At 32.1% G+C, this 41,405-nt stretch carries 54 protein-coding genes, 1 tRNA gene and 1 pseudogene; 46 read left to right on the forward strand and 10 right to left on the reverse strand.

Features of this window, described 5'->3' with window-relative positions; genetic code table 11:
* The 8 genes and pseudogenes from ACW9XH_RS09520 to ACW9XH_RS09555 all read left to right on the forward strand — a co-directional run.
* Nucleotides 1-159: pseudogene (locus ACW9XH_RS09520) on the forward strand (peptidase); the annotation flags it as partial.
* Nucleotides 160-233: 74 nt separating this feature from the next.
* Complete coding sequence (locus tag ACW9XH_RS09525; protein ID WP_457760426.1) at nucleotides 234-683, forward strand: winged helix-turn-helix transcriptional regulator; 450 nt, start codon at nucleotides 234-236, stop codon at nucleotides 681-683.
* A gap of 142 nt (nucleotides 684-825) precedes the next feature.
* Nucleotides 826-1,476, forward strand: a complete 651-nt coding sequence (locus tag ACW9XH_RS09530; protein ID WP_457760427.1) for a hypothetical protein — start codon at nucleotides 826-828, stop codon at nucleotides 1,474-1,476.
* Between the two features lie 11 nt (nucleotides 1,477-1,487).
* Nucleotides 1,488-2,237, forward strand: coding sequence for a hypothetical protein (locus tag ACW9XH_RS09535; protein WP_457760428.1), 750 nt, complete (start codon nucleotides 1,488-1,490; stop codon nucleotides 2,235-2,237).
* A 202-nt stretch (nucleotides 2,238-2,439) separates the two neighbouring features.
* Complete coding sequence (locus ACW9XH_RS09540) at nucleotides 2,440-3,999, forward strand: peptidase (RefSeq protein ID WP_457760429.1); 1,560 nt, start codon at nucleotides 2,440-2,442, stop codon at nucleotides 3,997-3,999.
* Between the two features lie 40 nt (nucleotides 4,000-4,039).
* Complete coding sequence (locus ACW9XH_RS09545; RefSeq protein WP_457760430.1) at nucleotides 4,040-4,816, forward strand: rhomboid family intramembrane serine protease; 777 nt, start codon at nucleotides 4,040-4,042, stop codon at nucleotides 4,814-4,816.
* A 33-nt stretch (nucleotides 4,817-4,849) separates the two neighbouring features.
* Complete coding sequence (locus ACW9XH_RS09550; RefSeq protein ID WP_297441393.1) at nucleotides 4,850-5,026, forward strand: tautomerase family protein; 177 nt, start codon at nucleotides 4,850-4,852, stop codon at nucleotides 5,024-5,026.
* A 166-nt stretch (nucleotides 5,027-5,192) separates the two neighbouring features.
* On the forward strand, nucleotides 5,193-5,999 hold the full coding sequence (locus tag ACW9XH_RS09555; protein WP_457760431.1) for a carbon-nitrogen hydrolase family protein: 807 nt from the start codon (nucleotides 5,193-5,195) through the stop codon (nucleotides 5,997-5,999).
* Here the strand turns inward: ACW9XH_RS09555 and ACW9XH_RS09560 are convergent.
* Nucleotides 5,983-6,450 carry a DNA topoisomerase gene (locus tag ACW9XH_RS09560; RefSeq protein WP_457760432.1) on the reverse strand — a complete coding sequence of 156 codons (468 nt, stop codon included), beginning with the start codon at nucleotides 6,448-6,450 and terminating at the stop codon, nucleotides 5,983-5,985. The genes ACW9XH_RS09555 and ACW9XH_RS09560 overlap by 17 nt on opposite strands.
* Before the next feature lie 47 nt (nucleotides 6,451-6,497).
* Between ACW9XH_RS09560 and ACW9XH_RS09565 the strand changes: the two genes are divergently transcribed.
* The 14 genes from ACW9XH_RS09565 to ACW9XH_RS09630 all read left to right on the forward strand — a co-directional run bounded on the left by ACW9XH_RS09565 (nucleotide 6,498) and on the right by ACW9XH_RS09630 (nucleotide 20,168).
* Entirely contained in the window at nucleotides 6,498-7,661 is a 1,164-nt protein-coding gene (locus tag ACW9XH_RS09565) for a thiolase domain-containing protein (protein WP_457760433.1), read from the forward strand.
* A 1-nt stretch (nucleotide 7,662) separates the two neighbouring features.
* Nucleotides 7,663-8,028 (forward strand): Zn-ribbon domain-containing OB-fold protein, encoded by a 366-nt coding sequence (locus ACW9XH_RS09570; RefSeq protein ID WP_457760434.1) that lies wholly within the window; start codon nucleotides 7,663-7,665, stop codon nucleotides 8,026-8,028.
* Between the two features lie 70 nt (nucleotides 8,029-8,098).
* On the forward strand, nucleotides 8,099-8,260 hold the full coding sequence (locus ACW9XH_RS09575; RefSeq protein ID WP_200829102.1) for a hypothetical protein: 162 nt from the start codon (nucleotides 8,099-8,101) through the stop codon (nucleotides 8,258-8,260).
* Between the two features lie 112 nt (nucleotides 8,261-8,372).
* Nucleotides 8,373-10,547: an anaerobic ribonucleoside-triphosphate reductase gene (gene nrdD, locus ACW9XH_RS09580; protein ID WP_457760435.1), complete on the forward strand. Its 2,175-nt coding sequence runs from the start codon at nucleotides 8,373-8,375 to the stop codon at nucleotides 10,545-10,547.
* A 213-nt stretch (nucleotides 10,548-10,760) separates the two neighbouring features.
* Complete coding sequence (locus ACW9XH_RS09585; protein WP_457760436.1) at nucleotides 10,761-13,412, forward strand: adenosylcobalamin-dependent ribonucleoside-diphosphate reductase; 2,652 nt, start codon at nucleotides 10,761-10,763, stop codon at nucleotides 13,410-13,412.
* Between the two features lie 45 nt (nucleotides 13,413-13,457).
* Complete coding sequence (locus ACW9XH_RS09590; RefSeq protein ID WP_457760437.1) at nucleotides 13,458-14,573, forward strand: hypothetical protein; 1,116 nt, start codon at nucleotides 13,458-13,460, stop codon at nucleotides 14,571-14,573.
* A 1-nt stretch (nucleotide 14,574) separates the two neighbouring features.
* Complete coding sequence (locus ACW9XH_RS09595) at nucleotides 14,575-15,243, forward strand: ribosome biogenesis protein (RefSeq protein ID WP_457760438.1); 669 nt, start codon at nucleotides 14,575-14,577, stop codon at nucleotides 15,241-15,243.
* Between the two features lie 22 nt (nucleotides 15,244-15,265).
* Nucleotides 15,266-15,339: transfer RNA gene (locus tag ACW9XH_RS09600), tRNA-Gly, on the forward strand.
* 87 nt (nucleotides 15,340-15,426) lie between these two features.
* Nucleotides 15,427-15,693, forward strand: a complete 267-nt coding sequence (locus ACW9XH_RS09605) for a ribonuclease P protein component 4 (RefSeq protein WP_457760475.1) — start codon at nucleotides 15,427-15,429, stop codon at nucleotides 15,691-15,693.
* A 40-nt stretch (nucleotides 15,694-15,733) separates the two neighbouring features.
* Complete coding sequence (locus ACW9XH_RS09610) at nucleotides 15,734-17,332, forward strand: hypothetical protein (RefSeq protein WP_457760439.1); 1,599 nt, start codon at nucleotides 15,734-15,736, stop codon at nucleotides 17,330-17,332.
* A gap of 112 nt (nucleotides 17,333-17,444) precedes the next feature.
* Nucleotides 17,445-17,897 (forward strand): 30S ribosomal protein S19e, encoded by a 453-nt coding sequence (locus tag ACW9XH_RS09615; protein WP_457760440.1) that lies wholly within the window; start codon nucleotides 17,445-17,447, stop codon nucleotides 17,895-17,897.
* Between the two features lie 7 nt (nucleotides 17,898-17,904).
* Nucleotides 17,905-18,186 carry a DNA-binding protein gene (locus ACW9XH_RS09620; protein ID WP_457760441.1) on the forward strand — a complete coding sequence of 94 codons (282 nt, stop codon included), beginning with the start codon at nucleotides 17,905-17,907 and terminating at the stop codon, nucleotides 18,184-18,186.
* A gap of 40 nt (nucleotides 18,187-18,226) precedes the next feature.
* A complete protein-coding gene (locus ACW9XH_RS09625) occupies nucleotides 18,227-19,306 on the forward strand; it encodes a zinc-binding dehydrogenase (RefSeq protein WP_457760442.1) in 1,080 nt (359 codons plus the stop codon).
* Nucleotides 19,307-19,313: 7 nt separating this feature from the next.
* Nucleotides 19,314-20,168, forward strand: coding sequence for an HpcH/HpaI aldolase/citrate lyase family protein (locus ACW9XH_RS09630; protein WP_457760443.1), 855 nt, complete (start codon nucleotides 19,314-19,316; stop codon nucleotides 20,166-20,168).
* Between the two features lie 16 nt (nucleotides 20,169-20,184).
* Here ACW9XH_RS09630 and ACW9XH_RS09635 read toward each other — a convergent pair whose 3' ends face one another.
* Complete coding sequence (locus ACW9XH_RS09635) at nucleotides 20,185-20,796, reverse strand: transcriptional regulator (RefSeq protein WP_457760444.1); 612 nt, start codon at nucleotides 20,794-20,796, stop codon at nucleotides 20,185-20,187.
* Between the two features lie 57 nt (nucleotides 20,797-20,853).
* Here ACW9XH_RS09635 and ACW9XH_RS09640 point away from each other — a divergent pair, with 57 nt between their 5' ends.
* From ACW9XH_RS09640 to ACW9XH_RS09695, 12 genes are all read left to right on the forward strand, one after another.
* Nucleotides 20,854-21,204, forward strand: a complete 351-nt coding sequence (locus ACW9XH_RS09640; RefSeq protein ID WP_457760445.1) for a response regulator — start codon at nucleotides 20,854-20,856, stop codon at nucleotides 21,202-21,204.
* Nucleotides 21,205-21,273: 69 nt separating this feature from the next.
* Complete coding sequence (locus ACW9XH_RS09645) at nucleotides 21,274-21,417, forward strand: hypothetical protein (RefSeq protein WP_179360687.1); 144 nt, start codon at nucleotides 21,274-21,276, stop codon at nucleotides 21,415-21,417.
* A 66-nt stretch (nucleotides 21,418-21,483) separates the two neighbouring features.
* The gene (locus ACW9XH_RS09650; protein WP_457760446.1) at nucleotides 21,484-22,188 is read left to right on the forward strand and encodes a tetratricopeptide repeat protein; all 705 of its coding nucleotides are present in this window, start codon (nucleotides 21,484-21,486) and stop codon (nucleotides 22,186-22,188) included.
* 91 nt (nucleotides 22,189-22,279) lie between these two features.
* A complete protein-coding gene (locus tag ACW9XH_RS09655; RefSeq protein WP_457760447.1) occupies nucleotides 22,280-22,864 on the forward strand; it encodes a riboflavin synthase in 585 nt (194 codons plus the stop codon).
* A gap of 77 nt (nucleotides 22,865-22,941) precedes the next feature.
* Nucleotides 22,942-23,607: a 3,4-dihydroxy-2-butanone-4-phosphate synthase gene (gene ribB, locus ACW9XH_RS09660; RefSeq protein ID WP_457760448.1), complete on the forward strand. Its 666-nt coding sequence runs from the start codon at nucleotides 22,942-22,944 to the stop codon at nucleotides 23,605-23,607.
* Between the two features lie 2 nt (nucleotides 23,608-23,609).
* Nucleotides 23,610-24,026 carry a 6,7-dimethyl-8-ribityllumazine synthase gene (gene ribH / locus ACW9XH_RS09665; RefSeq protein ID WP_457760449.1) on the forward strand — a complete coding sequence of 139 codons (417 nt, stop codon included), beginning with the start codon at nucleotides 23,610-23,612 and terminating at the stop codon, nucleotides 24,024-24,026.
* A complete protein-coding gene (locus tag ACW9XH_RS09670) occupies nucleotides 24,023-24,775 on the forward strand; it encodes a GTP cyclohydrolase IIa (RefSeq protein ID WP_457760450.1) in 753 nt (250 codons plus the stop codon). Before ribH ends, ACW9XH_RS09670 begins: the two co-directional genes overlap by 4 nt.
* On the forward strand, nucleotides 24,769-25,959 hold the full coding sequence (locus ACW9XH_RS09675) for an amidohydrolase family protein (protein ID WP_457760451.1): 1,191 nt from the start codon (nucleotides 24,769-24,771) through the stop codon (nucleotides 25,957-25,959). Before ACW9XH_RS09670 ends, ACW9XH_RS09675 begins: the two co-directional genes overlap by 7 nt.
* Nucleotides 25,946-26,602, forward strand: a complete 657-nt coding sequence (locus ACW9XH_RS09680) for a 2,5-diamino-6-(ribosylamino)-4(3H)-pyrimidinone 5'-phosphate reductase (protein WP_457760452.1) — start codon at nucleotides 25,946-25,948, stop codon at nucleotides 26,600-26,602. The genes ACW9XH_RS09675 and ACW9XH_RS09680 overlap by 14 nt, the downstream gene beginning before the upstream one ends.
* Nucleotides 26,603-26,638: 36 nt before the next feature.
* On the forward strand, nucleotides 26,639-26,911 hold the full coding sequence (locus ACW9XH_RS09685) for a hypothetical protein (protein ID WP_457760453.1): 273 nt from the start codon (nucleotides 26,639-26,641) through the stop codon (nucleotides 26,909-26,911).
* Nucleotides 26,912-27,008: 97 nt separating this feature from the next.
* Nucleotides 27,009-27,566, forward strand: coding sequence for a hemerythrin domain-containing protein (locus ACW9XH_RS09690; RefSeq protein ID WP_457760454.1), 558 nt, complete (start codon nucleotides 27,009-27,011; stop codon nucleotides 27,564-27,566).
* A 2-nt stretch (nucleotides 27,567-27,568) separates the two neighbouring features.
* Nucleotides 27,569-27,865 carry a hypothetical protein gene (locus ACW9XH_RS09695; RefSeq protein WP_457760455.1) on the forward strand — a complete coding sequence of 99 codons (297 nt, stop codon included), beginning with the start codon at nucleotides 27,569-27,571 and terminating at the stop codon, nucleotides 27,863-27,865.
* 14 nt (nucleotides 27,866-27,879) lie between these two features.
* On the opposite strand, the gene ACW9XH_RS09700 is transcribed toward ACW9XH_RS09695, so the two are convergent.
* From ACW9XH_RS09700 to ACW9XH_RS09720, 5 genes are all read right to left on the reverse strand, one after another.
* On the reverse strand, nucleotides 27,880-29,271 hold the full coding sequence (locus ACW9XH_RS09700) for an NAD-dependent succinate-semialdehyde dehydrogenase (protein ID WP_457760456.1): 1,392 nt from the start codon (nucleotides 29,269-29,271) through the stop codon (nucleotides 27,880-27,882).
* Between the two features lie 63 nt (nucleotides 29,272-29,334).
* Nucleotides 29,335-29,850, reverse strand: a complete 516-nt coding sequence (locus ACW9XH_RS09705) for a transcription factor (RefSeq protein ID WP_457760457.1) — start codon at nucleotides 29,848-29,850, stop codon at nucleotides 29,335-29,337.
* A gap of 26 nt (nucleotides 29,851-29,876) precedes the next feature.
* Nucleotides 29,877-30,410, reverse strand: coding sequence for a tRNA (cytidine(56)-2'-O)-methyltransferase (locus ACW9XH_RS09710; RefSeq protein WP_457760458.1), 534 nt, complete (start codon nucleotides 30,408-30,410; stop codon nucleotides 29,877-29,879).
* The gene (gene hflX / locus ACW9XH_RS09715) at nucleotides 30,400-31,521 is read right to left on the reverse strand and encodes a GTPase HflX (RefSeq protein ID WP_457760459.1); all 1,122 of its coding nucleotides are present in this window, start codon (nucleotides 31,519-31,521) and stop codon (nucleotides 30,400-30,402) included. Before hflX ends, ACW9XH_RS09710 begins: the two co-directional genes overlap by 11 nt.
* Nucleotides 31,522-31,576: 55 nt before the next feature.
* Nucleotides 31,577-32,623, reverse strand: a complete 1,047-nt coding sequence (locus ACW9XH_RS09720; protein ID WP_457760460.1) for a PhoU domain-containing protein — start codon at nucleotides 32,621-32,623, stop codon at nucleotides 31,577-31,579.
* Nucleotides 32,624-32,715: 92 nt separating this feature from the next.
* Between ACW9XH_RS09720 and ACW9XH_RS09725 the strand changes: the two genes are divergently transcribed.
* Together ACW9XH_RS09725 and ACW9XH_RS09730 are read left to right on the forward strand one after the other, a co-directional pair.
* Nucleotides 32,716-33,189 (forward strand): PUA domain-containing protein, encoded by a 474-nt coding sequence (locus tag ACW9XH_RS09725; protein WP_457760461.1) that lies wholly within the window; start codon nucleotides 32,716-32,718, stop codon nucleotides 33,187-33,189.
* Entirely contained in the window at nucleotides 33,186-33,527 is a 342-nt protein-coding gene (locus ACW9XH_RS09730) for a nascent polypeptide-associated complex protein (protein WP_457760462.1), read from the forward strand. Before ACW9XH_RS09725 ends, ACW9XH_RS09730 begins: the two co-directional genes overlap by 4 nt.
* 88 nt (nucleotides 33,528-33,615) lie before the next feature.
* On the opposite strand, the gene ACW9XH_RS09735 is transcribed toward ACW9XH_RS09730, so the two are convergent.
* Complete coding sequence (locus ACW9XH_RS09735; RefSeq protein ID WP_457760463.1) at nucleotides 33,616-34,164, reverse strand: Hcp family type VI secretion system effector; 549 nt, start codon at nucleotides 34,162-34,164, stop codon at nucleotides 33,616-33,618.
* A gap of 154 nt (nucleotides 34,165-34,318) precedes the next feature.
* Here ACW9XH_RS09735 and ACW9XH_RS09740 point away from each other — a divergent pair, with 154 nt between their 5' ends.
* The 9 genes from ACW9XH_RS09740 to ACW9XH_RS09780 all read left to right on the forward strand — a co-directional run bounded on the left by ACW9XH_RS09740 (nucleotide 34,319) and on the right by ACW9XH_RS09780 (nucleotide 39,740).
* The gene (locus tag ACW9XH_RS09740) at nucleotides 34,319-34,645 is read left to right on the forward strand and encodes a hypothetical protein (protein WP_457760476.1); all 327 of its coding nucleotides are present in this window, start codon (nucleotides 34,319-34,321) and stop codon (nucleotides 34,643-34,645) included.
* 105 nt (nucleotides 34,646-34,750) lie between these two features.
* Complete coding sequence (locus tag ACW9XH_RS09745) at nucleotides 34,751-35,329, forward strand: hypothetical protein (RefSeq protein ID WP_457760464.1); 579 nt, start codon at nucleotides 34,751-34,753, stop codon at nucleotides 35,327-35,329.
* 348 nt (nucleotides 35,330-35,677) lie between these two features.
* On the forward strand, nucleotides 35,678-36,136 hold the full coding sequence (locus tag ACW9XH_RS09750) for a hypothetical protein (RefSeq protein WP_457760465.1): 459 nt from the start codon (nucleotides 35,678-35,680) through the stop codon (nucleotides 36,134-36,136).
* A gap of 17 nt (nucleotides 36,137-36,153) precedes the next feature.
* A complete protein-coding gene (locus ACW9XH_RS09755; RefSeq protein WP_457760466.1) occupies nucleotides 36,154-36,495 on the forward strand; it encodes a proteasome assembly chaperone 4 in 342 nt (113 codons plus the stop codon).
* Nucleotides 36,488-37,819, forward strand: a complete 1,332-nt coding sequence (locus ACW9XH_RS09760; protein ID WP_457760467.1) for a UbiD family decarboxylase — start codon at nucleotides 36,488-36,490, stop codon at nucleotides 37,817-37,819. The genes ACW9XH_RS09755 and ACW9XH_RS09760 overlap by 8 nt, the downstream gene beginning before the upstream one ends.
* A gap of 48 nt (nucleotides 37,820-37,867) precedes the next feature.
* Nucleotides 37,868-38,356 (forward strand): acyl-CoA thioesterase, encoded by a 489-nt coding sequence (locus ACW9XH_RS09765; RefSeq protein WP_457760468.1) that lies wholly within the window; start codon nucleotides 37,868-37,870, stop codon nucleotides 38,354-38,356.
* Nucleotides 38,357-38,411: 55 nt separating this feature from the next.
* On the forward strand, nucleotides 38,412-38,825 hold the full coding sequence (locus ACW9XH_RS09770; RefSeq protein WP_457760469.1) for a hypothetical protein: 414 nt from the start codon (nucleotides 38,412-38,414) through the stop codon (nucleotides 38,823-38,825).
* A 57-nt stretch (nucleotides 38,826-38,882) separates the two neighbouring features.
* Nucleotides 38,883-39,056, forward strand: a complete 174-nt coding sequence (locus ACW9XH_RS09775) for a hypothetical protein (RefSeq protein WP_457760470.1) — start codon at nucleotides 38,883-38,885, stop codon at nucleotides 39,054-39,056.
* Nucleotides 39,057-39,074: 18 nt separating this feature from the next.
* Complete coding sequence (locus ACW9XH_RS09780; RefSeq protein ID WP_457760471.1) at nucleotides 39,075-39,740, forward strand: hypothetical protein; 666 nt, start codon at nucleotides 39,075-39,077, stop codon at nucleotides 39,738-39,740.
* Between the two features lie 4 nt (nucleotides 39,741-39,744).
* Here the strand turns inward: ACW9XH_RS09780 and ACW9XH_RS09785 are convergent, their stop codons facing one another.
* Nucleotides 39,745-40,428, reverse strand: a complete 684-nt coding sequence (locus ACW9XH_RS09785) for a hypothetical protein (protein WP_457760472.1) — start codon at nucleotides 40,426-40,428, stop codon at nucleotides 39,745-39,747.
* Nucleotides 40,428-40,808, reverse strand: a complete 381-nt coding sequence (locus tag ACW9XH_RS09790; protein WP_457760473.1) for a hypothetical protein — start codon at nucleotides 40,806-40,808, stop codon at nucleotides 40,428-40,430. The genes ACW9XH_RS09785 and ACW9XH_RS09790 overlap by 1 nt, the downstream gene beginning before the upstream one ends.
* Before the next feature lie 156 nt (nucleotides 40,809-40,964).
* Here ACW9XH_RS09790 and ACW9XH_RS09795 point away from each other — a divergent pair.
* The coding region (locus tag ACW9XH_RS09795; protein WP_457760474.1) for a hypothetical protein at nucleotides 40,965-41,405 on the forward strand (441 nt) is incomplete at its 3' end.

The following is a 41,405-nucleotide window of genomic DNA, read 5'->3' on the forward strand; positions in this document are numbered from 1 at the left end:
CAAATTCCAAATACAACGAAGAATTCTGAATCAAGTTCAGATGAAATTCCATCTTGGATAAAAAACAATGCTGGCTGGTGGGCAGATGGTGCAATTGATGATGGTGCATTCATTCAAGGAATTCAATATCTAATTAGTAATGGGATTTTGCAAGTATAGTCATTTGAGATTCATACCAGTACATTTTACAAATGAACCAGTTTTCTTTAGTATATTTTTTTAATTTTTTTATTATGTATGATAGATTTTCATTATTAACTAATATCATTTACAAAAATCCTGGATTACATTTTTGTGAAATAATTCGTGTGTCTGGAATGAAAAACGGTGTATTGACACACTATCTTAATAAATTAGAATCATCTGGAATTATTAACATTAAAAGAGAAAGAGACAAGACTCGATTTTATTCCACCGAAATTAGTTTAGAAGAAATAAATATTATTAAATTTCTAAGGAAAAAAACTTCACGAAATATAATTTTTTCATTAATCAATGGAGGTATGGAGTTTCATGAAATTGTAAATAAAGTTAAAAAATCTTCTCCAACAATTTCTCAAAATTTAACTGAATTATTGAATAATGATTTATTGATTTTCAAACTTGAAGGTTCTAAGAAAAGATATTATATTAAAGAAAATCCTTTCATCCAAAAATTAATTAAAAAATATCAATTTGAGTAATTCTTTCAAATACATTTCTCTAATGACTAATTGTTTCTTTTACTGGTACATTCTATTAATGTAAAACGATTTTTCTTTTTCTACCAGTACAACTTACTAATGTACCAATTTTGTTTTTAATATATTTCTAATATTTTCATCAATGACTTTACTAAAGCAGAACAAAATAAATTTGATCGCAGGAACAACATTGTTAACCATTGCATTAGCATATGGTGGAACTGTCTTTGCGAGTCACAGCTTTGAGTTAGGAGCAACAGCGGGAACCGTGCCTGATAATACACATATCAGATTAAACGATATAACACTTCAACCAGGTGATATATTTCCACTTTATGATTCTAGTCCAAACTATGTCTCAGGACATGTTTTACTTAAAGCACCTTGTGAATTAGTTCCAGGTGATTCTGATACATATCAACCAACAGTCACTTTGATTGCAGGTCATGTAGATGAGAATCTAACTCATGCAAACATGCAAATGGTTCCATTGTATTATATCAATGCAGTTTCTAATGCACCACACAGCTGTATCTGGCATGCACACATACCAGATCCAATTAATGGTGGAGCTCCAAGAGTAACAGATATTGATTTAATCAATTTATCTGATGCCCCAATCACATTTGGAGATGTAGATATTGTTGATGTCAATATCCAACAAGTGTTAGGAAGCATTGCTAGCGACAAATATACAGGTGGTCCAACATTAGGATTTGGACCTGGAGACAACAACCCCGTCTATGATCTGAACGATACAGATCATACCAATGATGGTCTAGGACACTCTTAGAAGGATTTGAAATGAAAAATTCAATTCTTAGTATCCTGGGTGTCATAGCAGCAATCACTTTGGTTTCTGTAATTGCATCACAAGATGCGTATGCACATGGACGAGCAGATGTACCAGTAACAATGGTCAATGGAGAAGATCGAACATTCCAAGTAGTATTAGGTCATACCAATGAACCAACATATGCAAATGAACCTGGAACATGGGATGGAATACATGGTGTTGATATCACCATCAGAGACAAGGATACCAAATTACCAATTTCAGGCGCTCAGCTATTAGTAGATAAATTCTACTTTGAAGATCTGAAAAGTTTTAACAAAGTAAATTCACCTTCTGACGCTGACGCTAAAGAATTAGGCATACCTGTCAGCTCCATATTTGGTCAACCTGGAAAATACATTGTCAGACAAGTTCTCTCAGAAGGAATTTATGGATATCATGTATATGGAACTGTGACATATTTCGATGGAACAAATGTTCCAATAGATTTCACAGGATTCTGTAATTTTGATGGACAAACTAGCAAATTCAATGATGGCGGTTATACCGGTAGCTATGGATGTGTTGGAGATATCAATGATCTAAAATTCCCACAGAAAGGCGGTCACCATAGTAATCAGTACGATAAAGACGACAAGTCTAAAGATAAAGACGACAAGTCTAAAGATAAAGACGACAAGTCTAAAGATAAAGACGACAAGTCTAAAGATAAAGACGACAAGTCTAAAGATAAAGACGACAAGTCTAAAGATCACTAGCTGATTATTTCTAAACTTTTTTCTTTTTTTATTTTTAATACATCCTATGAATGTACCAATTTTGTTTTAATCTAAAATAAAATAATGATATCATACAGGCCATAGTTAGGTGAGAAACAAAGGAGTCATTTTGGTAATGTTTCTCATCTTATTTTTTTAAATTAATGAAATTTTAATAATAGATGATCATAGCTATAGAAACTTGAAAATTCTCTTAACTATGTTCACTCTCTCCATTTTTTTAGTAGTTGGATTGATACCAGATGTTTTTAGTCATGGTCTAGGTGGAGAAGTTCTTCCACCCGTGACAATTCAAGATAAAGATGCGACTCTTTCCATTGGCATTTCTCCTTCTGTTTATGATGAAAATAATGATGAATCAACTATATCGTTGAAGTTATACCGTTCAGATTCTTTTGCAATCATTGAGCATGTGACATATGAATTTGAATTAAAAAAAGAAGGTAAACAAATTTTTAAAGATATTTTCCATGATGAATTGGGATATCTGAATATCAAAGTTGTAACTGATGAATCAGACAAAATAACAATTGAGGGAAACAAAGAACTCAATTCAGGTGGTTGGATGAACAAAGATTTTGAGCCTATAATTATCAAAGGCCCTGTCTTTACATCTGGAGGATTATATCATTATACGGTAAGAATCATTACCGTTGATTCTGATTCTAATTTTTTAACTGATGAAATAAAATTAGAAGGTGCAATTAGTATTGCTGAAAATAACTCTTTTACAGTTAATGATGAGCAAACAATTCAATTGATTTCATATTTTGATCAAATTAACAACTTTTCATTTGAATCAAACACCATAAAGTTTTCAATGCCTTTTGATTGGAATCAAGATTTAGAACAACTAAGTGTTGTACACCAAGAAGTTAGAATTCCAAATACTTTTGATAGTTTTCTTTTAACAACATACACTTCAGTAGTAAATGACATAGAATTACCAGCAGATGCAGTAACAATCGATGACTATTCCTTTGATGATAGAACTATTCACATGGTTTTGAATCAAAAACTAATCAAAGATATTCATGAAAATGCAGTTAATGATTCAGATTCTGTGATGAATTTTGAATTAAAACCAAGTCAACAGGTAACGTTTCCTCTAGAGTTTACTACCCCTGACTTGAGATATAAAGTATTTTTATTTTGGGAACCTGAAATTATTCACACATCAGAGGATGTAACATTTTTTGTAAGTTTTGAAGAACTTTTTTCAGATAAATCCCAAAAAATAGTTGAATATGATTTGGAAATAATGCAAAAAGGTTCTGAAATTTATTCAAAACATCTAGTTGGAAATGTAAATTCTGCAAATCCTAATTCACACAAAATTGTTTTTGATGATAAACAATCAGGAGCTGCAAATCTTGTATTTTCAAACATTAATGGGAATTCATTATCAAAAGGTAATTTTATTATAGTAATTGAATCATCAAATCAGGCTCAATCTGACTCAGCACATACTATTCCATCTTGGATAAAAAACAATGCTGGCTGGTGGGCAGATGGTGCAATTGATGATGGTGCATTCATTCAAGGAATTCAATTCCTCATAAAAGAAGGAATCATACAAATTCCAAATACAACGAAGAATTCTGAATCAAGTTCAGATGAAATTCCATCTTGGATAAAAAACAATGCTGGCTGGTGGGCAGATGGTGCAATTGATGATGGTGCATTCATTCAAGGAATTCAATTCCTCATAAAAGAAGGAATGATACAAGTTCAAAGATAAATAATCTTATTATACGATTTTTATCGAAGACAATCGTCAAATGCTTCCTTTACGAGATGAAAATCCTACTCCACCTGGATTTAGACCTACAGTAACATATGGCTTAATCATTGTCAATGTCTTAGTATTTTTTGTCGAAGTTGCTTACACTGGTCAATTCTTTGACTTTACAAATCAAAACGCATTGAATTTATTTTATGATTGGGGTGCAGTTCCAAACTGCGTTACTGGTGCAAGTGTACTAAACATCGATTTTGGTTCAGGGCCACTAAGTATCTCTTGTCCTCAAGAACCGTATTTTTCTCTACTTAGTTCTACTTTCTTGCATGGTGGCTTGATGCATCTTGGAGGAAACATGTTGTTTCTGTGGATATTTGGTGATAATATAGAACACAAATTTGGAAAAATAAAATATTTGGGAATTTATCTTATGTGGGGCATTGCAGCTGGATTAATTCACATTGCTGGAGATACTAGCAGTGTAATTCCTGCAGTTGGTGCATCAGGTGCAATATCTGGAGTGCTAGGTGCATATTTGATGATTTTCCCAAAAGCTAGAATTCAGACATTCCTAATGATGGGTTTCTTTTGGAGAATGATGCATATTAAAGCAAAATGGTTCTTGCCTTTCTGGTTAGTTTTTCAAAATCTCTTACCATTTTTTATTGGAGGTTTTGGTATTGCAGGTGATAGCGTAGCATATCTTGCTCACATTGGAGGATTTGCTGTAGGTTTGGCAACCGGATATCTATACAAAAAAACTCACAGTTCAGAGTTTACCTATGGAACAAGATATGGATATAGACCAGATTATTGAACGCATAAATCTCCGAATCAATTTAAAATTTTCATGCCTTTGATTACAGTATCAATGTATCCTGGTAGAACTCAGGAACAAAAAGATGAATACGCAAAAGCAATCACAAAATCAGCAGTTGATATTCTAAAGACAAAAGAAAATCATGTTATTGTTGTTTTTGAAGACAATCCTAAAGAAAATTGGTTTTTAGCAGGAAACCAACTTTAATTATTTTTAATAAAATTTGACTGGATTATATCCCTCCAGTCAGGGATGACATACACACTATGATCGGTTTGTATTGTATAGCATGAATTAACATAAGAAGAAAATGGTACATTTCTAATTTGTACCACAAGTTTATCCTTTTATTGTGATGGCATTAATCAAATTTATGAAGGTTGCAGTGGTTCAATTTACAGCATCAACTAACAAAGAAGCTAACCTCAAAAAAATTATCTCATACATATCAAAAGCATCTTCAAAAAATGCAACACTATGTGCATTTCCGGAATTTATGATGTTTTACACAAACTCTTCTCAAACTTCAAAAGAATTAGCAGGTTTATCTGAAACAATTAATGGAAATTTTGTTACAACTATTGCAAAAGCTGCAAAAGAAAATAAAATTCAAGTCATAGGCTCATTTTATGAGAAAAGCAGAACAAAGGACCGTGTTTACGATACTGCATTTGTAGTTGATACATCCGGAAAAATCATTTCCACTTATCGTAAAATACACCTCTATGATGCATTAGGATTCAAAGAATCTGATAAAATGAAATCAGGCTCGAAAATTTCAAAGCCAGTCAAAACATCTATTGGAAAAATTGGCATGATGATTTGTTATGATTTAAGATTTCCAGAGATGTCAAGATCACTTGCAGTTGCAGGCTCAGAAGTGCTAGTAGCACCGTCAGCTTGGGTTAAAGGAAATATGAAAGAAGAACACTGGATTACAATTAACAAAACACGAGCAATAGAAAATGGATGTTATGTAGTTGCACCAGATCAAGTTGGAAATATTTACTGTGGACGAAGCTTGGTAGTTGATCCTTATGGAAAAATATTACTTGACATGAAAAAGAAGCAAGGGATTAGTTTTGTAAATATTGATTTGAACAAGGTAAAACAAACACGAGAAATTTTACCCTTACTTAAAAACAGAAGAACTGATATTTATCCTACTTTGAAGGCTTAGTCTTTCTACTTTTACAATTAAAATTCCCACATTGCTTTGTCCATTTTTGTGTTCGAGTATAACGAAAAATTATCATTGGCCATTTACATACATCACATGGCATCTTGGTAGCTCGCAGTCTTGCTTTTTGTAATAACGGCGATGATGCTTTACATCCGCCATAAAAATTTGAACAGCCCATGAATCGTTTTCGTGTAGCTTTTGATTTAATGACCATCAGTTCACCCAATTTACATTCAGGACAAGGTACTAGCCCATTTTTTGGAGAATTTGTTCCAAGAATAATGTATTTTTTCTCTTTTGATGACCAAGAAAGAAACCCGTTGCTATCCAAATATTGAACAATCTCTTTTTTGAAGATGCTAGTTTTTGACTTTGTAGTTTTAACTACATGTCTCATTGTGGGCTTTTTGATCTGTACTGTTTTGAGACTTGATTTTCTTCTTGGCATTTCCTATGATGAATTTACTAAAACAATTTTTATAGGGAAATGGGTCAGTGACATTTGTGGAAAAGGTTTGTGTTCTTGGCGCTGGTAGCACCAAATATGGAAAATTAAGTGAAAGTATTGCCGATATTACTACTCAGGCTTCAGTTTCAGCCATAGAGAGTGCAGGAATTTCTCCAAAAGACATCAAAGCATCTTACATTTCAAACGTCTTTGGTGTTGCTGATAAACAGGTTCATCTCGGTCCTGTCTTAATGAGCAGATTGGGAATTCCAGACAAACCATCATTATCAATAGAGTCTGCATGTGGAAGTGGTTCTGTAGCTTTTAGAGAAGCATATGCCAACGTTGCAGCAGGATTTTATGATTGTCTAGTTGTTACCGGTGTTGAAAAAGTAACTCACACAGGAACTGAATGGACTACGACTTACTTTGCGTATTGTTCTGACTTTTTTTATGAAGGTCAAGCAGGTGCATCATTTCCAGGTTTATTTGCATCAATGGCAAGAGCTTACTTGACAGAGTTTGATGCAACTGAAGAAGACTTTGCAGCAGTTGCAGTAAAAAATCATGACAATGGTTTTCTAAATCCAAAAGCACACATGCAAAAGAAAATTACAGTTGATGATGTGATGAATTCTGCAGTAGTTGCAAGCCCACTAAAACTTTATGATTGCTGTCCATTTTCTGATGGTGCAAGTTCTGTTATTCTTTGTTCTGAAAAATTTGCAAAAGAAAATGGTAGTGACTACATTGAAGTAATTGGTTCTGGCAGAGGTGGTTCACCTGCTGCATTACAAGGACGTGAACACATGACAACAATTCCTAGTACAAAGATTGCAGCAGCAGATGCATACAAAATGGCAGGTATAACTGCAAAAGATATCGACTTTGCTGAAGTACATGATTGCTTTACCATTGCAGAAGTAGTTGACACTGAAGACTTGGGATTCTTTGATAAAGGTCAAGGCGTTCAAGCTGTTCGTGAAGGCCGAACAAAATTAAATTCTGATATTTCTATTAATCCATCAGGTGGTCTTAAATCAAAAGGACATCCAATTGGTGCAACAGGAGTTGGTCAAGTAGTAGAAGTATTTGATCAACTAACTGGAAAAGCTGGTGCAAGAACAGTCAAAGATGCAAAAATTGGTTTAACTCATAATTTCGGTGCAACTGGAGCAAGTTGCGCTGTTCATGTATTCCAAAGTGTATAAAATGACTGTTGAAGAACAACTTATTGAATATGCTAAACAAGGCAAGCTTGTAACTCATAAATGCACTGAGTGTGGATATCTTCATTTGTCTACAGCATATTATTGCCTAAAATGTGGTAGCAAAGGATTTGAGGATGTTGTTTTAGACGGTCTAGGCTCAATTGCCACTTATACGATAATTACTGTAGCACCTGCAGGTTTTGAAAAATATACTCCGTATGCCTTTGTTGTACTTCAATTAGATAATACAGATTTGAGAATATCTGGATTTATGGCAGGAATCACAACTCCTGCAGATCTACCTGTTGGAACAAGAGCCCATATTACTGGTTTTGATGAACGCGGAATCATCATTGAAAAGCAGTAAAATTATTTGCTTGAATTATTAAAAAAAATCAAAATCGCTTCTTAATTATTTTACATATTTGATCATATTCATGTCAGTAGAAATTACATGTGGAAAATGTGGAGAAAAGATCACAAACATGAAAATGTTAAAATCTCTAAAAGATGTACTAAATCCAACAAATGGAAAGTGTCCATCATGTGGACAAAAGCTTTCTACATCAGAATTTTCACTTGATGTCCAAGAAAATTAATTAAAAATGATCTCTAAAAGATCTTTTTTACAATTTTAAAGAAACTGATCAAAAAGTGTAACATACTGTCTAGTCACAAGTCTTATTTACTGCATTATTTTTAGGAACAATAGTGAAACAGACAGAAGAGGATTTAGAATTAGACCTAGACATTGATGCTGATGTAGATGACTCTGAATTAGATGTAGATTTAGACGATGATGATTTAGACGACTCTGATCCAAAGAGAGGTGGAATCTTACAATCTACCTCAAAACGTGTCAGAATGATCTTTTCTGTCATGGCAAGTCCAAACAGAATTGATATTCTTAGAATTTTGAACTCTAAAGGCCCTTTGACTTATTCTGAATTAAAATCATTAGCTGGTTTCAAATCAAAAAAAGAGAGTGGAAAATTTGCATACCACTTGAGAAAATTACTTAGACAATCACTTGTTGCATTAAACAAATCTGAAAGACGTTATACTATTACAAATCTTGGAAAACTTGTTTTAAGTTTAGCAAGACAAATTGAAGAAAGATCAATTATTGAAAGTGGAAAAATGTATGTTAGAACATCATCTGAATCAATTGAGGAATTCAACTCACACAAAATTATTCAATCTCTGGTACGTGAAGGAAGTCTTCCACTTGAACTGGCACAAAAAATTACTGAAGAAGTTGAAAATAGAATTTACAAATATCAGACAACCTATCTAACAGGCTCATTAATCCGAGAAATGGTCAATTCTGTCTTGCTTGAGCACGGTCATGAAGAATACAGGAACAAACTAGCACGCCTAGGCATGCCTGTTTATGATGTTCAAGAAATGATCTCAAATCTGGATGATGTAGATAATGGTGCTGAGGGACTGTTATTTAATACTGGACAGAGAGTATTTGCTGAACATCTTCTTACAAACGTTTTACCTAAAGATGTAGCAGATTCACATCTTTCTGGCGACTTGCATATTTCTAATCCTGGAATTTGGTCTATGATTCCTGATACAATATTTGTTAACATTAAAGAATTAATTGAAGATGGTGTTGATCTTGGTGGAAAATATCTTGACGTATCAAGAATTTCTGCATCAAAACAACTAGATGAAATTACAAGTTCACTATCTGTAGTTATCGCACTTCTTTCAAAAGAAGCTTCACAAGAAATAGTTCTTGATGGGTTAGTTCCATTATTTGCAAAACATTCAAAATCTATTCCAGAACTTGAGCAAAAGCTAACTGATGCATTTGCAACTTCATCAACAACCTCCAAATATAATAAAAATAGTACAAATATCTCAATTCGTTTACAATTAGGAACTGATACAAAAATAATTAATGCAATCATCAATGCATACAAAAATTATACAAAAATTACACCAATCCCAAAAATTGGTTTGATAATTGATGTTGATAAAGCAAAGATTACTGATGTATCTTTGGCAGCAGCTGAAATACTTTCACTTGGTGGAAAAGTAATGTTTGCAAAAGGTCAAACATCTAGTTATGGTATAACAAACGGTTCTACCAAAGTATCAGGCCCTCTTTCAATCACCTTACAATCTGTTTCAATTAATCTTCCAAGATTGGCATTTGAATCAAACAAAGATGAAACTTACTTTAGAGCAAGACTTGCTTTACTAATGAAACCAGCTTTGGTTTCTATGGCTTTAAGAAAGAAAGCAATCTCTGATCTTACACGAAGAGGACTTAATCCAATTCTTGCAAAGAATACTCAATACATGCAGAGAAGCTCTGTAACTCTCATTGTTAATTTGGTGGGACTCAAAGAGGCTGTTTTTAACATACTTGGATTTCAAGACAATAAGGAAGGACGAGATATTCTTAACAAAGTCATTGAAACTGCAGTTGATGTTGCTGCCAAAAAAGGCAAAGAGTTAGGCGACACTGTGGCTATTTCTATGACTGAAACTGAAGGATCAGCCCGTTTTGCAACCCTTGATGGTGAAAAATATGGTAAAAACTCAAGCCTAAATTCTATGGATGCTGATTTCTATTCTCAAGGTATCGTAGTTAATGCCTCAGAAGTTTCTAATTTAACTGCAAAAAGTGAGGTTATCTCTGAGTGTAATAAACTCTCAAAGGCACTAAATGGTGGTCTTCTTGTAACATTACAAATTGACAAAGATGCAAAAGTTGAGGATATCAAAAAAGCAATAGAGAAAACATCAGAATTTATCCCATCTTTTAAACCTGTAAGACCAACTGCAATTTGTGGTGAGTGTGGATTCAAAGATGAACCATTTGATGACAAGTGTCCAAAATGCAAGTCACCATATGTTGTCTGAATATCGTAAATCAAAAACTAGTTCCGATCATTTTTGAAAACTTTTTGATCAGTTTCAGACATTGCGATCATCGTTAACTGTTAGCAATGTTAAGCCAGTATGAAGTTCATAGTAGCGGTGTTAAAAATATTGACTCATTAGCGGACCAGATCAAAAAATTTCGAGCACATAAGTTATAACCACATTGTTTCTAACCTCTGCGGGGAGATTATAATGGACAATTCACAAATAGAAAATACGATCAATGAGATCCGTAAGCGCAGTGGCGTTGTAACGGCTTTCAATAAAGATAAAATTTCAAATGCCATATTTCAGGCATTGGCAGCCACCTCTAAAGCCGATCGTGGCGTTGCCGACAAACTAGCAAATGATGTAGTTAACAAGTTAGTAGAGCAAGGATTTACAAGCTCTAGAGCACCTACAGTTGAAGATATTCAAGATATTGTAGAATCAACTTTAATCGATAGCGGCAATAGCGATATTGCAAAAGCATACATCGTTTACAGACATGAAAGAAGAAAATTAAGAGACGAAAAAATGAAGGTTTTAAATCTTAAAGCCCTTGATCAAGTCTCTAAAAAATTTGATTTAAACTGTCTGAGAGTATTAGCCTCAAGATATCTATTCAGAAATGCAAAAAGTGAGATCATTGAATCACCAACTCAAATGTTTGAGCGAGTAGCAATCCTAGTCGGAATCGGTGATATGCTATATGATTCACAAATCTTTGACAAATCTGGAAATAATAAACAGGATATAGACGAAGCCAAATCTTATCTTGAAAAACTGGATGCTTTTGATTATAAATTCAAAGTTGGAGACTATTTCTTCAACAAGTGGCATTTTAGGTCTTTAATCAATCACTATGTGACCCTTGCAACCAAAGGTCAGATGAAAGTAAGTTTCAAAGATCTATTGACATTACTAGCAGGAAAAAAACTCGAAAGTTATGCAGATAAAATCACTGAATACTTTACAATGATGACTGGACAAGATTTCCTACCAAATTCACCAACCATGATGAATGCTGGTGGAAGACTAGGACAGCTTTCAGCATGCTTTGTGCTTGGCATGGAGGATGGCATGGAGGAAATCATGAAATCCACTTCCGATGCAGCATTAATCTTCAAGTCCGGCGGCGGAGTTGGAATCAACTACTCTAATCTTCGTGAAGAAGGTGATATTGTAGCATCAACATCCGGTGTTGCCTCTGGTCCAGTATCTTTCATGAATATCATCAATACTGTCACTGAAGTTGTAAAACAAGGTGGTAAAAGACGTGGTGCAAACATGGGAATCATTGAAGCATGGCATCCTGATGTTGAAAAATTTGTTACAAACAAAACAGAAGCAGGTGTACTAGAAAATTTCAATGTAAGTGTTGGAATCTGGGAAGACTTTTGGCATGCACTTGTTAATACCACTGATGGTAACTATGTCTTACGTAGTCCACGTGATAGAAAACCTGTAAAAGAAATTAATGCACATCAATTAATTGATCTAATTGCATTATCTGCATGGAAGAGCGCAGAACCTGGTTTGATCTTCTTTGATCAAATCAACAAATACAATGTATTTGCTAAAGCAAGACAAGCACCACTTAGAGCTACAAATCCATGTGGTGAACAAAGTCTCTATCCATACGAATCATGTAACTTGGGTTCTATCAATTTGGTAAATCTTGTAAAAAGACAAGCTGATGGTTCCTATGAATTTGATTGGCAAGGATATGAAGAGATTATCAGAAAGACAACAAGATTCTTGGATAACATTATTGATGTCAATACTTATCCAGTACCAGAAATCAGTGTAGCATCAAAAGAGTCTAGAAGAATTGGACTTGGAGTTATGGGTGTAGCTGATCTGTTGTACAAACTGAAAATCCCATACAATTCTCAAGAAGGATATGAACTTCAATCAAAACTCTCTGAAGCCCTAACATACTATTCTATGGAAGAAAGTGTTGCACTTGCAAGATCTCGTGGTGAATTCCCACTTTGTGCAAAGACAGAATATCCTGAAGGAAAAATTCCAATATCTGGATACTATGAGAAATCAAAAGAAACTCATTCATATGAATGGGATCCACTCATTGAAGAAATTAAAAAATATGGTATTAGAAATGTCTTAACTACAACAGTAGCACCAACTGGAACACTATCTATGATTGCAGACTGTTCAAACGGAATGGAACCTGCATTTGCCTTAGTGTTTGAAAAGAGAGTCACTGTTGGAAGATTCTTTTACACAAACAAGATTCTTGAAGAAGCCCTTAAAGAAGAAGGTCTTTACTCTGATGAAATTCTTGAAAAGATTGCAGACAACTATGGTTCATTGAAAGGATTGGAAGAAATTCCACAATGGATGCAAGATGTGTTTGTTACAGCAATGGATATTCATTGGGCTGATCATCTCATGGCTCAAGGTGTATGGCAAGACTGGATTGGAAATGCAATTGCAAAAACAATCAACATGCCTTATGATGTCACAGTTGACGATGTGAAATCTGCATATCTACTCGCACATGAAATTGGTCTAAAAGGAATGACTGTTTATCGTGATGGTTCAAGACACAAACAAGTTCTTCACATGACAAGTGATAATGCAACAAAGATCTTTGAGGTAACACCAAGTCCGTTCATGACGGCATATGTTACTGAAAATATCACAAATCCATACATCAAATCTCAAGTTAATGCTTCATTGGCATTAAAAGTACATGATGAGGAAATCAAACTAGAGGCTCCAAAAGTAGAAGAGGTCTCTGAAGATAGATTATGTCCTACATGTAAAAACAACTTGGTATTCGTAGAGGGTTGCAGTATTTGCATTGAATGTGGATACAGTGGTTGTACTTCTGGATAAAAACAGAATCACAACTTTTTTACTTTCATTTACTTTTGAATCTGTATGAATAACAAATTCTTAGGCATGATTGTAGGAATAGGTGTTATTATTACTGTCATCGCTGTGGGTTTGAGCCTCTCTACTGATTTGATTTCACCTCAGGAGGTAAATCAAAAAATTGGCCTTGTCATTAATTCTCCAAACCAATCAATAACATTGCAGGAATTACATGATGTTTATTCGGAGGCCGCTGATTCTGGAATTGGAAGAAGTAATGTCTATCTTTTTTGGAATTTAGTTGAACCTGTACGTGGAGAATATGATTGGGGGCAATCCGATGCAATAATGAGCTTTAACAAAAACAATGATCTCAAAGTTACTCTGTACTTTTCTATAATTAATGGTGAAACCATTGGACCTTTTCCTAATTGGATTGGAAAGCCATCTTTGAACTCTATAGGTGAAGATAGAATTGTTAGTGTTCTTGATGAAATATTGTCGAGATATGATCTTGTAGACACTGTAATTCTTGCTGGACAAACAGAATCCCAATTCAGATTTTACGAACAAAATATCCCTGTTTACAAAGAACTATTCAATGGAGTCTATGAAAAAATTAAAGAAAAACATCCTGATGTAAAAATAGGAAATGCCTTTGCATTAGATCAAGTTTTAAATAAAAATCTACAACATATCGTGACTGAATTGTCTATTGGCGATTTTGTTGCTTTTTCATATTCTCCAGTTGATTCTCTAAATGATATTGTAAAAACCCCTCAGCAAGCAAAAGATGAACTACAACAGGTATTTGATTTGGCAGGTGACAAAAAAGTGGGAGTTTTTGAGATTAGTTGGAGTACTTCTGATTTTGTTGGAGGAAATGAAATCGAACAAACAGAATTTTTAAAAAAATCTTTTGAATTTTATACTGAAAATGAATCTGAAATAGAGTTTTTTACTTGGTATAGGCAGTATGACCGACCTGAGGGAACCTGTATAGTTGAAGCTCCAATAATTGGAGAAGATACTCTTATTGTTGGAGGCTCTGGTTTTGGAAGTAGTGAACATGTGTCTGAAAGATTAAGTCATTACATTTGCAGTGCTGGTATGATTAACAATGATGGTAATCCTAAACCGAGCTGGAATGAATTTAAAAAGCAAATTGAAATGATAAACTAAAATGATTTCGTTAATTTTATCTGAATCCTCATTAGAGTTAGTTCCATCTGAATTAAAACATCATCCGTCAGTTATTTCGCATGCAAGAAAACTTGGAAAATATCCATCAGAAATTCTATTAGATAATTCATGGCATTTTGCAGCTATGAAGGGAATTGAAAATGAAATGAAAAGAGGCAGACCTGATCTTGTACATTTCTCTATACTTGAAGCTACAACTATTCCATTATATCTTCAAAATAAAATGAAACTCTATGTTCACACCCTTGATGATAAAGTAATATCTTTTGGAAAAAATGTTCACATTCCAAAATCATATCATAGATTCGAGGGAGTCATAGAAAAATTGTATCAGGAAAAAGAAATTACAACAAAAGATGATGTTTTGTTGGAAATTAAAGAAAAAACATTCTCTGAACTACTTGATGAGATAAATCCATCAAAAGTATTTGGTTTTTCTACAAAAGGTATTAAGAGTACATATGAAAAAATTGCAAAAGAGATTCCAGATGATGCTTGTATTGTGATTGGAGGATTCCAAAAGGGGCATTTCTCTAATACAATTGAAAATAAAATAACCGATCTTTATTCAGTTGGCGATGAACCTTTTGAAGGACACGTTGTAATTGCCAGAATGCTCTATGAGTACGAAAAAACCATTTTTATGTAGGAAATAAAATTTGCATTCTATTGCAGTCATAGTATAGCCTGGTTAGTATTCGGGGTTTCCAACCCTGTGACGCGGGTTCGAATCCCGCTGACTGCATTTTTCAATCATTATGAGAACCAATTTTTAGGTGCAGTTTTACATAATATTGTGAAACTTGGAGCAAGAAAAATTGCAATGGAGAGAATGCAGATTCTTATTGAAAATGCACTTGCCAATGCAAAAGAAAATCCTGATCTTTCTCAGAGACAAGCTTTTCTTGCACGAAGAATTAGCACCAGACACAAAATTCGAATGCCCTATTATCTTAGAATGGTATTTTGTAAAAAATGCAAATCATTTATTGCGCCTGGAATAAATTCTAGATTTCGTTTAGGTGGAGCCTCTGTAAAGTCGATCAGAATTTCTTGTAACTTGTGTGGGCATACTTATCGTAAAATTATATCTCAATGATTTGCAATGATATTTTAACATCTTCAAAATATCTAGAACTGTGATTCCAAAATTTCTTTTATTAATTTTAATAGGATTATTTGTTATTTCGATTACTCCTGCATATGCTCAACATCATTCAGGGTCGCTTGCCCCGCCTATAGATTTTGACGGATTAAGAGTAGCTCTGACTGCAATTATGACTCCTAGTGATTTTGTCTATGGAGATTCTAAAAGCGCCAATCTTTCTATCAGATTCTTTGATAGTGACACAAATGTAAACATTCAGAGTGTCACATATAGAGTTCAAATTTTTCATGAAGATGTTCTCGTTGCTAATGAATATTTTTTTGATGATGATGGCAAATTAGATTTAGAAATCAAACCTACATCTGGATGTCTAGATCAAAATCTCTGGAAATGTACAAAATATTATGGTGAAAAACATGCTATAGCTGGAGCCTATTTTGCTCGAGGTGACTCACTGCCTGTAATTCAAGGTCCTGTTTTTGACAAAAGTGGACAATACAACATTCATGTTTCTATTGTAGGTGCAACAAATCCAAAAACAATGACTACAAAAGATTTACTCTTTGAAACTTTCTTACATCTTCCAGAAAAACAAATTTTTTCTATCAAAACTGCCAATGCTCAAGAATTTCCGATATCTATAAAATCTTACAATGATGAAATTTCAAATTTTAGTTATGATGAATCAAAAAATAAAATTTCATATGATATTGTCTATAATTGGAATGAAAATAAACATGATTCCAGTATTAATCAAATAGTATTTTTGGAAAAGAATTTTTTAACTTTTAAGCAAGGATATGATGTGGATATTCTTTTGGATGGTATACAAATTCAAGACAATCATTTTGATTTTGATATTACAAATCCTGACAAAAATACCATTAGAATAAATATTCCTCATGAAGAATTAATGAAAATCAAAAATAAAATGAATGACAACAATACAGTAAAAATAGAAATTTTATCCGGGCAAAAAATTGATCTCAATGATATTGATTTAATATTTGAAAATAATCTGGTTGCTAATGTATCATGGAATTCTAAATTAAAATCTGGCGAAAAAATCCCCCTTACGTTTTCTTTCTTTGATGAAAACAAAAATCCTGCTAGAGACATTTTATTTGCATATAGTATTAGTGATTCCTCTGGAAAAGAAATTTGGTCAAATATTGGAGATTCTGAAAAATATCTGGGCATTTTAGCACCCCATGGAATTTATCAGGAATCTATTTTGATTCCAACTGATGACTCACACGAATTAAAAATAATTCTAACTGGTCGTGATTCTTCTAATTTTGAAGAGTTTTTCATATCAAAATCCAACTTTAGTCTTAATTCACAATCTGTAAAAGAAGAAAAAACTACACTAGTTCCATCTTGGATAAAAAATAATGCAGGATGGTGGGCATCTGGAATTATTGGCGATGAAGAATTTATTCAATCAATTCAATTTTTAATTAATGAAAATATAATTACTATTCCTGTGACTGAATCAAAATCAACAGAATCTAAGGAAATCCCATCTTGGATAAAAAATAATGCAGGCTGGTGGTCAGATGGTTTAATTTCGGAAAGGGATTTTGTTAAGGGGATAGAATTTCTAATCAGCCAGGGAATTATTAGATAATCCAAAATTCAAAAATTCTTACTCCGATCTAAAAATTTACGCTGAAATATGTTGAACAAACTTGACACAATATCTCAATGATTTATAAGACGATTATCGAGTTTTTGACTTTATGGCAAAGGTATACGATGTACCAGCAGATGTGTTGATAGAAAGACTATCTGCAGCACTAAAAAGTGAAGATATTCCTGCACCTTCTTGGATACCTTTTGTGAAAACTGGTGCTCATGCAGATAAACCTCCTCAAGATAGAGAATGGTGGCATACAAGATGTGCTTCAATTATGAGAAAAATTTACCTTAATGGTCCAATTGGAATTAATGCTTTACGAAATGATTATGGTGGTGGTAAACCATCTGGATATGGGGCAGCACATCACAAAGATGCTGGCGGTGCAATTATTCGTAATGCAATTCAAGGATTAGAAAAACTTGGATATTTAGAAAAAGTTGAGAAGAAAGGACGTATAATTTCTAAACAAGGAATGCAAAAACTAGATAGATTAGCAACTGAAATTCTTAAAGAACTAATTGTTGAGACCCCACAATTGAAAATATATTCTTAGATTCAAAATGAGTTTTCCAGAATCCAACGAACCTCCTGTAGATAGCACAAATCATGAATTAGCTGCACAAAAAGAGCAAATCCTAAAACAAGTCTTATCGCCTGAAGCTAGAATGAGACTAAATAACATCAAAATGGTAAAACCTGAACTATCTGAGATGGTTGAACAATATTTGATCGGTATGGCAACTCAAGGAAAAATCCCAGGTCAAATTTCTGATGAGCAATTAAAGCAAATTTTGCTCTCTACACAACAACCAAAACGAGATTTTAAGATAAATCGAGTTTAATGCCGAAAAAATATAAATTTAGAAAGAACTTCTGTTTATCATGAAAGCCGTTGTATACAATGAATATGCACCAGATGATAATTATGCTAAAATCCTCAAAGTCCAGGATATAGATGACCCAAAACCAAAATCAGACGAAGTAGTATTTTCAGTAAAATCTGCTGCCCTGAATTATAATGATATTTGGGGAATGCGTGGAGTCCCAGTTGCAGTTCCATTGCCACATGTATCAGGTTCTGATGCTGCAGGTGATGTTATCGCAGTTGGAGAGGATGTTAAAAATATTCAAGTTGGAGATAGAGTAGTATCTCACTCTAACATGTCATGTAGAGTTTGTAGAGCATGCACTGACGGTCGAGAATTTGATTGTATCAAGAGAACCATTTGGGGATTTCAAACTGGTCCAACTTGGGGAGCCTTCCAAGAAGTAACTCATCTTCCTGAAGTGAATGTTTCAAAAATTCCTGAAGGAGTATCATATGATGAAGCAGCAGCTGCATCAATGACCCTTCTAACTTCATGGCATATGCTAGTTGGCAGAGCCAAGATTACTCCTGGACAAACTGTCTTGATTATGGGTGGTGGTTCTGGAGTTGGAAGCTTTGGAATTCAAATTGCAAAATTATACAATTGTGATGTTATTGCAACTGCAAGTCCAGACAAACTAGACAAATGTTTAGAACTTGGAGCCGATTTTGCAGTAGATCATAGAAAAGAAGATTGGAGTAAAGAAGTCTTTAAGATTTCAAAAGAACTTGCAAAAAAGAAAGGCGAAGCACCAGGAATTGATTTGTCGTTTGATCACATTGGTGAAACCCACTGGAATCAGCAACTACAATTGTTAAAGTACGGTGCAACCCTTGTTTCATGTGGTGCAACCACTGGTTACAATGCAAAGACTGATCTTAGACATGTGTTCTTCAAAGGAACTAACATCTTGGGTTCAACACAAGGAACTAAAGCCGAATTAGAACAAGGACTCTATTGGATGGGTCAAGGAAAAATTAAAGCAGCAATTGACTCAACTTATACCTTTGAGCAAGCAGCCGAGGCTCACACAAAGATGTTAACCGGAAAAGGAATGTTCGGAAAAATCTTAATGAAGCCAGAGGGCGTTTAGTCATTTAATGACTCAGCTTTTTCGAAGTCTTATTTTTGTCCCTGGAAATAATTCCAGATTCTTAGAAAAAGCAAAAACACTCCAAGCTGATATTGTTTGTTTTGATTTAGAAGACTCTGTGCCAGATAATGAAAAAACAAATGCACGAAAACTAATCAAATCCGCATTAAGAAATAGAAAATCCTACAGATCTTCAGTTTTTGTTAGAACAAACTCTCCAAATTCAGGAAAAATTCCTTCTGATCTTAAAGAAATTGTACAAAAAGGGATTGATGGAATTGTAATTCCCAAAGTAAATAATGTAAAAGAGATGAGAAAAATTGAAAAATTATTATTAGATTTAGAAAAAACTAGAAAATTAAAACCAATCCAGGTTATACCATCTATCGAGTCTGCAGAAGGAGTAGTGAATACTTTTCATATTGCATCTTTTGGAAAACGTGTATCAGCAGTAGTTTTTGGTGTATTTGATTTGTTAAATGATTTAGGAGTAGAGTACACAAAAGATTCTGAGGGGGAAAAATATTCTAGAAGAAAAATATCTGTAGATGCACATGCTGCAGGAGTCGCAGTAATTGATTCTATTTGGCAAGATCTTAAAGATTCTAAAGGATTAGAAAAAGATTGTAAACTCGGAAAAAGTTTGGGGTATACAGGAAAAAGCATCATTCATCCAGATCAAATACCTGTAGTCCATAAATTATTTTATCCAAACAAAAGTGAAATATTGTGGGCTCAGAAAGTATGTGAAATTTATCTTGATTCAACTAAGAAAGGTAAAGGTGCAACTACTGTAGATGGAAAAATGATAGATGAAGTGCATTTTAAACAGGCAAAAGCTCTTCTTGATCTTATAAAATAATCTTTTTTAGTTAAATCTATTCGGATAACGCAATAATTGATTTCATACTAGAACTTTTTTCAAATATTTTTTTATTTACAATTCCAACAATTTCCATTTTATCTTTTTTAATATCTAATTTTATTTCCTCAAAAATACATTGCAGTTTAGATATTTTTTTACTTTCACTAAGTACTTTTCCAGATTCAATAATTAAACCATTTAAAATCAAATTTTCTATCTTTCTATATCCAGATGTTTTTGGAACTTTTGACTCTTTAAGAATTTGAGGAATTGTATATTCATTTTCTAATAGAGTAGAAATAATTTTTCTTGATTCGGTATCTCCAAATAACTCTATAATCAAATCCCCTAAATTAGAATTAATTATAGTTACTACAAATTTATCATCTTTCTTTTTCACTTTGATAATTTTATTAATACAATCTTTTTCAAATTTATTAACATCCATTGAAGAATTTTTTCTAAGAACACTAGAAAATTTATTAAAATGTTCAACTGATAATTTTATTGACATACCATGTTCCAAAAATAATTCTCTTTCAGTCTTTTTCAAAATTTCTAAATCTAGATTTTTTTTAATTTCAGATGATAGTGAAGATCCAAGCATTCTATCAATACCGCCCATACATCAGTTGTAAACGATGGAAAATATTAAAGCACTGCTCTTTGTATTATGACTAGTATGACTAAATCAGTAATAGTAGTTGATGATGATGAAGACACAGTTAGGTTGTTTAGTGAATTTCTTGAAGAACATGAAATCAATGTAGTTGGTAGTGGGTTTGATGGAATTACAGCTGTTAAATTATACAAAGAAACTAAACCTGATGTTGTCTTAATTGATCTTAATATGCCAAATGGAAGTGGTTTTTATGCAATTAAAAAAATTCAAGAGATCAATCCTGATGCACGAATAATTGCAGTAACTGCCGATGGAAGTTTCACGACTGAAGAAAAGTTGGAAAAACTAAACATTCCTCTTATTCAAAAACCATTCAAAATGGACCAAGTAATCTCTATAATTAAAAACTAAAACTTTCCCATTTTTGGAACTTTTCATATAATGTTATATTGTAAAATTCATACAATATTTTTGATAGATATGAGTAAACGTGTAACGATCATGATTGATGAGGATCTTGATAAAAAACTAAGACTACGTCAAGCAAAATTGATTCAACAAGAGCAGTCATCATATAGTTATTCAAAAGTTTTGAACGAAACACTTCGTAAAGTTTTGAAATAATCTTTTTTTTAAATTTCTATTTAATTAGAATAGATTAAAGAATAATGAAATTTCATTAAATTATAGATGATAGATCTTCTTGATCCTTCAAATGTAATAACTAGGATGTTTAATGCTAAAAAATATCAGGAGATGTATGTCTATTGTAAGGGATTATTAGAAAAAATTCCAAATGATATGGTTGCTCTACAAAACATTTCATTATCTTTAATCTATTTAGAAAAATATGAAGAATCCATTGATTATTGTAATAGGGTTTTAGAAATAAAAAACTCTGATACTTATGCATTGAAAAATAAGATTTTTGCTCTTGAAAATTTAAAACAATACGAACAAGTTTTAAAATTATGCCAACAAATTCTTTCAACTAACCCCAAGGATGTTTGGACACTAAACAGCATGGGTTTGTCTCTTAACGAATTAAATCGTCATAAAGAAGCTCTTGAATGTTATGATACATCACTTCTAATAGATCCAAATGATATTACGGCTTTAATGAATAAGGCCATTTCATTAAGTCATCTGGGAAATTATCAAGATGCTATTGATTATTACGATAGAGCTCAAATACTTGATCCAAAATTAAAAGAACTTCCTCTTGCAAAATCAAGACTATTTGAAAAATTAGGTATGGATGATAATGCATTTTTAGCTGCCCAAGGAATTCTCAATAAAGATATGGGAAAAATTAAAAATAATGCTAAAAAAAATAAATGTTCTGTCTTTCACCAATTTTGTAATGATGAATTTAAGACATCAAATTCTGAATAAATTTTTAAAGTAAAAAATAACTATTTACATTATAAATTACCATATCTAAATATGGTGAAGAATTTTATAGATATAATTCATAGATAATTTCATGTTTACTGGAATTGTTGAAGGAATAGGCAAAGTAGAAAAAATTTCTAAAAATACAAAGAATAGAAGTGCTATACAAATGACTGTGAATTTAGGAAAACATGCAAAGGGATTAAAAATTGGACAAAGTGTTGCTCTGAATGGTGTTTGTCTTACTGCTACTAAGCTTTCTAAATCAAGTTGTATTTTTGAAATGATTGAAGAAACCACTAAAAAAACTGATCTTGGGAATTTAAAAATTGGAGGAATTGTAAATATTGAACGTAGTTTGAAAGCAGGTGATCGACTTGAAGGCCATTTTGTTTTAGGTCACGTCGATGGCGTTGCTATTATTAGAAAAATTCTAAAAAAACCTAAAGAAGTTCAAGTTTGGTTTGAAGTTCCAAAAAAATTATCCAAGTTTGTAGTGAAAAAAGGTTCTATTGCTTTAGATGGAATTAGTTTAACTGTTGTTGATATTAAAAATTCTCTAGCATCAGTATCGTTGATACCTCACACAATTGAGGTAACAAATTTTCATACAAAAAAAGTAGGCGATAAAGTTAATATTGAAACTGACATTCTTGGAAAATACATCTTAAAGTAAAGCCAATTATCTACAATTTTAGTGGTAATTACCAGTTTTTTAGTAAACTTTATAATTAGATTAAGAAATTTTTTCTTATGTCTCTTGATTCTGCATTACAATCTTTGAAACGTGGAGAATTTGTTCTATTATTTGATTCTGCTGGGAGAGAAAATGAAATTGACATGGTAGTAGCTGCAGAATTTGTAACTCCTGAACATGTTGCAAGAATGCGTCAACATGCTGGTGGATTATTATGCATTGCAATTGAAAATAATTTTGCCACATCTCTTGATTTACAATATATGCATGAAATTCTTGCTGAATCTTCAATTTCAAATAAAGAGATGATAATGGGATTGGCACCATACGGTGATCATCCAACTTTTTCGTTATCTGTAAATCATTATCAAACATACACCGGAATTACTGACAAAGATAGAGCACTAACAATTAATGAGATGGCTAAAATCTATAATGTTGAAAACAAGCAGAAAAAATTTGCATCATCTTTTAAGACCCCTGGTCATGTTCCTTTATTGATTGCATCCAAAGGTTTGTTAGCTGCGCGTCAGGGACATACAGAAATGTCTGTTTATTTAGCACAAATAGCAGGTTTAACTCCTGTGACTGCAATATGTGAAATGATGGATGCTGAAACTTACACTGCGTTATCGGTGGATAAGGCTGAAAAATTTGCAAAACAAAATGGAATTCCATTAATTGATGGAAAAGAGCTTTTAGAATACGCTAAGGTGAACTAGTATTGAATATAGCAATAGTAGTTTCGGAATTTAATGAAGAAGTGACATCTAGGATGCTTGCTATTGCCAAAGAAAAAGCAGATTTAATGAAATTAAAAATCTCTTATACTTGTATGGTTCCAGGAGCCTATGATATGCCTATCATAGTGGATTCATTATTACAAAAAAAAGATGTTGATGCTGTAGTTACTCTAGGTGCTATCATCAAGGGACAAACAAAACATGATGAGGTCATATCTCATGCAGCAGCTCAAGCACTTACAGATTTATCATTAAAATATCAAAAACCTGTTTCTTTAGGAATTTCAGGTCCTGGAATGCTTGAAAGACATGCTTATGCTAGAATTAGACCTGTTGCAGAACGAGCTGTAGAGGCTGTTGTAAAAATTTCTGATGAATTAAAAAGGATTCAAAAATGATTCAATTAAGTATCCTAAAAATTACAGAATATGGCCCTTGGACGCTGACTCTTGGTAGTGATAGAGAACATGAACTCCAAATGCTTCAAGCATCTATCTATAAGGAAGTACAAAAATTATTTTCTGAAAAAAACTGTATAGTTTTTCTTAATAGGGCAGATGAATTTTTTGTAGTTTCAAATGGTTTAGGTTTAGATGATCACATTCAAATCCAAAAAACCCTTGAAAAATTATTTGAAGTAGGATTAACAATATCTATAGGTTATGGAAATTCTCCTTTTGAAGCAAATCTAAAAGCATATGAAGGAAAGAAAAATAAAATTATATTAAGCACTGAGCATAATATTTTTGGTTTTGTTTATACTGAATCTGATTTTAAAGTTTCAATAATGCACTTAGATGTTGATGATCTTACATCGAGAAGAAAAAACAATTCGCCATATGAAATTTCATCAATAATATTTGGATTGTATTCAAAAATGTCTAAATTCTTTTTAGAAAAAAACTCTCTCACATTTTTTATGGGCGGTGATAACTTTATGGTAGTATCAAATGACGAAGCAAAACAATCTGTTCAAGATTTTATCAATATTGTAAAAAATGATGATGAAATTTTATTGAACTGTGGAATTGGTAATGCAAACACTGGTAGAGAGGCAGTAAAATTGGCCACAAAATCGCTCGATACTATACGCGAAATTCGAGATTCAGGAAAAGAAAAACCTGAAATTTATGAATTATCATGTTAATTAAAAATATCAGTGTTTTAACTGGTCAAGATCTAAATTTTGTTTCAAATACTGATATCCGAATTCAAAATAATCAATTTAAAAAAATTCAACCCAAAATCAAACCAATTCCAAAAGAAGAATCTCTAGATTGTGAAGGACTTTTGATGATACCTGGATTTATCAATGCCCATACCCATATTGGAGATTCAGTTGGGAAAGATATTTTTTTAAACAACACAGTTGATGAAAAAATTCATCCTGTTTTTGGAGTAAAATCAAAAATTCTAAAAAATACGTCAAATGAGATTTTAGGAAATTTTATGAAAAATACATGTCATTCAATGCTTAGAAAAGGAATTACTACCTTTGTAGATTTTAGAGAGGGCGGATTAGATGGCGTAATTTTATTAAAAAAAGTTCTAGAAGATCTTCCTTTACGTTCAATTATTTTAGGTCGAATGGAATTTTATCATGATTCTAAAGAAATTAAGAAAAATTCTCCCTTTCCAAGTACAAAATCTTCGGAATTAGTTGAATTACTCAAAAACTGTGATGGAATTGGCATCAGTGGTGCAAATGAAAATAGCAATTCAGTCTTGAATCATTATTCAAAAATATCAAAGATCAGAGCAATTCATTCTTCTGAAACTAAACAAAGTATTACTCAATCAAAAAAAGTCACTGGTAAATCAGAAACAATTAGAGCTCTAATTCTAAAACCTGATTTTTTGGTTCACATGACATATGCATCAAAATCTGATCTTCAAATGGCATCTAAAAAAACAAGGGGTATTGTTATTTGTCCTAGAGCTAATTCATCTCTTGCTGAAGGAATTCCTGATATTGATTTAATGCAAAAAACTGGTTGTCTTCTAGCTTTAGGCACAGATAATGTGATGATAAACTCTCCTGATATGTTTAGAGAAATGGATTTTATTTGGAAAGTAACTATGGGGTTGCATAAAAAACGAATTGATGCAAAAGAAATTCTTAAAATGGCAACAGTAAACGGTGGAAAAATTTTGAATAAAAATATTGGAAGTATTGAATCTGGAAAAATTGCTGATTGTATATTTTTAGATAAACATGCATTAGATTTAGAACCCATGCATGATCCTCATGCATCGATTGTACATAGAGCATCTGAATCTGCAATAAAGGCTGTAATGATTGGAGGAAAAATAATACATGGAAAAATATAAGCCATATATTATTTTAAGTGCAGCAATATCTCTTGATGGTAAAATTGCTACTAGGAAAGGAGATTCAAAACTTTCTTCTAATGAAGATCTTCAAAGATTACATAAACTAAGAACAAAAGTAGATGCAATAATTATTGGAAAAAATACTCTAATGCGAGATAATCCTTTGTTAACTGTACGTTATACTAAAGGAAAAAACCCTATCAGGATAATATTGGATTCTAAAGGTGATATCTCTATAAAATCAAAAATTTTACAAACATCTGCTAAAATTCCAACTATAATAGCTGTATCAAAAAAAATTACAAAACCTAATTTACAAAAATTAAACAAATTTCCAGTTCAAGTTATGATTACTGGAGAAAAGTCTGTGAACATCAAATCTTTATTGAAAAAACTTTCAAAGCAAAAAATTAGAACAATATTGGTTGAAGGCGGTGGAACAGTGCATTGGGAATTTATTAAACAAAATCTTTTTGATGAATTGATTATCACTATCTCTCCATTTGTAATTGGAGGGAATGATTCCATATCGTTTGTTCAAGGAATTGGATTTGATAAAATTTCTAAATCTCCCCATCTTCAACTCAAATCTATCAAGAGGCTCAAAAATCATCTTGTTTTGAATTATCAAAAAGTGTAAGTTATTATAGTTTATTTTAAATAAAATTACAAGAAATTGGCAGTAAAAAAGAAAACTACAACAAGAAAAGCAGCTCCAAAAAAGAAAGCAGCTCCAAAAAAGAAAGCAGCTCCAAAAAAGAAAGCAGCTCCAAAAAAGAAAGCAGCTAAATCAAAATCTAAAAAACCAGCATTTGGTGGGTATGCAATTAGTTTTGCAGGACGTTCTGAAACCGTAGAACAAGTCTTTGGTAAGAAACCAATCGCACCAAGTGAAATGACCAAAAAGATTTGGGCATTTGTAAAATCACAAAGCCTTTCTAACCGATAAAACCCCCAGTTAACGAATCATCGTTAACTAATTTCTATCTTTTAATTATTTTTTAAAATGAATAAGATATAGATATTGGATTTAATTTTAACTAATTATGTCTACAACATCATTAAGACGCGATCACGAATTGATAGAAAAAGTTATCAAAGCAATGGAATCTACTATTCAATTATTAAATAATGGTACACAGATTCCTGAATCAATATTATTACCTGTAATTGATTTTTCAAAAAACTTTACAGATGTTTGTCATCATAGTAAAGAAGAAAAATCTCTGTTTCCAGCTTTAGAGCAAGCTGGTTTGCCGACCAATATGGGTCCTATCGCTATGATGTTAATTGATCATCAACGTTCACGAGAAATCGGTGCAGACATGGAATTGTCTGCAAAAGAATATCTTTCATCAGGTGATTCTACAAAATTAATAAGTGACATGCAACAATATGTTGAACATATCACTGAGCATTTGTGGAAAGAAAATAATAAATTATTCATGATGGCAGAAGCAAGATTACAATATGTTTCAGAAAAGGTTGACAAAGAACTTAATGAAATTGAAAAATCAAAACTTGATGAGATAGGAAAAACTAGGGAACATTATGAACAACTAGCAGAAAATCTTACAAAAGATGTTTCTCAACAAGGTAGCTAGATTTGTCCTCTAGCATTTTTGGTCAAGTAATTGCTGTGAGAAAGTTTACTCACGGTGATATTGAATTTGATTTTTATCATGAAGATGAAATAACCACTTATAGATATTCATCAGATCCTAATAGATTAGGAAATTTTCCCAAGGATCTTGCTGAAATTTTGGTTCCTACTTTAGCTACCGATATCTGCATTGAGATTTTCTTTGGCGATGATGGAAATCCGACACATGTTCAATTAGAGGAATGTGATGATGAAGAGGATGATTTAGAGGAAAATGAAGATTCTGATTTAGAGGACTGAATTTCTAAAATAATCTATTCTACATAATGATGATGTGTTAAATTGTCATAAAATCTAACTGATTTTAAATTTACAAATTCTAACATGCCATATCTTGATAATTCTCTTCCAAATCCACTATGTTTAATTCCTCCAAATGGAATTCGCGGATCTGAAATTACTACATTATTTACACTAACTATTCCTGATTCAATTCGTCTAGACATTTTATCTGCTTTAGCAAGATCTTTTGTCCAAATGCTCGCACCTAAACCAAATTCACTGTCATTAGCTAATTTTATTGCTTCACTTTCATTTTCAACAATTGTAATTGGAGCTACTGGTCCAAAAGTTTCTTCCTGTGCTATTCTCATATTTGGTTTAATGTTTGTCAAAATTGTTGGTTTATAGAAACATCCTTTTCCTTCTATTTCAGAACCCCCAAGAAGAATTTCAGCACCTTTTTCTTTTGCATCCTCAACTATTCCAGAAATTGTTTCCAAACCACTTTTACTTGATAATGGTCCAATATCCGTTTCAATTAACATTGGATCCCCTATTTTGAGCTGAGATGCTTTTTTAATAAATAACTCAGTAAATTCATCTGCAATATTTTTTCCAACAAAAAATCTTTTTGATGCAACGCAACTTTGTCCACAATTGATGAATCTACCTTTAACGGCACCTTCTGCCGCGTTTTCAATAATTGCATCATCTAATACTATGAAAGGATCACTTCCACCTAATTCTAAAACACATTTTTTCAAATGTTTTGCAGCTCTCTCACCTACTTTTGCACCTGCATTAGTGCTACCAGTAAAAGTAACTGCATTCACATCCGAATCTATGAGGTGATTTGCAGATTCTACACTCCCAACCACCGTTTGAAAAATCCCATCAGGCATTCCAGATTCGGTAAATGCTTTTTCAATTTCAATACCTGATTGCATCGTTACTCTAGATGGTTTCATAACAATTACATTCCCTGCCATTAAACAAGGAGCTGCAAATCTTAATGCTTGCCAATATGGAAAATTCCATGGCATAATTGAGCCTATAACTCCAAGTGGTTCAAAAGTTAGAAAACTCTTTCTTGCATCTGTGTTTAATACTTCATCAGAAAGAAAACTATCTCCATGATCTGCATAAAATTCTAAAGCCCATGCACATTTTTCAACCTCTCCAATTGATTCCTTGAGTGGTTTACCCATTTCAGTTGTAGCTACTTTTGCAAGTTCTGTTTTATTCTTCTTTAGATATTCCACTAAATTGTAAATGTAACTTCTGCGTTTTTCATAATCTTTTTTCCATTCTGGATACGCTCTTTTTGCTTTTCCTACTAAATCAAATACTTGATTTTTATCCATTGCAGAATAATTTGCAATATTTTCACCAGTAGTTGGATTTACCGTAGTGATTTGACTCAAGGATATTCCGAAGGTTTTCTCCTATTTATTCTAGTAACCTGGTTTTCAAAATTTTCAGCCTAATCAAAATGTCTGTTGCATATCTTGTTTGATTTCATCAATTTTCTTTTGATATGCTTTTCTTGATTTATCATTCTTTTTTAGATTCAAAACATTTTGACATGATGGGCATTTGAACATCCCGTCAAGAGCATTTTCAAATGTTACTCTAGGACAATCTTCGTTTCCACAGTGATAGAAATCTGAAGCATTTTCATAATCTAATCTTTGTTGTAATCTTTCATCGATTTTCTTTTTTTGATTTTCAATAAAATGTTCTACTTCCTCTCTTCTGGTTCTCCATCTGTAAACAAACCATCCTTTTCTTTCGTCTTTAACTCTAATTCCAGTAATGAGGGATTTTCCAAATAGATCATACAATACCTTTCTTACCATGTTGATTCTGAGACCTGTGGAACTTGCAATTTCTTCATCAGTAGCATCTTCGGCTTTGAGAAGAGATCTTGCTACTTTGAGATATTCATCTCCTCCAATCATTGAAGCAATTCTAACAAAAGGGTCTTCGTATTTGTCTACCAACTCTAATGACTTCGGATTTTCTACTATTAATCCCTTGTTTCGTTTACTTGCACATTTTTGCCATTTTTGGTAGGGATGATCTTTCTTTTTGCATTAGGAAACTCTTTTTCAAATTGCTCACCTTTTTGAATACGATCTAAAAGAATTGCTAAAGCGCTAATTTCTGAGTGAGGTTGACTGCCAACTCCGACATTATAATCTGCCAACTCATAAATTTCTCTTGGAACTTTTTCAGCACCCACAACAATTAGCAGATTTTTTTCTTCTCGAATTTTTTCTTGAGCCTTGTTAATACTTTCACCATACATTGAAAGATGAACGATTTTAAATCCTTCATCTTTTTTCTTTTTTACAATTGTTTTCCATTTTTCAATAAATTCTACCTCAAAATCACCTCCCCACGTATTGTTGATCTTTTCAATAGTATCTTTAATTTCAGGATTTACCTCAGTCATGTAAATTCGCTCTGCACCAAATCCTCTTGAAACAAGTGCAACATGTGTTGTTACCCTGTCATCCCTAACTAGACGTTGTCCAATTCTAACTACTTCAATTACCAAATGTTTTATCTGCTCCTTCCCATGAATTATTTTTTGGTTTATGAAAATTTTGACTTTCTACAATTCCTTTGATTAATTCTTTTAATTGTGTAATATTTTTCCCAGTTTTTGCAGAAACTGAAATCAATTTTTTATTTTCAGTTAAATTAAGATATTCAACTTTTCGTTTAATCTCTTCATTTTTTAATAAATCTGATTTGTTCAGAGCATAAATTATTTTATCTTGTTCTACCCCTAATTCATTTAAAGTTCTCATGCAACTAGAAAATTTCTTTTTCAATTCAGAAATTGAATCATTGATATCAATTACCAGAATAATTACATCAGTATGTCTTAATTCTTCTAGTGTTGATTTGAATGCATCAATCATGTAAGCTGGTAGTTTACTGATAAAACCAACTGTATCTGCAATTAAAAATGGTTCTTGATCTATCATAACTCTTCGTGTGGTTGTAGTAAGAGTTGTGAAAAGTTCTTTACTTTGAGCTTTTGTTTCACCTGTAGTCTTGTTAAACAACGTAGTCTTTCCTGCAGACGTGTAGCCTGCAAGTGATATTGTCTTGAATCCCATTCTCTTTCTTCCCTGTCTGTGAAGTTCTCTTTGTTTTCCAGCTTTTTCGAGCTTTGATCTTATTGTCTGCATTCTATGTTTAATGTCATTATAATACACGTCAACCTCAAATTTTCCTATGCCCATAAATCCGGGCTGTTCACCCATGTTTGCAAGTCTGACTTTTTCTTTAGCTCTTGCCATTTCATATCTTAACTGTGCCAATTTTACTTGCAATTTTGATTCTGCACCTGAAGCTCTACTTTCAAAAATCTCTAGAATCAATGCTTCTCTATCTAATACTTCTCTATGTAATTCTGTAGCAAGATTATAGTTCTGACTTGGTTTTAAAATCTCATCAAATACTATGACATCTGGTCTTAACTTATCTGCGATTTCTTGTAATTGTTCCAATACTCCACCACTGATGCCATACTTTGGTTTCTGAAGATAATCCTGTGTTATGACGTGGACTACCTCATATCCTGCTGCATCACACAACCCTTTTGCCTCATTTATCGAGTCTTCTTGATCATATGTGATTAAAATTGCAGATTTCATTCTAATTCATTTTTTTAATTGGATCTAAGATAATTGTATTGGACATATTTTTGATTTAATCTGATTTTTTTAGTGTTTTTTCTATATTCATATTCAAAACTATTTCAGCTATATCACTAGCATATTCTGAAACTCTTCGAATATTTTCAGTCATTCTTCTTACCCTGTAAATCTCTTCATCGCCTTTTAATGATTTTGAAGCATCTCTTACTTTTTTCTCAAATTTAGTAATTTCATCAATTTTTGCAATGGTCTTTTCAGCCTGATAGTAATCTTCTTTGAATAATGCAAGACATGCATCATCTAAGACAGACAGGCAAAACTCATTCATTTCCTCCAATTTTTGCAAAATATCTTTTTTTACAGGTTTTTTAAATTCAATTAGATCTTTAGCAATAAATGAAGCATGATCTCCTGTTCTCTCTATATTTTTCACAATTAGTCTATATCCTAAACAATTTCTAGCATTTCTAAAACCCATCTCTTTTAGCATATGTTCATTCTGAATTGCAATCTTTAATTGTCGAATAATATAAAATCCAAATCTATCTACTTCATCATCTGTATTGATAACTTCTTGAGCTAATTCTAGATTATTTTCTTTTACAGCTAAAATTGCATCACTTGACATTGATTTTGCCAAGTGAAGCATTCGCTTGAAAGCACCATCTACTGATAATTCTAATAAATTGACGAGAACTTGTATTGTTATGCCTCCAATAGAATCGGCAATTATTTCAGAACCCATTAACATTCGTTTTACTGCTTCTTTCACTGAGTTTCTTTGTTGAGCACTCAATCTACCGTTTTTTGGATTTACATTAATTGTTTTAAATCCTAAAAAGTACAACGAAATTAATTTTCTAACAATTGATGATGCTTCTTCTCCCCCTTCAATTTCTATGGTTGCATCTTCTTTTTTCTGAATTCGGGATTCAAATTTTGGTGGATAAAGCTCTAATGTTGATGAACCTTTTCGGACCATTCTGATCTGGTCTCCTTGTTTGAGGCCTAGTTCCATAATCCACTGTTTTGGTAACGAAACTATGTATGATGATTTTCCAGTAAACTGAATTTTTCTAGTTTCTCCCATATCTTCCATAATCTAAAGGGAAAATTTTATTCTATATAGTTTGATCCTTAGAATATAGCCTAGCACTGAACTAATATTTAGAAAAGATTCTACTACGAGTATTGGATCATATCCTTAAACTTCAATATTCTCTTGATGCATTATTTGGAAATGGCACATCAAAATTCTTACCAAAAGATATTGAAATGACTTTTTCCAGAAAAACTGGTAGAATACGAACCGTTTTTCATAAAAAAAAATTATTATGTACTTTGAGAATTGATGGGAGTCTGGCGATTAGTACTTATTTTGCCCAAATATTGTTGGAAAATAAAAAATTTAAAGAAAATTGTGTTGAGATAAATTCTGAGGCTGCTCCGTATGTTGAACAAGGCCGATCAGTATTTTGCAAACATGTAATCTCATGTGGAAAAAATGTGCAAATATCAGCTGATACCCCTGTGTTGTTCAAAAATAAGGTAATTGCAGTTGGTAAAGCAATTTTATCATCTGAGATGATTTCTGATTTTGATAGAGGTGTAGCAATAAAGGTCAGAGATAGTTTAAAAAGTCGTAATGAGGAAATAAGATCATGATGCGAGGAGGAAACCGCGAAATGCGAAGAATGATGGATAAGATGGGTTTGGATATGAATGAATTATCCAATGTTCAAGAAGTGATAATTAAAACTGACAAAAAAGAAATCATTATTTCGAAACCTTCTGTCACTGAAATGAAAGCAAAAGATAGTTCAATTTTTACAGTAACTGCTGATAGTTATGAAGAAAGAGAATTGGAAGTTCCAATTTACTCTGAAGAAGATATTCAGCTTGTTAGCCAACAAGCAGGTGTTGATGAAGAAAAGGCCAAAAGTGCTTTAGAAGAAGCTGAAGGTGATCTTGCACGAGCTATCTTACTACTAACAACAGGATGATTTAAAATATCATATTCTTGTGCCTAAAAATGAATGGTTTGACAATATGTTTTGATTCTAAATTTTAAAAAATAAAAATGGAGGGAGGTTATTTTTCTCCTTTTTCAACTTTCCAAGTAGTTTCTACGTTACCTTTTGAACTACCAGTATCATCAAATTCTGTGTAGGTGACTTTGATTTCCTCGAAATTATTTCCTATTACGACTGTTGGAGGCCCTGCTTCATCATTTCCTGATGCATTAGTTTGAAAACTAGTCACCAATACATTGGTAAGTTCATATTTCAAATATGTGGCTCTTGCTCCACCATAGGTTGAGGTTTGTTCAATCTCTAATTTTGGAATTACTTTACCTTGAAATGCTGCTTCTAAGATCTTAGGAGATGCTTTTTCATATTCTATTGTTAGTGTCATATCTTCAATGACATTTGTTGCGGCTCTATTTTTTTTTGCCTTTTGTTTGTGCATGCCCCAATCAACGGATAAAACATCAATCCACTTGTCATGATTTGCATCTTTTGATTCCCCATCAATTCCATCATATTTTGCAAATACTGCACCATATGCATCATCAATGGTTAAAATTCCACCAAAGAGTACTCCTACTGCGAGTAACGCGAATAAAGTTTTCTGAGTCATTGAATCACGAAACGAGTATTGGCTTTCTTAACGAATCGCTAATTCTCATATTTGAAATTCATTTACTCTAAAATCTTTGATTTAGGCATAGATCACGCCTATGAAATGAATGATTTAAGTAATGGATTATCCAATTTAGAACACAATGAGTAGTATGGCTGAATCTAAAGTCACAGGAATTATTACCTCTCTAAATGCTTTAGAAAATGATCTAGATTCTCTAATTAGTAAAGTTGGAGATATGAAAAAACAACTATCTGTAAAGACTGTCACTGAAATTGATAATTTACTAGAAAAAACTCGTGAAATGGCTACTAGAGAGGCCGAAATTATCATTAATGCTTCCAAAGACAAGGCCACTTCTGAATCTGCAAAAATTGCTCAAGAGGGCGATGCAAAATTATCTGAAATCCAATCAAACATTGATGCTAATTTTAATGAAGCAGTCAAACATGTAGTGTCAACTGTTTTGAAGGCGTAAACCTAAATCTTATAATCTATTTCCTAAATTATCGATCCCTTACAGAATTCACGTATTGGAATTGCTACTACTTATGGTAAACCATATTATAGATTTTCAACTTATTTGAAAAGTCTCCATTTATCTTTTGATTCTATACTGCCAGAAGAAATCAAAGACTATTCTGGCCATTTGATACTTACCACTCAAAAAGAATCTCCTAAAAAATGTGAAAAAATTTTACTTCATGAAGACATTCTTGAGCATCATCCCACTGTATTTAGAGGTGTAATGATGCAAAAACTTAATCTTAGTTTTCAAGAAGAAAATCTAATTTTAGGAATTGATCCAGGTCAGAGGATTGGGTTATCAATATTTTACTATGGTACAGAAATTGAGAGATCAGTTCATAATTCTATTGAAGAATTAGTTTTTCATATAATTGGTATTTTAGGTGGTCTTAGGGCAAAAAGAAAAATTCTAAAAATTGGAAATGGGAATATGCATGTTGCAAAACAAATTGTAACAATGCTTAATCTAAAATTTTGTTCATCTTTTGAGTTGGAATTTATAGATGAACGAAAAACCAGTATGAAAATTAAAAATTTTAATCAAAGAGGCAAACGAGACATGCTCTCAGCAAAATATATTTCTCAGCGAGAAGGAATTAGATATTCAATTCTTCCCTTATCAATTACAGGTTAGAAAATATGATTTTAATTGATAAATCTAAAAATTTTTTAACAATTTGAATATTTTTCAATGTTATGATTATATGATAATGATAAAAGTATGAAAATATTTAAATTTTTTATATTTTATTCAAAAAAATTGAAATTATTGGTAAAACATCTATATTGCTATGTGTAATTTTTTCAAAAAATAATATTTTAGAATCAGCTATACATATTTATTTAAGATTTCTTATTTTTTTTGAAAATAATAATTTTGATCGACTAAAAATACGAAATTATTTCAAGTTTTATTGTTATTTTTAACATATTTTATCGATCCATCCTTATATAGTTATGAATTCTATATGATATTACCAAGATGACTTGTAAAGGAATTTGTGTTAGATATAAGGCTCAAAAGCCTGTAGGCACTGGAAGATATGCTTCCGGACAACGTCGATGTCAAATTTGTGAAATCTTCATCAAATGGGAAGGACTTTGGTGTCCATGTTGTGGATATAGATTAAGAACCAAACCACGTAATTTGAAATACAAAGCAAAACTACGTGCTAGAGTTGAGGCTGATTCTATGGAAGCTGCAGCAGCTACTGAAATTGAATCAGAAGTTCAAGAAGTAACTGTTAAAGCAAAATCTAAAGCCAAAACGGCTAAAGCAAAAACAACAAAATCCAAAGCTAAAGCAAAAACTAAAGAAAAAACTCCATGCACACATTGTGAAAAACTCTTTGTTTATCCAGATAAACATGAGAAGAATTGCAAGAAAAACCCTGAAGTAGTTGCTTCCCAGAAAACTGAAACAATAGCAATAAAAGCATAAGATTTGTTCGTAGCTCATTGACCCCTCCAAATGGATTTTTCCATAAAATGGTAAATTTGGAGAGTCGAAGTTTTTTTATACAAATTCAAAAATTTGAAAATGGTTATTTTATTTCAGTTACTGAAGGTTCCAAAAAATTAGGTTCTATGGTAGTTTCATTGGCAACTGGACCCACACCAATTACGACAACTATTATTCCATCCAGATCGGAATCTCTTTTTTTAAAACTCATTTCTGAAAGAATTAGTACTCGTATGAGAGGGATTGCTCTAGTTTCTGCTTTTATTCAAAAACCTTTAGAATCAAATACAGCAAAAGGCTTAATGTCTGAGATTATGGATATGATTGAGAATGAGTGATTTAAGAAGTTACATTTCCCAAATTAAAAAAATAAATGAACTCAAAACTGTAAAATCAACTGTTTCAACAAAATATGAAATTGCTGGAATCACTGCCAAGGTTGATGGTTCCAATGCTGTATTGTTTGAAAAAATAAAAGAAAGTGATTTTAGATTAATTGCAAATTTAGTTGGAACTAGAAAACGATTCGCAATCGCTGTTGGTGGTACAGAATACAATATTCATGAAAAAGTAATTTCTGCAATTAAAAAAGCTAAAAAACCTAAAATTGTTTCTTCAGGAAAATTCATGGAAAACAAGTCAAAAAACCTACTTTCTATGCCTATAGTTACTCATTTTGAAAAAGAATCTGGTCCATTTATCACATCATCCATAGCATATGCTAAAAATCCTGAAACTGGAAAACAAAATTCTTCATTTCACAGAATGATGCCAATTGACAAAACTCACTTGTCTATTAGAATGGTTGAGGGTCGTCATCTTCATAGATGTTTCACTGATGCCAAAGAACATGGTGAAGATCTCAAAATTGCTATAACTGTAGGTGTCCATCCTGCAATTTCAATTGCTGGTGCATACCAAGCAGATTGGGGAAAAGATGAGATTGATATTGCAAATTCACTTTTAGGTGGAAAATTAACTTTAGCAAAACTTCCTTTTACAGGCTTGAACGTTCCATCTGGCTCTGAATTTGTTATGGAAGGAAAAATTCTTCGTGATCAAACTCATCCAGAATGGATGGTTGAAATGCTTCAGACATATGATCATAAAAGATCTCAACCTATTTTTGAGCTTGAAAATCTCTATTACAGAAACAGTCCGATTTTTCATGATGTCTTATCTGGATATTCGGAGCATAGATTGTTGATGGGAATGCCTATTGAATCAAAATTAAATGGAGAATTAAAAAAATCATTTTCTCAAACAAAACAAGTTTCAATGACAAACGGTGGATGCAACTGGCTACATGCAGTAGTTCAAATTAAAAAGAAAAATGATTCAGATCCTAAAAAAATTATTAAAAAAACATTTGAATCTCATCGTTCATTGAAACAAGTAACAATAGTTGATGAAGACATTGATCCAAATAATGCTGAATCTGTAGAGTATGCGATGGCTACAAGGTTTCAAGCTGATAAGGATCTAGTTATTCTCAAAAATGTTCGTGGCTCTAGTCTGGATCCGTCAAGTAATCAACAAAAATTAGAAACTGCTAAAATGGGCATTGATGCAACTAGATCTCTTTCTAAACGCCCAGAAGGATTCGAGTTAGCTAAAATCCCAAAAATCGATAAAATTAAACTCGAAAAATATTTCAAATGACTAGAATCAACTGATTCAATTAAATTGAGAATAATAATTAGGTAAAAAATGTCATCAGAAAGCTCCAATATGCGAGAAAAAAGCCCTTCAGAATCTCATGCTGAAGTAATTGTTCGAATGTTTCCTTCAGATGCAAATCCTGCAGGAAATGTTTTTGGAGGTGAAATTTTAAAACATATTGATATGGTGGCAGGAATTGTTGCTCAACGTCATAGTCAATCAAATGCAGTTACGGTTTCTATGGATAGTGTAAATTTTTTGAAACCTGTTTTTGTTGGAAATGTTCTTACATTAAATGCTAGGATAAATTATATCCATAATTCATCGATGGAAATAGAAGTCAAAGCCGAAGCTGAAGATATTGTAACCGGAATTAGAACTGTCACTGGAACTGCTTTTGTAACATTTGTGGCTCTTGATAAAAATGGAAAACCTACACCTGTTCCTAAATTATCTTTAAAAACAGATGATGATAGACAAAAATTCGAAGAAGGTAAAATTCGAATGGATACTAGACTAAAAAATCGTCAAAAATAATCCGTGCGATATCTTCATAGATCCATTTAAGAATAATGAAAACTCTCTTTAGTTAATGTCAGATCAAACAAAAAATAATGAATGGGATTCATTGTGGCAAGAATATACAAAATCACTTGAAAATTGGAAAACTCTTTTTGAGCAAATTCAAAATGCAAGTAAAGATATGCAATCCAAATTTAATGGTGTTTGGGATAAAGCAAATGTTGAATCAAGTGCTGAAACCATGAAATTATTTGGAGAAAATTGGCAAAAAGCTCTCAATGATGTTGGAATGAATTCTTTCAAAGAATTTAGTGAAAATTGGCAAAAGGCTCTTAATGACACTAATGCATCTGCTTTCAAACAATTTGCTGAAAATTGGCAAAAAACTCTCAGCTCATCTGGTTTAGAACAGATGAACGTTTACGGTGAAATGATGAAAAAATTTGCCGAAACATGGACTTCAATGTGGCCAAAATCACAATAAATTGTTGAATTGAGAGAAAAATTTCTCTTTTTTTGTACATGTACTGGATTAGAGATTATGACTGCAATAGGCGTTACAGGATACTTGTTTCATTTAGAAGAGTATGTACTGTCTTTGATTTCTATGATTGTTTTTGGTAAACTAATTCTTTTTCATTTTATCATGGAATATTTTGATAGAAAAAGATTACAAACAAAAAATTATCAAAATGTGGAAAGAATAAAACCATGATGAGTTTAGAATTTTTTGTTGTCGATTACTCAAAATGAATATTATGTAGAATTATCTAGCTTTGACGATTTAGCAAGATTTGCATGTGCATTACAAGAGTATCCCAAGCGAATTTATTCTCAAGAACTAGACGGTACTAGAATTATTTCAAGTAGTTTAACCCTTGCAAATACCTTGTTGATTTTTTATGTGCCAATGTCAAAATCTGGAAGATATGTTTCATATCAAATTAATTCTGGAAAAGAAATCTGTGATGTTGTTGAATCTACAAAAACAAATTCTCAATATGCTCCTATTGTTCATATGGAATCTAAAATTTCACCTTTACCTGTAAAATCAAAAAAAATGTCTGATCAATTTCATCCGATACCGGTAAAGGATTTAGGAAGTTTAGCTCGATTAACATATGATCCGGAATTTCCAGAAGAACAAAATCTTGTACTTTATGCGTTACCTTACAAAAAATCTTGGGTGATGGGATACATTACTTCTCTTGAAATGGATGAGGTATACTATAATTTCAATTACATTAAATTAGATTCAGAACCTACCCAACATTTTGTTAAATATCAAGGAAATCAGGGCCAAGATCCAGAATTTTCAGATAATTTTGATCATGGTTATTCATATTTACCCATAATCAAAATCAAATCAGAAAATTCGATTTTTGGATTATCTGATTAAATTCTCAAATATTTCTAGTCAAATCTTTAATTTTTTTCCTTGATTCTTCAACTAACCGTTTCATCACTGGAATGTAAATTTTAGCAGCATAAAAAATCTCAATATCTCTATGATTTCCAATATCTAGAAATGTGGATGCAATGATTTGATTTTCATCAACTTTAGGCTCCTTTTTTTCATATCTTTTATGATTAATAATCTCTAAAAAAATTGGCAGTTGTCTTTTTATTTCAATTTCTAATTCATCTTTAGAGTGTAATTTCTCTTTACTTAATTGAACTTTAATTTCTTGATTAATGTCATCTTTGTATCTATCTGATGCTCTAATCATAATTTTTATTTGAGGTAATTTTTTAAATTTATTTCTAAAATCACATATTTCTCTCATAAAATTCGGATATGAATTTTTATGTTCTTCAACATATTCTGTTCTAAACCATTCAGAAAATTTAATTGCATTTTCATCGTTTTTTAATTTTGCTTTTTTGTAAAAGTTTTTTTCAGTAATTTGTTCTGTTAAAAATAATCCAAAATCTCTATTGGCCTCTTCAAAAATACCTGCAATTATTTTATTTCTTAAACTAATGTATTGATCAAAAAAATAATTTACATAAAATGGATCAGGATCATATTGCTTTATTTGTTTTAAAACAATTTCACATTTTTCTATTAGTTCTTCAATATTCATTATACTGTATTAGATTCTGAATTCGCATATTTTGATTGTAATTTTAAACTACTAGCCAATTCTTTAAAAATCTCATTTACACTAACATCTACTAAATTTATTGTGGCATTTTCTTTAACAATCTGTTTTTCAAATTTCTCTTTAATTGCAAATGATACTGATGACCAATGCAGTGTACCTTTCAATTGTTCATCTACTGTAGAATTTGTTGTTGGGAAATTTGCTGGAGAGAAAACAACCCCATTTGTCCACTGCATTGTAGGAATTCCTCCTCCAGATGATCGTGTACTAAATGCTATTTGTTTAACCCAATCTTCAAACTTGTACTCTATTACCTCATGTATGATCAATTTTTTCCACGGTTCAATAGAAATCTCCATTTATTCCAATTACATGATGCTGATTATAACCCTATTTTTTATGCCTATTTCTATACATTTTCTATATTTTTACTCTTATTTTGAAAATCTACTTTTTTAATTTTCCATTTCAAAAATCATTGCTTAATTAGTAGAAACTAATTATTATTTTTTGTAATGAGGAAATGGGCTGATTACCTAATTTCAGAAGTTAGCTATAATTCTGAACATTTAATTTCAATAGCTACAAGACACCAAGATACTGATAAAGGAATCACCAAAGGCGAACCTGTTGATCGTTTAACAATTGCTTCTGATATAAAGAATGGACTAGTATACATTACAATTTACAGTGGGAAAAATTCTTGGAAACAAGGTAACAAACTTCAAACTTTCTCAATTAAAGGTAATCCGTATATTCGTATAGATAAAAATAAAGTAAAATTAGATTATCTAGGAGATTTACGAGAATCTTCGTTTACGGAATCAGTTCAAGAATTAGAATTACTACCTGAATCAATAACTGAACCAGAACCACCCTCAAGTCCTAGAGGTTCACTACCAAAAGATTCCGCAGAAGAACTTCCTCAAGAATTAGAATTACTACCTGAATCAATA

It is taken from the genome of Candidatus Nitrosopumilus sp. bin_32a, assembly GCF_054095935.1.

Bases quoted from the DNA above. Each gene is read 5' to 3' on its own strand.
- ACW9XH_RS09690 (WP_457760454.1), top strand. From the start codon at position 27,009: ATGTCTACAACATCATTAAGACGCGATCACGAATTGATAGAAAAAGTT.
- ACW9XH_RS09655 (WP_457760447.1), top strand. From the start codon at position 22,280: ATGTTTACTGGAATTGTTGAAGGAATAGGCAAAGTAGAAAAAATTTCT.
- ACW9XH_RS09730 (WP_457760462.1), top strand. From the start codon at position 33,186: ATGATGCGAGGAGGAAACCGCGAAATGCGAAGAATGATGGATAAGATG.
- hflX (WP_457760459.1), bottom strand. From the start codon at position 31,521: ATGAAATCTGCAATTTTAATCACATATGATCAAGAAGACTCGATAAAT.
- ACW9XH_RS09560 (WP_457760432.1), bottom strand. From the start codon at position 6,450: ATGCCAAGAAGAAAATCAAGTCTCAAAACAGTACAGATCAAAAAGCCC.
- ACW9XH_RS09555 (WP_457760431.1), top strand. From the start codon at position 5,193: ATGAAGGTTGCAGTGGTTCAATTTACAGCATCAACTAACAAAGAAGCT.
- ACW9XH_RS09525 (WP_457760426.1), top strand. From the start codon at position 234: ATGTATGATAGATTTTCATTATTAACTAATATCATTTACAAAAATCCT.
- ACW9XH_RS09680 (WP_457760452.1), top strand. From the start codon at position 25,946: ATGGAAAAATATAAGCCATATATTATTTTAAGTGCAGCAATATCTCTT.
- ACW9XH_RS09760 (WP_457760467.1), top strand. From the start codon at position 36,488: ATGAGTGATTTAAGAAGTTACATTTCCCAAATTAAAAAAATAAATGAA.
- ACW9XH_RS09615 (WP_457760440.1), top strand. From the start codon at position 17,445: ATGGCAAAGGTATACGATGTACCAGCAGATGTGTTGATAGAAAGACTA.
- ACW9XH_RS09670 (WP_457760450.1), top strand. From the start codon at position 24,023: ATGATTCAATTAAGTATCCTAAAAATTACAGAATATGGCCCTTGGACG.
- ACW9XH_RS09740 (WP_457760476.1), top strand. From the start codon at position 34,319: ATGGCTGAATCTAAAGTCACAGGAATTATTACCTCTCTAAATGCTTTA.
- ACW9XH_RS09545 (WP_457760430.1), top strand. From the start codon at position 4,040: ATGCTTCCTTTACGAGATGAAAATCCTACTCCACCTGGATTTAGACCT.
- ACW9XH_RS09630 (WP_457760443.1), top strand. From the start codon at position 19,314: ATGACTCAGCTTTTTCGAAGTCTTATTTTTGTCCCTGGAAATAATTCC.
- ACW9XH_RS09645 (WP_179360687.1), top strand. From the start codon at position 21,274: ATGAGTAAACGTGTAACGATCATGATTGATGAGGATCTTGATAAAAAA.
- ACW9XH_RS09605 (WP_457760475.1), top strand. From the start codon at position 15,427: ATGCAGATTCTTATTGAAAATGCACTTGCCAATGCAAAAGAAAATCCT.
- ACW9XH_RS09765 (WP_457760468.1), top strand. From the start codon at position 37,868: ATGTCATCAGAAAGCTCCAATATGCGAGAAAAAAGCCCTTCAGAATCT.
- ACW9XH_RS09735 (WP_457760463.1), bottom strand. From the start codon at position 34,164: ATGACTCAGAAAACTTTATTCGCGTTACTCGCAGTAGGAGTACTCTTT.
- ACW9XH_RS09575 (WP_200829102.1), top strand. From the start codon at position 8,099: ATGTCAGTAGAAATTACATGTGGAAAATGTGGAGAAAAGATCACAAAC.
- ACW9XH_RS09550 (WP_297441393.1), top strand. From the start codon at position 4,850: ATGCCTTTGATTACAGTATCAATGTATCCTGGTAGAACTCAGGAACAA.
- ACW9XH_RS09625 (WP_457760442.1), top strand. From the start codon at position 18,227: ATGAAAGCCGTTGTATACAATGAATATGCACCAGATGATAATTATGCT.
- ACW9XH_RS09790 (WP_457760473.1), bottom strand. From the start codon at position 40,808: ATGGAGATTTCTATTGAACCGTGGAAAAAATTGATCATACATGAGGTA.
- ribB (WP_457760448.1), top strand. From the start codon at position 22,942: ATGTCTCTTGATTCTGCATTACAATCTTTGAAACGTGGAGAATTTGTT.
- ACW9XH_RS09585 (WP_457760436.1), top strand. From the start codon at position 10,761: ATGGACAATTCACAAATAGAAAATACGATCAATGAGATCCGTAAGCGC.
- ACW9XH_RS09720 (WP_457760460.1), bottom strand. From the start codon at position 32,623: ATGGAAGATATGGGAGAAACTAGAAAAATTCAGTTTACTGGAAAATCA.
- ACW9XH_RS09535 (WP_457760428.1), top strand. From the start codon at position 1,488: ATGAAAAATTCAATTCTTAGTATCCTGGGTGTCATAGCAGCAATCACT.
- ACW9XH_RS09595 (WP_457760438.1), top strand. From the start codon at position 14,575: ATGATTTCGTTAATTTTATCTGAATCCTCATTAGAGTTAGTTCCATCT.
- ACW9XH_RS09530 (WP_457760427.1), top strand. From the start codon at position 826: ATGACTTTACTAAAGCAGAACAAAATAAATTTGATCGCAGGAACAACA.
- ACW9XH_RS09640 (WP_457760445.1), top strand. From the start codon at position 20,854: ATGACTAAATCAGTAATAGTAGTTGATGATGATGAAGACACAGTTAGG.
- ACW9XH_RS09750 (WP_457760465.1), top strand. From the start codon at position 35,678: ATGACTTGTAAAGGAATTTGTGTTAGATATAAGGCTCAAAAGCCTGTA.
- ACW9XH_RS09775 (WP_457760470.1), top strand. From the start codon at position 38,883: ATGACTGCAATAGGCGTTACAGGATACTTGTTTCATTTAGAAGAGTAT.
- ACW9XH_RS09675 (WP_457760451.1), top strand. From the start codon at position 24,769: ATGTTAATTAAAAATATCAGTGTTTTAACTGGTCAAGATCTAAATTTT.
- ACW9XH_RS09650 (WP_457760446.1), top strand. From the start codon at position 21,484: ATGATAGATCTTCTTGATCCTTCAAATGTAATAACTAGGATGTTTAAT.
- ACW9XH_RS09770 (WP_457760469.1), top strand. From the start codon at position 38,412: ATGTCAGATCAAACAAAAAATAATGAATGGGATTCATTGTGGCAAGAA.
- ACW9XH_RS09785 (WP_457760472.1), bottom strand. From the start codon at position 40,428: ATGAATATTGAAGAACTAATAGAAAAATGTGAAATTGTTTTAAAACAA.
- ACW9XH_RS09570 (WP_457760434.1), top strand. From the start codon at position 7,663: ATGACTGTTGAAGAACAACTTATTGAATATGCTAAACAAGGCAAGCTT.
- ACW9XH_RS09620 (WP_457760441.1), top strand. From the start codon at position 17,905: ATGAGTTTTCCAGAATCCAACGAACCTCCTGTAGATAGCACAAATCAT.
- ACW9XH_RS09590 (WP_457760437.1), top strand. From the start codon at position 13,458: ATGAATAACAAATTCTTAGGCATGATTGTAGGAATAGGTGTTATTATT.
- ACW9XH_RS09635 (WP_457760444.1), bottom strand. From the start codon at position 20,796: ATGGGCGGTATTGATAGAATGCTTGGATCTTCACTATCATCTGAAATT.